The sequence below is a fragment of the Lutimaribacter pacificus genome (assembly GCF_900142185.1).
Classification (GTDB): Bacteria; Pseudomonadota; Alphaproteobacteria; order Rhodobacterales; family Rhodobacteraceae; genus Lutimaribacter; species Lutimaribacter pacificus.
Genome location: NZ_FQZZ01000002.1, coordinates 338,223 through 392,390 on the forward strand (window position 1 = coordinate 338,223; position 54,168 = coordinate 392,390).

General features: G+C 66.5%; 58 protein-coding genes (2 of these 58 running past the window's edge). 26 read left to right on the forward strand and 32 right to left on the reverse strand.

The features are described from left to right. On the forward strand, window positions 1–344 hold the 3' portion of the coding sequence (locus F3H87_RS07650; protein WP_149787987.1) for an AzlC family ABC transporter permease. Its footprint begins 337 nt before the window's first position; the window shows 344 of its 681 coding nt (coding positions 338–681); the start codon falls outside the window, past its left edge; it ends in the stop codon at window positions 342–344. Further along, window positions 341–637: an AzlD domain-containing protein gene (locus F3H87_RS07655; protein ID WP_149787988.1), complete on the forward strand. Its 297-nt coding sequence runs from the start codon at window positions 341–343 to the stop codon at window positions 635–637. The genes F3H87_RS07650 and F3H87_RS07655 overlap by 4 nt, the downstream gene beginning before the upstream one ends. Window positions 638–776: 139 nt before the next feature. Here the strand turns inward: F3H87_RS07655 and F3H87_RS07660 are convergent, their stop codons facing one another. Beyond that, the gene (locus tag F3H87_RS07660) at window positions 777–1,475 is read right to left on the reverse strand and encodes a glutathione S-transferase family protein (RefSeq protein WP_149787989.1); all 699 of its coding nucleotides are present in this window, start codon (window positions 1,473–1,475) and stop codon (window positions 777–779) included. Window positions 1,476–1,617: 142 nt separating this feature from the next. Between F3H87_RS07660 and mscL the strand changes: the two genes are divergently transcribed. Together mscL and F3H87_RS07670 are read left to right on the forward strand one after the other, a co-directional pair. After that, window positions 1,618–2,049: a large conductance mechanosensitive channel protein MscL gene (mscL, locus tag F3H87_RS07665; RefSeq protein WP_149787990.1), complete on the forward strand. Its 432-nt coding sequence runs from the start codon at window positions 1,618–1,620 to the stop codon at window positions 2,047–2,049. A gap of 108 nt (window positions 2,050–2,157) precedes the next feature. Next, window positions 2,158–2,964 (forward strand): mechanosensitive ion channel family protein, encoded by an 807-nt coding sequence (locus F3H87_RS07670; protein ID WP_149787991.1) that lies wholly within the window; start codon window positions 2,158–2,160, stop codon window positions 2,962–2,964. 6 nt (window positions 2,965–2,970) lie between these two features. Here F3H87_RS07670 and F3H87_RS07675 read toward each other — a convergent pair whose 3' ends face one another. Together F3H87_RS07675 and ald are read right to left on the reverse strand one after the other, a co-directional pair. After that, entirely contained in the window at window positions 2,971–3,678 is a 708-nt protein-coding gene (locus F3H87_RS07675; protein ID WP_149787992.1) for an SGNH/GDSL hydrolase family protein, read from the reverse strand. 26 nt (window positions 3,679–3,704) lie between these two features. Beyond that, a complete protein-coding gene (ald, locus tag F3H87_RS07680; protein WP_149787993.1) occupies window positions 3,705–4,823 on the reverse strand; it encodes an alanine dehydrogenase in 1,119 nt (372 codons plus the stop codon). Between the two features lie 144 nt (window positions 4,824–4,967). Between ald and F3H87_RS07685 the strand changes: the two genes are divergently transcribed. The 6 genes from F3H87_RS07685 to F3H87_RS07710 all read left to right on the forward strand — a co-directional run bounded on the left by F3H87_RS07685 (window position 4,968) and on the right by F3H87_RS07710 (window position 9,713). Beyond that, a complete protein-coding gene (locus F3H87_RS07685) occupies window positions 4,968–5,426 on the forward strand; it encodes an Lrp/AsnC family transcriptional regulator (protein WP_149787994.1) in 459 nt (152 codons plus the stop codon). 88 nt (window positions 5,427–5,514) lie between these two features. Then, on the forward strand, window positions 5,515–6,492 hold the full coding sequence (locus F3H87_RS07690; RefSeq protein WP_149787995.1) for a Hint domain-containing protein: 978 nt from the start codon (window positions 5,515–5,517) through the stop codon (window positions 6,490–6,492). Window positions 6,493–6,549: 57 nt separating this feature from the next. Next, complete coding sequence (locus F3H87_RS07695; protein ID WP_149787996.1) at window positions 6,550–8,136, forward strand: GMC family oxidoreductase; 1,587 nt, start codon at window positions 6,550–6,552, stop codon at window positions 8,134–8,136. Beyond that, window positions 8,136–8,717 (forward strand): flavodoxin family protein, encoded by a 582-nt coding sequence (locus F3H87_RS07700; protein ID WP_149787997.1) that lies wholly within the window; start codon window positions 8,136–8,138, stop codon window positions 8,715–8,717. Before F3H87_RS07695 ends, F3H87_RS07700 begins: the two co-directional genes overlap by 1 nt. Next, window positions 8,710–9,093 carry a GFA family protein gene (locus tag F3H87_RS07705; RefSeq protein WP_149787998.1) on the forward strand — a complete coding sequence of 128 codons (384 nt, stop codon included), beginning with the start codon at window positions 8,710–8,712 and terminating at the stop codon, window positions 9,091–9,093. Before F3H87_RS07700 ends, F3H87_RS07705 begins: the two co-directional genes overlap by 8 nt. Beyond that, entirely contained in the window at window positions 9,093–9,713 is a 621-nt protein-coding gene (locus F3H87_RS07710; protein WP_149787999.1) for a LysE family translocator, read from the forward strand. Before F3H87_RS07705 ends, F3H87_RS07710 begins: the two co-directional genes overlap by 1 nt. A gap of 12 nt (window positions 9,714–9,725) precedes the next feature. Here F3H87_RS07710 and F3H87_RS07715 read toward each other — a convergent pair whose 3' ends face one another. The 10 genes from F3H87_RS07715 to F3H87_RS07760 form a co-directional block, all read right to left on the reverse strand. Then, window positions 9,726–10,766, reverse strand: a complete 1,041-nt coding sequence (locus F3H87_RS07715) for an NADP-dependent oxidoreductase (RefSeq protein WP_149788000.1) — start codon at window positions 10,764–10,766, stop codon at window positions 9,726–9,728. A 19-nt stretch (window positions 10,767–10,785) separates the two neighbouring features. Continuing rightward, window positions 10,786–11,202: a PaaI family thioesterase gene (locus F3H87_RS07720; RefSeq protein ID WP_188129195.1), complete on the reverse strand. Its 417-nt coding sequence runs from the start codon at window positions 11,200–11,202 to the stop codon at window positions 10,786–10,788. After that, window positions 11,195–12,235 (reverse strand): phosphotransferase family protein, encoded by a 1,041-nt coding sequence (locus F3H87_RS07725; RefSeq protein WP_149788001.1) that lies wholly within the window; start codon window positions 12,233–12,235, stop codon window positions 11,195–11,197. Before F3H87_RS07725 ends, F3H87_RS07720 begins: the two co-directional genes overlap by 8 nt. Before the next feature lie 12 nt (window positions 12,236–12,247). Then, complete coding sequence (locus F3H87_RS07730) at window positions 12,248–12,916, reverse strand: histidine phosphatase family protein (RefSeq protein ID WP_149788002.1); 669 nt, start codon at window positions 12,914–12,916, stop codon at window positions 12,248–12,250. Beyond that, window positions 12,909–13,889, reverse strand: a complete 981-nt coding sequence (locus F3H87_RS07735; RefSeq protein WP_149788003.1) for an NAD(P)H-dependent flavin oxidoreductase — start codon at window positions 13,887–13,889, stop codon at window positions 12,909–12,911. Before F3H87_RS07735 ends, F3H87_RS07730 begins: the two co-directional genes overlap by 8 nt. 96 nt (window positions 13,890–13,985) lie before the next feature. Beyond that, window positions 13,986–15,188, reverse strand: coding sequence for an acetyl-CoA C-acyltransferase (locus F3H87_RS07740; protein ID WP_149788004.1), 1,203 nt, complete (start codon window positions 15,186–15,188; stop codon window positions 13,986–13,988). 21 nt (window positions 15,189–15,209) lie between these two features. Continuing rightward, entirely contained in the window at window positions 15,210–16,142 is a 933-nt protein-coding gene (locus F3H87_RS07745; RefSeq protein WP_149788005.1) for an SDR family NAD(P)-dependent oxidoreductase, read from the reverse strand. Next, window positions 16,139–16,603: a MaoC family dehydratase gene (locus tag F3H87_RS07750; RefSeq protein ID WP_149788006.1), complete on the reverse strand. Its 465-nt coding sequence runs from the start codon at window positions 16,601–16,603 to the stop codon at window positions 16,139–16,141. The genes F3H87_RS07745 and F3H87_RS07750 overlap by 4 nt, the downstream gene beginning before the upstream one ends. Window positions 16,604–16,605: 2 nt before the next feature. After that, window positions 16,606–17,424, reverse strand: a complete 819-nt coding sequence (locus F3H87_RS07755) for an SDR family NAD(P)-dependent oxidoreductase (RefSeq protein WP_188129200.1) — start codon at window positions 17,422–17,424, stop codon at window positions 16,606–16,608. Window positions 17,425–17,584: 160 nt separating this feature from the next. Beyond that, window positions 17,585–19,216, reverse strand: coding sequence for a long-chain-fatty-acid--CoA ligase (locus F3H87_RS07760; protein WP_149788008.1), 1,632 nt, complete (start codon window positions 19,214–19,216; stop codon window positions 17,585–17,587). 223 nt (window positions 19,217–19,439) lie between these two features. On the opposite strand from F3H87_RS07760, the gene F3H87_RS07765 reads away from it, so the two are divergent. Then, window positions 19,440–20,405: an NADPH:quinone oxidoreductase family protein gene (locus tag F3H87_RS07765; protein ID WP_149788009.1), complete on the forward strand. Its 966-nt coding sequence runs from the start codon at window positions 19,440–19,442 to the stop codon at window positions 20,403–20,405. A 7-nt stretch (window positions 20,406–20,412) separates the two neighbouring features. Here the strand turns inward: F3H87_RS07765 and F3H87_RS07770 are convergent, their stop codons facing one another. Together F3H87_RS07770 and F3H87_RS07775 are read right to left on the reverse strand one after the other, a co-directional pair. Then, window positions 20,413–21,234, reverse strand: a complete 822-nt coding sequence (locus F3H87_RS07770) for an IclR family transcriptional regulator (RefSeq protein ID WP_223228006.1) — start codon at window positions 21,232–21,234, stop codon at window positions 20,413–20,415. A 55-nt stretch (window positions 21,235–21,289) separates the two neighbouring features. Further along, the gene (locus F3H87_RS07775; protein ID WP_149788011.1) at window positions 21,290–22,969 is read right to left on the reverse strand and encodes a long-chain-fatty-acid--CoA ligase; all 1,680 of its coding nucleotides are present in this window, start codon (window positions 22,967–22,969) and stop codon (window positions 21,290–21,292) included. A gap of 211 nt (window positions 22,970–23,180) precedes the next feature. Between F3H87_RS07775 and rpe the strand changes: the two genes are divergently transcribed. Beyond that, window positions 23,181–23,867 (forward strand): ribulose-phosphate 3-epimerase, encoded by a 687-nt coding sequence (rpe, locus tag F3H87_RS07780; protein ID WP_149788012.1) that lies wholly within the window; start codon window positions 23,181–23,183, stop codon window positions 23,865–23,867. A gap of 72 nt (window positions 23,868–23,939) precedes the next feature. Here the strand turns inward: rpe and F3H87_RS07785 are convergent, their stop codons facing one another. The 6 genes from F3H87_RS07785 to leuS all read right to left on the reverse strand — a co-directional run bounded on the left by F3H87_RS07785 (window position 23,940) and on the right by leuS (window position 30,292). Next, complete coding sequence (locus F3H87_RS07785) at window positions 23,940–24,818, reverse strand: DMT family transporter (RefSeq protein WP_149788013.1); 879 nt, start codon at window positions 24,816–24,818, stop codon at window positions 23,940–23,942. Window positions 24,819–24,890: 72 nt separating this feature from the next. Beyond that, window positions 24,891–25,502: a ferric reductase-like transmembrane domain-containing protein gene (locus tag F3H87_RS07790; protein WP_149788014.1), complete on the reverse strand. Its 612-nt coding sequence runs from the start codon at window positions 25,500–25,502 to the stop codon at window positions 24,891–24,893. Window positions 25,503–25,507: 5 nt separating this feature from the next. Next, window positions 25,508–26,008 carry a peptidase associated/transthyretin-like domain-containing protein gene (locus F3H87_RS07795; RefSeq protein WP_149788015.1) on the reverse strand — a complete coding sequence of 167 codons (501 nt, stop codon included), beginning with the start codon at window positions 26,006–26,008 and terminating at the stop codon, window positions 25,508–25,510. Between the two features lie 126 nt (window positions 26,009–26,134). Beyond that, on the reverse strand, window positions 26,135–27,166 hold the full coding sequence (holA, locus tag F3H87_RS07800; protein WP_149788016.1) for a DNA polymerase III subunit delta: 1,032 nt from the start codon (window positions 27,164–27,166) through the stop codon (window positions 26,135–26,137). Further along, entirely contained in the window at window positions 27,163–27,648 is a 486-nt protein-coding gene (lptE, locus tag F3H87_RS07805) for an LPS assembly lipoprotein LptE (RefSeq protein ID WP_149788017.1), read from the reverse strand. The genes holA and lptE overlap by 4 nt, the downstream gene beginning before the upstream one ends. Next, window positions 27,635–30,292, reverse strand: coding sequence for a leucine--tRNA ligase (gene leuS, locus F3H87_RS07810; protein WP_149788018.1), 2,658 nt, complete (start codon window positions 30,290–30,292; stop codon window positions 27,635–27,637). Before leuS ends, lptE begins: the two co-directional genes overlap by 14 nt. Window positions 30,293–30,444: 152 nt before the next feature. On the opposite strand from leuS, the gene F3H87_RS07815 reads away from it, so the two are divergent. Further along, window positions 30,445–31,707: a glycosyltransferase gene (locus F3H87_RS07815; protein WP_149788019.1), complete on the forward strand. Its 1,263-nt coding sequence runs from the start codon at window positions 30,445–30,447 to the stop codon at window positions 31,705–31,707. Window positions 31,708–31,723: 16 nt separating this feature from the next. On the opposite strand, the gene F3H87_RS07820 is transcribed toward F3H87_RS07815, so the two are convergent. Continuing rightward, window positions 31,724–32,269, reverse strand: a complete 546-nt coding sequence (locus tag F3H87_RS07820; RefSeq protein WP_149788020.1) for a DUF3576 domain-containing protein — start codon at window positions 32,267–32,269, stop codon at window positions 31,724–31,726. A 260-nt stretch (window positions 32,270–32,529) separates the two neighbouring features. On the opposite strand from F3H87_RS07820, the gene F3H87_RS07825 reads away from it, so the two are divergent. Next, the gene (locus tag F3H87_RS07825; RefSeq protein WP_149788021.1) at window positions 32,530–33,468 is read left to right on the forward strand and encodes a porin; all 939 of its coding nucleotides are present in this window, start codon (window positions 32,530–32,532) and stop codon (window positions 33,466–33,468) included. Window positions 33,469–33,571: 103 nt separating this feature from the next. Further along, window positions 33,572–34,234 carry a YggS family pyridoxal phosphate-dependent enzyme gene (locus tag F3H87_RS07830; RefSeq protein WP_149788022.1) on the forward strand — a complete coding sequence of 221 codons (663 nt, stop codon included), beginning with the start codon at window positions 33,572–33,574 and terminating at the stop codon, window positions 34,232–34,234. A gap of 15 nt (window positions 34,235–34,249) precedes the next feature. Here the strand turns inward: F3H87_RS07830 and F3H87_RS07835 are convergent, their stop codons facing one another. Both F3H87_RS07835 and ribA read right to left on the reverse strand, forming a co-directional pair. Next, on the reverse strand, window positions 34,250–34,726 hold the full coding sequence (locus F3H87_RS07835) for a L,D-transpeptidase family protein (RefSeq protein WP_223228007.1): 477 nt from the start codon (window positions 34,724–34,726) through the stop codon (window positions 34,250–34,252). An 83-nt stretch (window positions 34,727–34,809) separates the two neighbouring features. Next, window positions 34,810–35,904 (reverse strand): GTP cyclohydrolase II, encoded by a 1,095-nt coding sequence (ribA, locus tag F3H87_RS07840; protein ID WP_149788024.1) that lies wholly within the window; start codon window positions 35,902–35,904, stop codon window positions 34,810–34,812. Window positions 35,905–36,060: 156 nt separating this feature from the next. Here ribA and F3H87_RS07845 point away from each other — a divergent pair, with 156 nt between their 5' ends. The 5 genes from F3H87_RS07845 to F3H87_RS07865 all read left to right on the forward strand — a co-directional run bounded on the left by F3H87_RS07845 (window position 36,061) and on the right by F3H87_RS07865 (window position 39,660). Next, window positions 36,061–36,747: a response regulator transcription factor gene (locus F3H87_RS07845; RefSeq protein WP_149788025.1), complete on the forward strand. Its 687-nt coding sequence runs from the start codon at window positions 36,061–36,063 to the stop codon at window positions 36,745–36,747. A 259-nt stretch (window positions 36,748–37,006) separates the two neighbouring features. Next, entirely contained in the window at window positions 37,007–37,795 is a 789-nt protein-coding gene (locus tag F3H87_RS07850) for an exodeoxyribonuclease III (protein WP_149788026.1), read from the forward strand. An 82-nt stretch (window positions 37,796–37,877) separates the two neighbouring features. Further along, on the forward strand, window positions 37,878–38,804 hold the full coding sequence (locus F3H87_RS07855; protein WP_149788027.1) for a thioredoxin family protein: 927 nt from the start codon (window positions 37,878–37,880) through the stop codon (window positions 38,802–38,804). A 26-nt stretch (window positions 38,805–38,830) separates the two neighbouring features. Then, window positions 38,831–39,478, forward strand: coding sequence for an LON peptidase substrate-binding domain-containing protein (locus tag F3H87_RS07860; RefSeq protein ID WP_149788028.1), 648 nt, complete (start codon window positions 38,831–38,833; stop codon window positions 39,476–39,478). After that, window positions 39,475–39,660: a Trm112 family protein gene (locus F3H87_RS07865; RefSeq protein ID WP_149788029.1), complete on the forward strand. Its 186-nt coding sequence runs from the start codon at window positions 39,475–39,477 to the stop codon at window positions 39,658–39,660. The genes F3H87_RS07860 and F3H87_RS07865 overlap by 4 nt, the downstream gene beginning before the upstream one ends. A 122-nt stretch (window positions 39,661–39,782) precedes the next feature. Here the strand turns inward: F3H87_RS07865 and F3H87_RS07870 are convergent, their stop codons facing one another. The 7 genes from F3H87_RS07870 to F3H87_RS07900 all read right to left on the reverse strand — a co-directional run bounded on the left by F3H87_RS07870 (window position 39,783) and on the right by F3H87_RS07900 (window position 48,144). Next, window positions 39,783–40,526 (reverse strand): SDR family oxidoreductase, encoded by a 744-nt coding sequence (locus tag F3H87_RS07870; RefSeq protein WP_149788030.1) that lies wholly within the window; start codon window positions 40,524–40,526, stop codon window positions 39,783–39,785. Window positions 40,527–40,556: 30 nt separating this feature from the next. Continuing rightward, window positions 40,557–41,714 carry a winged helix-turn-helix domain-containing protein gene (locus F3H87_RS07875; RefSeq protein WP_149788031.1) on the reverse strand — a complete coding sequence of 386 codons (1,158 nt, stop codon included), beginning with the start codon at window positions 41,712–41,714 and terminating at the stop codon, window positions 40,557–40,559. Then, on the reverse strand, window positions 41,711–43,165 hold the full coding sequence (locus F3H87_RS07880) for an aldehyde dehydrogenase family protein (RefSeq protein WP_149788032.1): 1,455 nt from the start codon (window positions 43,163–43,165) through the stop codon (window positions 41,711–41,713). Before F3H87_RS07880 ends, F3H87_RS07875 begins: the two co-directional genes overlap by 4 nt. Next, window positions 43,155–44,762, reverse strand: a complete 1,608-nt coding sequence (locus F3H87_RS07885; RefSeq protein ID WP_149788033.1) for an ABC transporter ATP-binding protein — start codon at window positions 44,760–44,762, stop codon at window positions 43,155–43,157. The genes F3H87_RS07880 and F3H87_RS07885 overlap by 11 nt, the downstream gene beginning before the upstream one ends. After that, on the reverse strand, window positions 44,759–45,574 hold the full coding sequence (locus tag F3H87_RS07890) for an ABC transporter permease (protein ID WP_149788034.1): 816 nt from the start codon (window positions 45,572–45,574) through the stop codon (window positions 44,759–44,761). Before F3H87_RS07890 ends, F3H87_RS07885 begins: the two co-directional genes overlap by 4 nt. Beyond that, window positions 45,571–46,518, reverse strand: coding sequence for an ABC transporter permease (locus tag F3H87_RS07895; protein ID WP_149788035.1), 948 nt, complete (start codon window positions 46,516–46,518; stop codon window positions 45,571–45,573). Before F3H87_RS07895 ends, F3H87_RS07890 begins: the two co-directional genes overlap by 4 nt. Before the next feature lie 141 nt (window positions 46,519–46,659). Next, entirely contained in the window at window positions 46,660–48,144 is a 1,485-nt protein-coding gene (locus F3H87_RS07900; protein ID WP_149788036.1) for an ABC transporter substrate-binding protein, read from the reverse strand. A gap of 185 nt (window positions 48,145–48,329) precedes the next feature. Between F3H87_RS07900 and panC the strand changes: the two genes are divergently transcribed. Then, window positions 48,330–49,190, forward strand: coding sequence for a pantoate--beta-alanine ligase (panC, locus tag F3H87_RS07905; RefSeq protein ID WP_149788037.1), 861 nt, complete (start codon window positions 48,330–48,332; stop codon window positions 49,188–49,190). 94 nt (window positions 49,191–49,284) lie between these two features. On the opposite strand, the gene F3H87_RS07910 is transcribed toward panC, so the two are convergent. After that, the gene (locus F3H87_RS07910; RefSeq protein ID WP_149788038.1) at window positions 49,285–50,571 is read right to left on the reverse strand and encodes an acetylornithine deacetylase/succinyl-diaminopimelate desuccinylase family protein; all 1,287 of its coding nucleotides are present in this window, start codon (window positions 50,569–50,571) and stop codon (window positions 49,285–49,287) included. Between the two features lie 74 nt (window positions 50,572–50,645). On the opposite strand from F3H87_RS07910, the gene F3H87_RS07915 reads away from it, so the two are divergent. The 5 genes from F3H87_RS07915 to F3H87_RS07935 all read left to right on the forward strand — a co-directional run. After that, window positions 50,646–51,188 carry a helix-turn-helix transcriptional regulator gene (locus F3H87_RS07915; protein WP_149788039.1) on the forward strand — a complete coding sequence of 181 codons (543 nt, stop codon included), beginning with the start codon at window positions 50,646–50,648 and terminating at the stop codon, window positions 51,186–51,188. A gap of 105 nt (window positions 51,189–51,293) precedes the next feature. Continuing rightward, window positions 51,294–52,469, forward strand: a complete 1,176-nt coding sequence (locus tag F3H87_RS07920) for a substrate-binding domain-containing protein (RefSeq protein ID WP_149788040.1) — start codon at window positions 51,294–51,296, stop codon at window positions 52,467–52,469. A gap of 51 nt (window positions 52,470–52,520) precedes the next feature. After that, window positions 52,521–53,285 (forward strand): ABC transporter ATP-binding protein, encoded by a 765-nt coding sequence (locus tag F3H87_RS07925; protein ID WP_149788041.1) that lies wholly within the window; start codon window positions 52,521–52,523, stop codon window positions 53,283–53,285. Next, window positions 53,278–54,003 carry an ABC transporter ATP-binding protein gene (locus F3H87_RS07930; protein WP_149788042.1) on the forward strand — a complete coding sequence of 242 codons (726 nt, stop codon included), beginning with the start codon at window positions 53,278–53,280 and terminating at the stop codon, window positions 54,001–54,003. The genes F3H87_RS07925 and F3H87_RS07930 overlap by 8 nt, the downstream gene beginning before the upstream one ends. 39 nt (window positions 54,004–54,042) lie before the next feature. Beyond that, window positions 54,043–54,168, forward strand: the 5' portion of a protein-coding gene (locus F3H87_RS07935; RefSeq protein WP_149788043.1) for a branched-chain amino acid ABC transporter permease. The gene runs 906 nt beyond the window's last position; only the first 126 of its 1,032 coding nucleotides appear in the window; the start codon lies at window positions 54,043–54,045; the stop codon falls past the right edge of the window.

Consider the following 54,168-nt stretch of genomic DNA (forward strand, 5'->3'; position numbering starts at 1 on the left):
AGCGGGCCCGGACCCCCAATGTCGGCGCGTCGTTCCTGATCGGGTCGGGGGTCGTGATGATCGGCGTCTGGACGATCTCGACAACGGCGGGCGCCATTGTCGGGGCCGTGCTGCCCGATCTGGAGAAATTCGGCCTCGGCTTTGCTTTCACCGCGGCGTTCATCGCCATGGCCAGGGGGCTTTGGCGTGGCCGGGTGGTGGCGCTGCCGTGGCTGGTCGCGTTCGGCGCGACCGTCACCGTCGTGTCGCTGGGCCTGCCCAGGGCCTATGCCATCGTCGTCGGGGCGGCCTGCGGATTGATTGCCTCCTGCGCTGTGCGGCGGTTCGGACGGGGTGCGGCATGAGCGGGGGCCATTGGATACTTGTCCTGACCCTGGCGGTTGCGGCCTTTTCCATCCGTTTGATCGGGCTGGTCGCGGGCGACAGGATCAGGTCGTCCCGCCACGCGTGGCTGCTGGACGATCTTCCCGGGCTGATCGTGGTCAGCCTGGTTGCCGCGTCCCTGGCCGGACAACCGTTTCAGACCTGGGTTGCCGCGGCGGTCGCGCTGGCCGTGGCGGTTCTGACGAACCATGTGATCGCGACGATGTGCATCGGTGTCCTTGCCTATGCAGGCCTTGCATGGGCAGGGGGCTAGGCGCGCGACCGGGGTTGGCGATGCCGGGCATATCCGCGCCTTCCGTCACGTTGCAACGACGGATTGGGGGCTCTGCCCCCGTGCCCCCGGGATATTGCCAGAGAGAGGAAACAGCGGGCAGCGGTTCGTGGGGCCGCGATCAGTCGCGCGGCGGGATCGTCAGGCCGCGCTGCACGGCGGGACGGTCGAGAAAGCGATCCAGATAGGCCACGGTGCGCGGGTGATCCGCCCAGCCCACCACCTCACGCCCTTCGTAGAAATCGAGCGCGCGCAGCCATGGGGCCAGCGCGATATCGGCGATGGAATAGTCGCCGGCGATCCAGTCCTGCCCTTCGAGCGCGGTTTCGACCACACCGAGAAGGCGGCGCGCCTCGTTTATGTAACGCTCGCGCGGGCGGGGGTCTTCGATATCGCTGCCGGCGAACTTGTAGAAAAAACCAAGCTGCCCGAACATCGGCCCCACGCCGCCCATCTGGAACATCAGCCACTGGATCGCATGGTAGCGCCCCGCCGGATCGGCGGGCAGGAACTGCCCGGTCTTTTCGGCGAGGTAGATCAGGATCGCGCCGCTTTCGAACAGCGCCAGCGGCTGCCCGCCGGGGCCGTTCGGGTCGATGATCGCGGGGATCTTGTTGTTGGGGTTGAGCGACAGGAACTCGGGGCTTTTCACGTCCGCATCCGACAGCGTGATCTTGTGCACCTCGTAGGGCAGGCCGGTTTCCTCGAGCATGATCGACGCCTTGACGCCGTTGGGCGTCGGAAAGGAATAAAGCTGCAGCCGGTCGGGGTGTTTGGGCGGCCAGCGGCGGGTGATCGGGAAATCGTCTGGAAAGGTCATGAAGGGCCTCGGAGTGGTTTACGGGAAACCTAGGCCGAATTTCCCCTGACAAAAAGCCGGTATTTTTCCGACAAATCGCGCTAAGGTTAACCGGGGCGCGGCAAGCGGCCCCGGAACATGATATATAAAGGACGAGGGACACATGTTTCAGGAGTTCAAGGATTTCATTGCCAAGGGCAATGTGATGGACATGGCGGTCGGTATCATCATCGGCGCGGCCTTTACCGCCATCGTCACCTCGCTTGTGGGTGACCTGATCAACCCGATCATCGGGCTGTTCACCGGCGGGCTGGATTTCACCAACAATTACGTCGTTCTGGCCGGCGAAGTGCCCGAAGGGGCCAGCCTGGAAGCCGCGCGCGAGGCAGGCGCGGCGGTGTTCGCCTATGGCGCCTTCCTGATGGCGGTCGTCAACTTCCTGATCATTGCCTTCGTGGTCTTCATGCTGGTGCGCTATGTCAACAAGGTGAAGGATGCCGCCGCCCGGGAAGAAGAGGCCCCGGCCGAAGAGGCGCCGGCGGGCCCGAGCGAGCTGGATATCCTGGTGGAAATCCGCGACGCGCTGAAGAAGTAACAACGCGCTTATGCGCAACGGAAAGGCCCGCGGCAACGTGGGCCTTTTGCTTGCGATCCCGGCGCCGGTCTGGCAGTCGCTGGGAGGACGCGAACAGGAGGTATTCAAATGCAGGGTATTATCGAAGAACTGGGCGCCTATGCGCCGCTCGTCATCAACGCGGTCAAGGCGCTGGTCGTTCTGGTGGTCGGCTGGATGGTCGCCGGGATGGTCAGCGGCATGGTGCGAAAGCGCGTGAACGCGACGCCGCGGATCGACCCGACGCTGGGCAATTTCGCCGCCTCGATCGTCAAGTGGGTGATTCTGCTGATGGTGCTGGTGGCCGTTCTGGGGCTGTTCGGGATCGAGGCCACGTCGCTTGTCGCGGTGCTGGGCGCGGCGACTCTGGCCATCGGCCTGGCGCTGCAGGGCACGCTGAGCGATCTGGCCGCCGGGGTCATGCTGATCCTGTTCCGCCCCTACAAGCTGGGCGATTTCGTCGATATCGGCGGCACCTCGGGGACGGTGAAGGACATCAACCTGTTCGTGACCGAGCTTGTGACGCCCGACAACGTGCAGATCATCGTGCCGAACGGGCAGGCCTGGGGCGCGATCATCACCAATTTCTCGGCCCATGACACGCGGCGCGTGGACCTGGTGTTCGGCATCGACTATGGCGACGATGCGGACAAGGCGATGGATATCATCGTGGAACTGGCGCAGGCCGACGGGCGCGTGCATGACGATCCGGCGCCCTGGGTGCGGGTGACGAACCTGGGCGACAGCAGCGTCGATCTGACCGCGCGGCTGTGGGTCGATGCGGCCGATTACTGGGAGGTGAAGTTCGCCCTGACCAAGGCGGTCAAGGAAGCGTTCGACGCGCGCGGCATCAGCATCCCCTATCCGCACTCGGTCGAGATACAAAAGGCCGGCTGAATACCGTCAGGCGGGGCGGTCGGCAAGGATGCGGCCCGCCAGCACCCCGGCCCAGAGCGCATAGAGCTGCGGGCCGGGGTGAAACCCGTCCCCGGCCATCATCGCGGGATCGAGCGTCTGGTCGAACGGAACGTGATGCAGGTCGGGCTGCCCGGCGGCCATCGCGGCCAGGCCGGCATCCAGCCTGCGCGCCTCGCCGCCCATCACCCATTTCAGGCTGGCCGGCAGCAGCGGAAACCGGCCCATCGGCGGCAGGCCCGAGGCATAGATCGCGCGGGTGCCGAACTTGTGCCGCAGCAGCTCGTGCAGCGCCCGCTGGCGGCGCAGCCACAGCCGGAGCGGCAGGCCGCGCGCCACGTCGTTCACGCCAAGCGCCAACACCGCCACGTCGAACCGCGCGGGCGGCAAGGCGTGCAGGCGGGCAAGGCAGGCGGCGGTGGTGTCGCCGCTATGCGCCTCGAGCCGCCAGGTGACATGGGTGTTTTCCGACAGGCGGGCGACCAGTTGCCCGCTCAGCGCCTGCGATTGATGCGGTGCGCCGACGCCCGCAGCGGAACTGTCACCGGCGATCAGCAGCGACAGCGCCGGCCCGGTGCCCGCCGCGCCGTGGCGCGGCCCCGGCGGTTCGGGCAGGCGCAGCGCGCGCCGGCGCAGGGCAAGCCCCTGGGCCAGCAGAACCGGGGCCAGCGCGTATTTCGCGTATCGCGTCGCCATCGGGTGCGTTCCCCGGCCGGGCGCGCTCAGCCCTTGACGACCAGTTGCGGCGAGGTGACGTCGATCCCCAGCGCCTTGCCCACCGCGTAATAGGTCAGCTTGCCCGCGTGCACGTTCAGCCCGTTCAGCAGGTGCGGATCGTCGGCGCAGGCCTGTTGCCAGCCCTTGTCGGCCAGCGCCAGCATGAAGGGCATCGTGGCGTTCCCCAGCGCGATGGTCGAGGTGCGCGCCACCGCGCCGGGCATGTTGGCCACGCAGTAATGCACGATCCCGTCGACCTCGTAGACCGGGTCCTGGTGGGTGGTCGGCCGCGAGGTTTCGAAACAGCCACCCTGGTCGATGGCGACATCCACCAGCACCGATCCGGGCTTCATCAGCGCAAGCTGGTCGCGCGTCACCAGCTTGGGCGCGGCGGCGCCGGGGATCAGCACGGCGCCGACCACCATGTCGGCGCGCGCCAGCAACTCGGCAATGGCGGCCTGATCGGAGTATTGCGTGGTCAGGCGGCCCATGAACACGTCGTCCAGGTAGGACAGGCGCGGCACCGAGCGGTCGAGCACGGTCACGTTCGCGCCCATGCCGCTGGCGACGCGCGCCGCAGCGGTGCCGACGACACCGCCGCCGATGATCACCACGTTGGCAGGGCGCACGCCGGGCACCCCACCCATGAGCACACCGCTGCCGCCATTGGCCTTTTGCAGCGCCCAGGCACCGCATTGCGGGGCCAGCCGCCCGGCGACCTCGGACATCGGCGCCAGCAGCGGCAGGCCGCCACGGTCGTCGGTCACGGTTTCATAGGCGATCGCGGTGCAGCCCGATGCCAGCAGGTCATGCGTCTGCTCGGGGTCGGGGGCAAGGTGGAGATAGGTGAACAGCACCTGCCCCTCGCGCAGCATCTTGCGCTCGGGCGCCTGGGGTTCCTTGACCTTGACGATCATGTCGGCGGTGGCGAACACCTCTTGCGCGGTATCGGCGATGCGCGCGCCGGCATCGGTGTAATCCGTATCCTCGAAACCCGCGCCGCGCCCGGCGCCGGTTTCGATCAGAACCTCGTGGCCATGTGCCACCGCCTCGCGCGCGGCATTGGGGGTCATGCCGACGCGGAATTCCTGCGGCTTGATCTCTTTCGGGCAACCGATTTTCATGTGCGGCCTCCTTCCTTGCCCCTGAGCATATCTGACAGAATGTCGCGGTTCACGCGCAATGGGTTTGAAATTCAGGTCGCATCGCAACCTGTTTTGTGAATAATCTTCGACAAAATAGAGTAATGAGCGAAGGAAACGCCGGAAATGACGCTGGACCCGACCGATCGGCGAATTCTCTCAGTCCTCCAGAAACGCGGCCGCATCTCGAACGCCGAGCTGTCCGAGGCGGTGAACCTGTCGCCCTCGGCCTGCCACCGGCGGGTGCAGCGGCTCGAATCCGAGGGGTATATCCGCGATTATGTCGCCCTGCTGAACGCGCGCAAGATGGGGGTGGCCAGCATTGTCTATGTCGAGATCACGCTGCGCGGGCAAACCGACGATATCCTCGATGCGTTCGAAAAGGCGGTGGCGCGTATCCCCAACGTGCAGGAATGTCACCTGATGGCGGGCACGGCGGATTACATCCTGAAAGTGGTGGCCGAGAATACCGACGATTTCGCCCGCATCCACCGCCAGCACCTGTCGCGCCTGCCCGGCGTGACGCAGATGCAATCCAGCTTTGCCCTGCGCACGGTGATCAGCACCACGGCGCTGCCGGTGTAACCGCTAAAATCCCGTTCATTTTCCCCCGTCGCGTTTGGTTCGGGTTAACGGCTGGCGGTGTTCATTCCACGCCATAGGGGTGTGGATCATGGCGTTCAGTATTTTTGCAGCGGGCAATAAATTTGCGACCGCAACCGGGGCGAACATAAACAGCGGCGGCAATACGTCGGGTTTCGATTATCCCCTGTCGGCGTGGCAGGGCCTTGTGATTACCGCGAAGGACGGGGATGCCGATCCGCGCCGGTTCGACATCGGCGATACCTACGATCTGCGGCTTGAGGGTGCGGATGGCACCCTGTCGATCGCCAACGCGACCGTCATCCGCTCGGACGCACCGCCGCCCGCAGATGGCTGCGGCGCTGTGATGTTCGAGGGGCAGGACCAGGACGGCAACCCGGTTCAGGTCATCTGGACGCCGGGCTTCGATATCGACGGCTGGTATTCCGACAACTTTGTCGGAAGCACCCCGCCGCGTTTCTATTCGACCGATCAGGATGCGGCCTATACCCACGAATTCGTCTGTTTCGCCGCCGAAACGCGGATTGACACCCCGCTGGGCGCGCGCGTTGTGGCCGATATCCGCCCCGGCGACGCGGTGACGACCGTCGACCATGGTGCCCGGCCGGTCGCATGGGTTGGACAGCGCAGCGTGGCCGGGCGCGGTGCCAATGCCCCGGTCGAGATCGCGGCGGGCGTTCTGGGCAACACCGCGCCGCTGCGCCTGTCGCAGCAACACATGGTGCTGTGGCGTTCGGCGCGGGCCGAGCTGCTGTTCGCCGCGCCCGAGGTTTTGATCCCGGTCCGGGCGCTGATCGACGGCAGGGCGGTGCGGCTGCGCCCCTGCGCGCGGGTGACCTATGTCCACCTGATGCTGGCAGACCACGAATTGCTGCTGGCCGAGGGCGCGGCCTGCGAAAGCCTGATGCATGTGCCGCCCTGGGTCACCCCGGACGGGCCGGAGCGGACGCCGCAGCGCACCGCGCGCCCGGTCCTGACCTATCGTGAGGCCTGCATTCTGACCGGGGCCGGCGCCCTGCGGCACGGTGCGCGGCTGGCCATGCTGTAGATTGCACTTGCCCGCGCTTTCCCCCAGATTGCCGCAAGCAAAGGGGGGAGTAAGCGGATGGAGCATGATTACATCATCGTCGGGGCAGGCAGCGCGGGCTGTGTTCTGGCCAAGCGGTTGTCTGAAGCAGGCCATTCCGTGCTGCTGCTCGAAGCGGGGGGCAAGGACAATTACCATTGGGTGCATATCCCGATGGGGTATCTCTATTGCATCGGCAACCCCCGCACCGACTGGTGTTTCCGCACCGTTGAGGAACCGGGCCTGAACGGCCGCGCGCTGCTCTATCCGCGGGGCAAGGTGTTGGGGGGATGCTCGTCGATCAACGGGATGCTCTACCTGCGCGGGCAGGCGGCGGATTACGACGGCTGGCGGCAGATGGGCAATACCGGCTGGGGTTGGGACGATGTGCTGCCCTATTTCAAACGGTCCGAGGATTTCGTCGAAGGCCCCAGCGACATGCATGGCGCGGGCGGCGAATGGCGGGTCGAGAACCAGCGCCTGCATTGGGATCTTCTGGATGACTGGATGGCCGCCGCCGCGAACTGGGGTCTGCCCGAGGTCAGCGATTTCAACACCGGCAATAACGAGGGCGTCGGGTATTTCCGCGTCAACCAGCGGTCGGGCTGGCGGATGAACACGGCCAAGGCATTCCTGCGCACGGCCGATACCGACAAGCTGCAGGTTCTGACCAAGGCCCATACCCGCCGCGTGATCCTGCGCGATGGCCGCGCCGTGGGGGTCGAGTTCGAACGCGGCGGCACCGTGCAGCGCGCGACCGCGCGGGCCGAGGTGATCCTGAGCGCGGGCGCGATCGGCAGCCCGCAGATCCTGCAACTGTCGGGGATCGGGCCGGGCGACCTGCTGCAACGCCACGGGATCGGGGTGCAGCATGACGTGGCGGGGATCGGGGCGAACCTGCAGGATCACCTGCAACTGCGCTGCGCCTGGCGGCTGGCGCAGGGCAAGACGCTGAACACCCTGGCCAACAGCCTGTGGGGCAAGGCGATGATCGGGCTGGAATACGCGCTGAAACGGTCGGGGCCGATGTCGATGGCGCCGAGCCAGCTGGGCGCCTTCAGCCGCTCGCGCTCCGAACTGGACACGCCGGACCTGGAATATCACGTGCAACCGCTGTCGCTGGGTGCGTTCGGCGAGCCGCTGCACGATTTCCCGGCGATCACCGCCAGCGTCTGCAACCTGCGCCCCGAAAGCCGTGGCGTGGTCGAAATCGCCAGTGCCAACCCGCATGACGCGCCGCGCATCGCGCCGAACTACCTGTCGACCGAGGGCGACAGGCAGGTGGCGGTCGCGGCGATCCGGCAGGCGCGCGCGATCATGGCGCAACCGGCGATGGGCAAATACCAGCCGCAAGAGATCAAGCCCGGCATCGACAGCGACGATGCGGGCGACCTGGTGCGCGCCGCGGGCGATATCGGCACCACGATCTTTCACCCGGTCGGCACCGTGCGCATGGGGTCGGACAAGGCCGCGCCGCTCGATCCGCAGCTTCGGATGCGGGCGGTGGCGGGGCTGCGCGTCGTGGATGCCAGCGTGATGCCCACGATCACCAGCGGCAATACCAACTCGCCCACCATCATGATCGCCGAGAAAGCCGCCGACATGATCCTCGGGCGGGGGGCGTGATGCCGGATGTGGCGATCCCCTATTTCTCGGGTCGCGGGCATACAAGGCGGCTGGCCGACGAGGTCGCGGTCGCGCTGGGCGACAACGGCTGCAACGCGCGGCTTATCGACGTTGCGCGGATGACCGGCACGGACTGGCAGGCATTGGATGCGGCGGACGCGATCGTCATGGGCTCGCCCACCTACATGGGCAGCGCAGCGGCGGGGTTCAAAACCTTCATGGATGCCACGGGCGACCTCTGGGCCGAACAACGCTGGGCCGACAAGCTGGCCGCCGGATTCACGGTGGCGATCTTTCCCGGCGGCGACAAGCTGGTGACATTGCAACAGATGTTCACATTCGCCATGCAGCACGGCATGGTCTGGGTCGGGCAGGACCAGATCGGTGCGCCGGTGTCACCCGAGAACCCCGATATCAACCAGAGTGGTGTGTGGCTGGGGCTGGGGGCGGTGTCGGACCGCGACAAGACGCAACTGATCCCGCCGGGCGACCTGGAAACCGCCCGGCGTTTCGGGGCGCGCATCGCCCGTGCCGCAAGGCGCTGGGCCGATCAGGAAGAAGGGAGATACGATCATGCATAAGGGTGGATGCGAATGCGGGGCGGTGCGTTTCGTGATCGACGCACCGCTGTCGCCGCCGGTGGCCTGCCATTGCAGCCAGTGCCGCCGGACATCGGGCCATGTCTGGGCCGGCACGCTGGTTGATGACGCCGCGCTGACGATCGCGGACGAGGAGGCGCTGCGCTGGTATCGCTCGTCCGGGTTCGCGCAGCGCGGCTTTTGCGGCACCTGCGGGTCCAGCCTGTTCTACCGCATGGATGGCGAGGGCAAGACATCGGTCGCGGCGGGGGCGCTGGACACCCCCACCGGCACGCGGCTGGCCAAGCATATCTTCGTCGAGGACAAGTCCGATTATTACGACATCGCCGACGGACTGCCGGCGCTGGATCGGTTCTGATGCTGGCCACCCTTGCCGCGATGGAGCCCGCGACGGTCGTCACCTTCCTGCTGGCGGGGGTCATGCTGAACCTCACGCCGGGGGCGGACGTGATGTTCGCCATGGCCAGCGGCGCGCAGGGCGGGCCGCGCGCGGGGATGGCGGCGGCACTGGGCGTGGCGCTGGGATCGGTGCTGCATGTGACGCTGGCGGTGCTGGGCGTTTCGGCGGCGATCCTGGCCATCCCCCATGCCCATGACGCGATCCGCTATCTTGGCGCGGCCTATCTTTTTTGGCTGGCGGTCAAGGCGTGGCGCGCGCCGCCGCCCGATCCGCGACAGGGTGCCGCGCGCACCGGCCGCGCGGTCTGGCGCGGGTTCGTCACCAACGCGCTGAACCCCAAGGTGGCGCTGTTCATCATGGCCTTCCTGCCGCAATTCACCGACCCCGCCATCGGCCCGGTCTGGCAGCAGATGGCCGTTCTGGGCGCGATGTTCACCCTGACCGGTCTGGCGATCACCGGCGCCTATGGCGCGGGCGCGGGGTGGTTGGGCACGGCCGTGGGCCGTGCCTCGGGCGTGATGGGCAAGCTATCGGCGCTGGTCTTTGGCGCGCTGGCCGCCCGGATCGTGATGGACTGAGGCTTGCGAGCCTCAGATCACCTTGACGATCTGCTTGCCCTTGTTCCTGCCCTGAAGCAGACCGATGAAGGCCCCCGGCGCGTTTTCCAGCCCGTCGGCGATATCCTCGGCGTATTTCACCTGGCCCGACCCCACCATCGGCGCGACTTCGTTCATGAACTCGGCGAAACGGTCCCAGTAATCCGCGATGATGAAGCCCTGCACGCGCAGGCGATTGACCAGGATCGAGCGCCAGAATTTCGGCAACTGATCCGTTTCGCCGCCCGCATTGGCGCCGAGCGCGCCGGCATTGTACCAGCTTATCACGCCGCAGACCGGTATCCGCCCGTCCACGTTCATCAGCGGCATCACGCCTTCCAGAACCTTGCCGCCGACATTCTCGAAATAGATGTCGATGCCGTCGGGGCAAACCTCGGCCAGCGCCGCGCGCATTTCGCGGCCATCGGCATAGGCGCGGTGATCGAGGCAGGCGTCGAAACCGAACTGCTCCACCGCCATCGCGCATTTCTCGGGCCCGCCGGCAACGCCCACGACACGGCAGCCGCGCGCCTTGGCGATCTGCCCGACCATCGAGCCCACCGCCCCGGTCGCGGCGGCCACGACAAGGGTTTCGCCCGCCTTCGGCTGGCCGATCTCGGTCAGGCCGAACCAGCCGGTGAAACCGGGCATACCCAGCACACCCAGCGCCGTGGTGATCGGTGCCAGTGACGGGTCGAGCTTGCGGAGCATGTCACCGGGCTGCACGCCATGCGTGGCCCAGCCGAACATGCCGAGGACGAAATCGCCGGGGCCGAAATTCGGGTGGTTCGAGGCGATGACCTCGCCCACGCCGCCGCCCTCCATCGTGCCGCCGACCGGCACCGGCTTGGCATAGGATTTCGCGTCGTCCATACGCCCCCGCATATAGGGGTCGAGCGACATGTAATGCACCCGCACCAGAACCTCGCCCTCGCCGGGCGTGGGAACGGGGCTTTCCTCCAGCCGGAAATTGTCCTCGGTCGGTGCGCCGCCGGGGCGGTGGGCCAGAACGATATGCTTCATTGTGTCGGTCATTATATTCCTCCTTTTTGTGTCAGCCACGCCCGCGATAGCGGAACACGCCGGTGGCCGTGGCGATCAGTTCGCCCGTGTTGTCGGTGATCTGGGCGCGCGCGAAGAAGGTCTTGCGCCCGCCGCCCGTGCGGAACCCTTCGGCGATCAGCAGATCGCCCCTGGCCTGCGACAGGAAATTCGTGGTCATGGACAGCGTCATCGTCTGCTGCGGTGCATCCCGGTCGCCGGTATAGGCGCCGGAAAACCCCATTGCGGTGTCCAGCATCATCGCGTGAACGCCGCCATGCACTATGCCGAACCGATTGCCCAGATGCGGAGTGATCGGCAGCTCCAGCCGCGCGTAATCCTCGCGCCAGTCCACGATGTAAAATCCCAGATGCGCCTGCAGGGGATAGGGCGGTTCGATCAGGTCGGGGTTCATCTGCACCTCAGACATCTTTGGCCGCCTTCAGCCCGGCCTCGGCGAAACCCGGAACGAACGATCCCAGCCGTCTTGCCCGCTCGGGGTTCGAGGCGTTGCCGTCCAGCGCGCGTTTCAGCACGCCCTGCAGGATCGCGCCCATGCGGAAACAGTTGAAGGCAAGGTAAAAGCCGAAGCGGTCTATGCCGGCGATGCCGCGGCGGCGGCAATAGGCGGCGATGAATTCCTCGTCGGTCATCAGGCCCTGCGCGTGGCGGTCGACACCGGCAAGCCCGCGACCCTCGTTGCCGGGGGGCATACCCCATTGCATGATGACCGCGCCCAGATCGGCATAGGGGTGGCCGGTGGTCGACAGCTCCCAGTCCAGCACGGCGGCACAGCGGGGGCTGTCGCTGGCGAACAGCAGGTTGTCCAGGCGGTAATCGCCATGCACCAGCGTGCGCTGGCCGTCATCCTCGGGCAGGTTCGCCTCAAGCCAGGCGATCAGCTCCTCCATGGGGGCGATGGCCTGGGTTTCCGAGGCGCGGTACTGCTTGGTCCAGCGGCCCAGCTGGCGGGCAAAGTAATTGCCCTCGGGGCCGTAATCGTCCAGCCCGGTGGCGCCGAGGTCGGTGTTGTGGATCGCGGTCAGCACCCTGTTCATCTCGTCCATGATCGGGCGCCGCTCGTCATGCGTCAGGCCGGGCAGGCGCGGGTCGTCGAAATGCCGGCCCTGCACGTGATCCATCACGTAGAACATGGACCCGATCACGCTGTCGTCGTCGCACAGCACATGCATCTTCGCCACCGGCACATCGGTGCCTGCCAGCGCGCGCTGCACGCGGAATTCACGATCGACCGCGTGGGCGGATTTCAGCAACTGCCCCGGCGGCTTGCGGCGCAGAACGTAGCGCGCCCTGGGCGTTTTCAGCAGGAATGTCGGGTTCGATTGCCCGCCGGGAAACTTCTCGGCCTCAAGCGGGCCTTCGAAGCCTTCCATGTTCGCCGACAGCCATCCGGCGACGGCCTCGGTATCCAGTTGCGCGGCGGCGTTGGGTGCCTCGGTCATGTGCGTCCTCCCTCAGCTGTAGGTCAGCAGCTCTTTTTCATTGGCCGCCGTGATATGGGGCGTTTCGTTGAAGCCGTGGAAATAGAATGCCCCGCGCGGCGAATAGACAAAGCGCGAGACCCCGCAATTGCGGGTCTGAAGCTGAAGCTCGATCTGTTGCCCCGGCGGGGTGCCCAGCGTGGTGGCCACAAGCTGCCCGATGGGCCCGCCCGAACTGACTGCCAGAACCTGGCGCGCATCGGGTTTCACCAGCGTGGCGCGGGCCGAGTCGACGCGGGCGGTAAACTCTTCCCATGTCTCGGGCGGGGTGTCGATCTCGCCGCGTTGCCAGGCCAGCACGGTGTCGCGCAGGGTGCGGAAATGGCTTTTGCGCTCGGTATGCATGTTCTCGGGCGCGGGGGTGTTGCGAAAGCGGGCGTTCAGCAGGCCGGTGAAATCGAACTCGTTCAGGCCGTCGTGAATCTCGGGCTCCAGCGACATGCCCAACCCGGCAAGGATACCGTCCAGCGTTTCACGGTGCCGCCGCAAAGAGCCGATCACCACCGCGTCCGGGCGCAGGCCTCGTTCGGCCAGCGCCTCACCCAGGGCGCGCGACTGGCGGTGGCCCAGCTCGGACAGCCGGTCGTAATCCGCCGTGCCGAAACTGGCCTGCGCGTGGCGTATGACGAACAGCTCAGCCATTGACGATCTTGCGCATTTCGGCCTTGGCATCGGCATATTGCGCCGCCAGCGTGTCGATCAGCCGGGCGGCGGGCTGCACCGTCCTGATCGCGCCGATGCCCTGACCCGATCCCCAGATTTCCTTCCAGCTTTTGGGTTTTTCCCTGTTCTCGCCGAAATTCATCTTCGACGGGTCCGAGCGTTCAAGGTTGTCGGGGTCCATCCCCGCCCGCGCGATCGAGGGCTTGAGGTAATTGCCATGCACCCCGGTAAAGAGGTTGGAGTAAACGATATCCTCGGCCCCGTGGCCTACGATCATCTGCTTGTAGTCGGGCACGGCATTCGCCTCGTCCGTGGCGATGAAGGGGCTGCCGATATAGGCCAGGTCCGCGCCCATCGCCTGCGCCGCCAGGATCGAGCGGCCATTGGCGATCGCGCCCGACAGCAGCAGCGGCCCGTCGAACCATTCGCGGATCTCGCTGACCAGCGCAAAGGGCGATTGCGCGCCGGCATGCCCGCCCGCGCCCGCCGCCACGGCGATCAGCCCGTCGGCGCCCTTTTCGATGGCCTTTCTGGCGAAGGTGTTGTTGATGATGTCGTGCAGGGTGATGCCGCCGCAATCATGCGCGGCCTCGTTCACCTCGACCCGCGCGCCAAGCGAGGTGATCCAGATCGGCACCTTCCACCTGTGGCAGATTTCCAGGTCCCGCTCCAGCCGCGCGTTCGAGCGGTGGACGATCTGGTTGACGGCAAAGGGTGCCGCCGGATTGTCCGGGTTGGCCTGGTTGTGGCGGTCCAGTTCCTCGGTGATCCGCTTGAGCCATGCCTCCAGCATGATCGGCTCGCCTTCCTTTTCGCGCGCGTTGAGCGCGGGAAAGGCGCCGACGATCCCCGCCTTGCATTGCGCGATCACCAGATCGGGGTTCGAGATGATGAACAGCGGCGATCCCACCACGGGGATGCGCAGGTTCTGCAGGATGGGGGGCAGCGCCATATGCGATTTACCTTTATCAGTCTTTGTCAGCAAGGCGGCCGGGCTGACGCCCGGCCTGCAACGGAAAATGTAGGGCGGGCCCTGGCCCGCCATGGCTTACAGAACTTCGAACAGGCCCGCAGCGCCCATGCCGCCACCGACGCACATGGTGCAGACGACATATTTCGCGCCCCTGCGCTTGCCCTCGATCAGGGCGTGGCCGACCATGCGCGCGCCCGACATGCCATAGGGATGGCCGATCGAGATCGCGCCGCCATCGACGTTCAGTATCTCGTCCGGGATGCCCAGAACGCGCTGGGATTGCAAGACCTGGCTGGCAAATGCCTCGTTAAGTTCCCACAGCCCGATATCGTCCATCGTCAGCCCGTGCGCCTTCAGCAGCTTCGGCACGGCATAGATCGGACCGATGCCCATCTCGTCGGGTTCGCAGCCCGCCGCCATGACGCCGACATAGCGGCCCAGCGGCTGCAGCCCGCGGCGCTCGGCCTCTTTCGCCTCCATGATGACGGCGGCCGAGGCCCCGTCGGACAGCTGGCTGGCATTGCCTGCGGTGATGTATTTCCCCTCGGCGACGGTCTGGCCGTTGGCGAATACAGGCTTGAGCCCCTGCAGGTTTTCCAGCGTGGTGCCGGGGCGGTTGCCCTCGTCCTTGTCCAGCGTGACCTCCTTGAACGAAACCTCCTTGGTTTCGCGATCCATCACGCCCATCGTGGTGGTCAGGGGCACGATCTCGTCGTCGAATTTGCCGGCCTCCTGCGCGGCGGCGGTGCGTTGCTGGGATTGCAGCGCATAGGCATCCTGATCCTCGCGGCTGACGCCGTAACGCTCGGCCACGATCTCGGCGGTTTCCAGCATCGACATGTAAAGCTCGGGCTTGTGCGCCTTGATCCAGTCGTCGGCCAGCCAGTCCTTGCGCATCTTGTCGTTCTGCACAAGGCTGATCGATTCCACCCCGCCGCCGATGCAGACATCCATGCCGTCATGGATCACCTGCTTGGCCGCCGTTGCGATGGCCATCATGCCGCTGGCGCATTGCCGGTCCAGCGACATGCCCGCCACGCTGACCGGCAGGCCCGCGCGGATCGCCGCCTGGCGGCCGATATTGCCGCCGGTACTGCCCTGCTGGATCGCCGCCCCGACGATGCAGTCCGAGATTTCCGATCCGTCCAGCCCCGCGCGCCTGACCGCGTGGGTCACGGCATGGCCGATAAGCTCCTGCGCCGAGGTGTTGTTGAACGCGCCGCGATAGGCTTTGCCGATCGGGGTGCGGGCGGTGGATACGATAAGAGCGTCACGCATGATCTGTGGTCCTTTCAGGGTTTAGTCGTCCCACGGCATCGGCAGGCCACGGGCCTCGGCCGCCATGCGGACATATTTGCGGGTCTGGTTGAAGGCGCCGGGCATTTCCTGCTGGCCCTGCGCGTCGCGGATGCGGGCCATGCCGGCCATCACGCCTTCGGGGCTCAGATCGTCGCCCTGCAGCGCCACGCCCTGCGTCTCGTATATCTTGGTTTCGGCGAAGCAGCCCGCACCGGCACCCAGGATCATGCGCGTCGGCGCATCCTCGGCCACCAGCGCCAGCAGGCCGGGGGTGATGGTTTCGGGTTGCAGCAGATCCAGCGTTTCGGGCGGCAGCAGATCCTCGGTCATGCGCGTGGCGGCGGTGGGAACCAGCATGTTGACGCGGATATTCGCGCGCGCGCCCTCCTGCGCCAGCACGTTCATCAGCCCCAGCAACGCCGTCTTGGCCGCGCCATAGTTCGATTGCCCGAAATTGCCGTAAAGCCCGCTGCCCGACGAGGTAAAGACGATGCGGCCATACTCCCGCTCGATCATGTGCCGCCACAGCGCATGGGTGCAGTTGACCGCGCCCATCAGGTGCACGTCCACGACCTTGCGGAAATCGTCCAGCGTCATCTTGGCGAATGTCTTGTCGCGCAGGATGCCGGCATTATTGACCAGGATATCGACATGGCCGAACTCGGCCACCGCCGCGTCCACCATCGCCTGCACCTGTTCGGGGTCGGTCACGTCCGCGCCGTCAGCGATGGCGCGGCCGCCGGCCTCGCGGATTTCGCCGACCACCGCGCGCGCCGCCTCGGAACTGGTGCCGATGCCGTCGGTGCCCGCGCCCAGATCGTTGACCACGACGCTGGCGCCACGCGCCGCCAGCCCCAGCGCATGTGCCCGGCCCAGCCCCACGCCCGCGCCGGTGACGATGGCCACGCGATTGTCGAACCTGATACGGCTCATGCGCTTTCCTCCAGGTAGCGCCGGCCGATCCACTCGGCGACCAGCGCGGGTTTCTCCTGCCCCTCGATCTCGACCGTCACGTCCATCACGATGGTCACGAAACCGGGCTGCACATCCACCTCTTTCATGTGAAAGACGCCGCGAATCCGCGCGCCCGCCCGCACCGGCGAGACAAAGCGCACCTTCTCGAACCCGTAATTCACCCCCATCGCCACCTTTTCCAGCGCCGGCATCTGGTAAAGCATCGCCGACAGCATCGACAGCGTCAGGAACCCGTGCGCGATGGTGCCGCCAAAGGGCGTCTGCGCGGCCTTTTCCGGGTCGATATGGATGAACTGCCAGTCGTTCGTGCATTCGGCGAAGGCGTCGATACGCTTCTGGTCGATCTTGATCCAGTCCGAGATGCCATAGGGCCCGCCCTCAAGCGCCTTGAGTTCCTGCACAGTGATCTTGTCGGCCATCGTCACAGATCCTGATTGAAAATCGTGCCGGGGGCCTTGGATTGCATCCCGCCGGACAGCGGAATGATGGCGCCCGAAATATAAGACGCCCCGCGCCCGCACAGGAACTGCACGGTGCCGGCGATATCCTCGTCGCGGCCCACGCGGCCCAGCGGCACGCCCTTGGCGGCCTCGGCCTGGCCTTCCTCGCTGCCGATGGCAAAGGCGGTCATCTTCGACACGAAGGGCCCCGGCGCGATGGCGTTGACGGTGATGTGGCGCGGCGCGAGGTCGTTCGACAGCACGCGCGTCATGTGATGCACCGCGCCCTTCGACACGGCATAGGAATAGGTGGCGGTGCCCTTGGGAACGTCGCCCATCACGCTGCCCACGTTGATGATGCGCGCCGGGTCGTCCGCGGTGGCCGCGGCTTCGAGCATCGGGATCAGCATCTGCGTCAGGTGGAACATGCCCGTCACGTTCAGCGACAACAGCTTTTCCCAGGCCGAATAGGGATGCTCGCCCAAAGGCGCGCCCCAGGTGCGGCCCGCGTTGTTCATCAGGATGTTCAGCCGGTCGGTGCGTGTCTTCACCTCGGCCACCACCGCCTCGACTCCGGCCTCGGTGCTGACATCGCCGCCGAACCCCTCGACCGTGCCGGGCAGGCCCATCGCGTTGATCCCGGCCGCCACGGCCGCGCAGGCGTCGGCCTTGCGGCTGCAGATCAGCACCCGCGCGCCGGCGGCGGCCAGCCCTTCGGCCGCCATGCGCCCGATACCGGACGAGCCGCCGGTGACCAGCGCCACCTTGCCGGTCAGGTCGTTCAGGTTGGCCGGTGTCATCTGCATTTCCATTCCTCCCCCGGACTCCGCGCGGCTATTCATCCCGGCGCGGTTGTATCGCCATTTTGCAATGCGAAATAATATTCCACTAGATACCCAAGCAAACCCATCTTGCGGCACGGGTCAAGCGGCGGACCCCGTAACGCTGCGGTAAGGTCCGTCAGCGCAGGTCGGGCAGCTTGTAATCGGCGAATTGCTGGCGCAGCGTCAGTTTCGATACCTTGCCGGTGGCCGTCAGCGGCAGCGCGTCGGTCCAGATCACGTCGTCGGGCAATTGCCATTTGGCGAAATGTTCCGACATGTGCCGGTGCAGGTCGTCCAGCGAGGGCTTGTCCCCCTCTGCGGCGACCGCGACAAGAACCGGGCGCTCGTCCCATTTCGGATGCGGCATGGCGATGGCGGCGCAACTGGCGATGCCCGGATGCGACATGGCGGCGTTCTCGAGGTCGATCGAGGATATCCACTCGCCCCCCGACTTGATCAGGTCCTTGGACCGGTCCTGGATGTTCAGGATGCCGTTCTCGTCGATCGAGGCGATGTCGCCGGTGCCGAACCAGCCCTCGGCGTCCATGGCCTTTGCCGACGCCTCCTCATTCTTGAAATAGCCCGACACGATCGAGTTGCCGCGCACGAAAAGCTCGCCCACCGCCTTGCCGTCATGGGGCTGGCGCTGGCCGTCATCCCCCACGATCTTGAGGTCCACGCCAAAGGCGCGGCGGCCCTGCTGCGCCTTCATGTCGATCATCCGGTCGAACGGCAGGTCCTTGATCCATTTCGGCATGTTGCCATGGGTGCCGATCGGACTCATTTCCGTCATGCCCCAGGCGTGGCCGACATGAACGCCCATCTTTTCGAAGGTTTCGATCATCTTGCGCGGCGCGGCCGAGCCGCCCACCACGACATCCGAAAACCCCTCGGGCTTGCGCCCCTGTTTCTGAATCTCGCCCAGCAGGCCCATCCAGACGGTCGGCACGCCCCAGGCGGAAAAGACGCCTTCGCTGTCCATCAGCCGGAACAGGTTTTCGCCATCCAGCGCGCCGCCCGGCATCACCAAGGAATGCCCCAGCAGGGGCGAGGCATAGGGGATGCCCCATGCGTTGACATGGAACAGCGGCACCACCGGCAGCACCTTGGCCTCCTGCGGGATCGAACTGCCCATGATCAGCCCCAGCATCAGCGCGTGCAGCACGGTCGAGCGGTGGGAATAAAGCGCGCCCTTGGGATTGCCCGTTGTCCCCGAGGTATAGCACAGCGCCGCAGCGGTGGTTTCGTCGAATTCCGGCCAGTCGAAGCTGTCGGGCTGCTCGGCCAGCAGATCCTCGTAACACAGCGCGTCGAACCCGTTTTCCGGCATATGCGCGCGGTCGGTCATGACGACATAGCGCAGGTCCGGCGGAAGCTGGTCCTTCACCCCCTCGATGATCGGCACGAAGGTAGTGTCCAGGAACAGCACCTTATCCTCGGCATGGTTCACGATATAGATCAGCTGCTCGGCCGACAGGCGCGGGTTGATCGTGTGACAGACCGCGCCCTGGCCCGAGATGGCATAGTAAAGCTCGAAATGGCGATAGCCGTTCCAGGCCAGCGTCGCCACCCGGTCGCCCGGCTCCACGCCTATCCCCTTCAGCGCATTGGCCAGCCGGTAGACGCGCTTCAGCGTTTCGGGATAGGTCTGGCGGTGAATGTCCCCCTCGGTGCGGACCGATACGATCTCGCATCTGGGATGCGCTTCGGCTGCGTATTCCAGGATGTCGCTGATCAGCAGCGGACGGTGCTGCATCATGCCCTTCATGGCATATCCTCCCTTTGCTCCCTGTTGCGGCCGAGATTAGCGCCGTGCGCAGGATTGCCAAACAGAAAACCGGGGCTTTCCTGCCCTGTTCCCCTGGGGTTTTTCCGCAGACCGAAATTCCGTTGCGTCACTTGCGCCGCCGCCCCCCGCCGAGTTGAGCCCGGCAGGGTGCTGGCCTAGCCTCTGAGGAAACCAGTGACGCGAGAGAGAGGGGAAAACCGCCATGAAAGCCATCATCTGCAACGAGTTCGCACCGCTCGAAAACCTCGAATACGGCGACATGCCCGACCCGCAGGCCGGGGACGACCGGGTGGTGATCCGGGTCGAGGCTGCCGGCGTGAACTACCCCGACGGGTTGCTGGTGCAGGGCCTGTATCAGAGCCGCCCCGAACACCCCTTCGTGCCGGGGATGGAGGCCGCCGGCGTGGTCGAGTCGGTCGGCCCCGGGGTGGCGGGCCTGCACCCCGGCGACCGGGTGGCGACGATCTGCGGGCTGGGCGGATATGCCGAAAAGGTCACCGCGCCGGAGGCCCGCGTCTTTCCCATCGGCGACATGGACGCGGCCGAGGCCTGCGCGCTTCTGGTGGCCTTCGGCACCTCGCACCACGCGCTGAAACAGCGCGCGCGGCTGAAAAAGGGCGAAACGCTCGTCGTGCTGGGGGCGGCGGGCGCCACCGGCATCGCCGCGATCCAGATCGGCCGGATCATGGGCGCGCGGGTGATCGCCGTCGCCTCGACCGAAGAAAAGCGCGCGATCTGCACCGAGAACGGCGCGGATGCGGCGATCGGGTATGACGACCTCAAGGACCGGATCAAGGAACTGACCGGCGGTAAGGGCGCCGACGTGGTGTACGATCCGGTGGGCGGCGCGGCCTTCGACGCCTGTTCGCGTGCGATGGCGCGGAACGGGCGGCTGCTGGTGATCGGGTTTGCCAGCGGCGAGATCCCGAAGCTGCCGGTCAACCTGGCGCTGGTCAAGGAATACAGCGTCGTCGGTGTGTTCTGGGGCAATTTCACCCGCGCCGAACCGCAGGTTTATGCCGGGAACATGGCCGAGCTGCTGGGCTGGTACCGGCAGGGCCTTGTCACGCCGCTGATCGAGGGGCGCTATCCGCTCAAGGACGCGGCGGCGGTGCTGGCACGCGTGCTGGGCCGGGGTGCCGTGGGCAAGATCGCCCTGATCCCCTGACCCCGTGTCACTCGCGGATATGCTTGACCGTGTTGACCAGGTGCAGCAGCTTCGGGCCCAGTTCGTTCTCCAGCCGCTCGGGCGACAGGACATAGGCCGGGCCGCCCAGGTTGAAGGCCAGCGGCGGGACATCCCCCTGGGGTGACGGGAACGGCACGGAGACCGAGTTGATATCGCTCTGCCACTGGCCGGTATTGCAGTAAAAGCCGCGCGTGCGGATCTGTTCCGCCGCCTCGTCGATCTCGGCGCGCAGGCGCGGCCAGCGGTCGGGGCCCACGCGCTCGGCCAGGCGGGTCATCAGCTCGGCGCGTTCCTCGGGGGCGGCCACCGCCAGGTAGGCCCGCCCCATCGCCGAACGGCCCAGCGAAATCCGCGATCCCACGTTGAGTTGCAGCGAGATCATCCCGCGTGCCGCCCGCGCCGCCGCGATATAGGTCATCGTCAGGTCGTCGCGCCCGCCAAGCCCCACCAGCACACCGTCGCCGCATTCGTCGGCCAGTTGCTGCATCAGCGGCTGCGCGGCCTCGCGCACCTTGATGCCGCCAAGGCAGGCATAGCCCAGCCCCAGTACCGGCACGCCCATGCGATAGCGCCCGGTCGCGTCGTCATAGGTCAGGAAACCCAGCTTGAGCAGCGTGTAGGTCAGCCGCGACACGGTCGAATTCGGCAGGCCGGTGCGCGCCGCCAGTTCGCGGTTGCCCAATCCCATCCGGTCGTCCGGGGTGAAGGCGCGCAGGATGTCCAGCCCGCGTTGCAGTGCCGTGACGAACTGGCGGTCGCCATTCTCGCCATCGGGCTTTTCTGCCTGGTCCTGTATCCGCTTTCTCACATTCACCTTCCCGTCCAATGGGCTGCGTGCCCTTACTGCAATGGCTTTGCCGTGGTCAAGCCGCGCCCGCCTTTTGCGCCTCGCGTTCCGCCAGCTTGCGCCACAGCACCTTGCCGCTGCCCGATTTCGGCAGGGCATCGGCGAATTCGACCGATGTCGGGCATTTGTAGGCCGCCATTTCCGACCTGCACCAGTCGATCACCGCCTGTTCCGTCAACCGGCCGCGGGCGGCATCCTGCGGCACCACCACCGCCTTGACGGTCTCGCCCCGGCGCGGGTCGCGCGTGCCGATGATGCAGACCTCGGCGATGTCGGGATGGTGGTGCATCAGCGCCTCGACCTCGGCAGGCCATACCTTGAATCCGCTGGCGTTGATCATCCGCTTCACCCGGTCGACCATGTAGAAATAGCCCTGCGGGTCGATATAGCCCAGATCGCCGGTGCGGAAGAACCGTTTGCCGTCCATCTCGAAAAACGACTTTTCGGTTTCGTCGGGGCGGCCCCAATAGCCCAGGAACACCTGCGGGCCGTTGGTGACGATCTCGCCCACCTCGCCCTGCGGCAGTTCACGCATGGTTTCGGGGTCTACCACGCGGCTGTCCACGTCGAAGACCGGAATGCCCAGGCATTGCCGCCGTGGGGCGGTGACGGGGTTGATATGGGTGGCGGCCATCGTTTCGCTCAGGCCGTAGCCTTCGATGTAATCCAGCCCGGTCAGGTCGTGCAGTTTCTTCGCGATGGCCTCGGGCATGGCCGCGCCGCCGCCGCCGATGGCGGTCAGGCTGGACAGGTCGTAACTGCCGGAATTGGGTGAATTCACCAGGTCGATCGCCATGGTCGAGATCGAGCGCCAGCGCGTGACCTTGTGACGCGCGATCAGCGTGGCGGCGGCGTCGCGGTTCCACCGCGTCATCAGGACGATGGCGCTGCCCGCGATGATCGGGCCGTTCATGCAGGCCTGCATACCCGTGACATGAAACAGCGGCAGCACCGCAAGGCTGACATCTGTTTCATCCGAGGGGTTCCAGGCAACGCCGCCCCATGCGGTCACGTTCACGGTGAAATGGCTGTGCATACAGCCCTTTGGCTGCCCGGTCGTGCCCGAGCTGTAAGGGATCACCGCCAGGTCGTCGCGCGTGGCGCCGTGCGGGGCGGGTGGCGTGGCGCGCTCCAGCGCGTCGGCCCAGCGGATCACGCCGGGGCCTGTCGCATCGGCGGCGCGCATCGTGTCCAGGTCGCCCGGCAGCGGAATGTCGCGGTCGGGGGCGGCGGCCTCGGCATAGGTGGCGGCGATCACATGGGTCAGCAGCCCCTCTTCGACGATGGGGGCGATAAACGGCAAAAGCTCCTGCCCGGCCAGCGCCACCCGCGCGCCGGTGTCGCGCGCAAGATGCTCCAGTTCGGCATGGCGGCTCATCGGGTTGACCGGAACCACCACCGCGTCGGCGCGCAGGATGGCATAGTAGCCCACCACGAATTGCGGGCTGTTCTGCATGTAAAGCAGCACCCGGTCGCCCTTGCCGATGCCCAGTTCGTTCTGCAGGAAACCGGCCAGCCTTTCCACCTGCGCGTTCAGCCCGGCATAGCTGGTGACCGCGCCGTGATAGATCAGCGCGGGCCTGTCGCCGTGGCGCTGCGCGGTTCGGGACAGGTTGTCGTAAAGTGTCCCGTCGGGCCATGTGACCGTTTCGGGTATGCCCTTTGGCCAGACCTGCATGTGCAGACGATTCATCATGCACGGCCCCGCGCATGCCTGCGACACCGGATTGCGTGTATGCCTTGCCGCCTCACGGTCTCGACTCCTCCCTGTTTTTTCGGCGAAACTGGCATAACCGGGAGGGCCTGTCCATATTTTCGGAATTATTTTCCGCAGACCGGGATGCTTGCGGGGCCGACCGCGGCAGGATAGGAGAGGCGCAAATCGCCCCGTCGGAGTATCGCACGCCATGTCCCCTGACCGCCCGATCAAGATCGCCCCGTCGATCCTGTCTGCCGATTTCGCCAATTTTGGCAAGGAAATTCAAGCAGTTGAAGCGCAGGGCGCCGACTGGATACATGTCGACGTGATGGACGGGCATTTCGTGCCCAACCTGACCTTCGGTCCGCCGCTGTGCAAGGCGATCCGCCCGTATATCCAGACGGTGATGGACGTGCACCTGATGATTTCGCCGGTCGATCCCTATATCGACGCCTTCGCCGAGGCGGGTGCCGACATCCTGACTGCGCATCTTGAGGCCGGGCCGCATATCCACCGCACGTTGCAGGCGATCCGCGGCGCGGGTTGCAAGGCCGGGCTGGCGCTGAACCCCGGAACGGGGATCGAGGACGTGACCTATCTTCTTGATATGGTTGATCTTGTCTGCGTCATGACGGTGAATCCCGGCTTTGGCGGGCAGAAGTTCATCCACAGCCAGATCGACAAGGTCAAACGCCTGCGCGAGATGATCGGCGACCGCCCGATCCATATCGAGATCGACGGCGGGATCACCCCGGAAACCGCACCGCTGATGGTTGCGGCCGGGGCGGATGTGCTGGTGGCGGGATCGGCGGTGTTCAAGGGCGGGTCGGTGGAAAACCCCGCGCCCTATGGCGAGAATATCCGGGCGATCCGGGCGGCTGCCGAAGCGGCCTGATATATTCAGGACATCGTTAAATATGCAAACATCGCGCGGTTCGGCCCCGAAACCGCGCGGTTTTCGCGCCGGTCAGGGCCGGCCTGTCTGCACCGCGCGGACCGGCCGCTGAAGGACAAGCGACCCGATCCCCGACGCGGCGATCACGGCCAGCCCGATCAGCGACCAGGCATCCGGCCAGTCGCCGAAAACCAGCACCCCCAGAACCGTGGCCGAGATCAGCTGGCTGTAGACCAGCGGCGCGATCAGGCTGGCCTCGGCCCGGCGGTTGGCGAGGACCAGCAGGAAGTTTCCCACCGCCGATCCCGCCGCGCTGAGCAGGACCAGGAACGACAGGCGCAGGTCGACCGGGGGCACCTCGGCCATCGCCGCCAGCGGTGCCAGCGCGACAGTGCCGATCAGCAGTTGCGAGATCAGCAGGAAACGCGGCCGGAAATCGCCCGCCACCACGCGGGTCATCACCAGGTATGCGCCGTAGAACGTGCCCGCCAGGAGTGCGAAACCGATCCCCGGCGTCGCGCCGAAGCCGGGTTTCACGACCAGCATCACCCCCAGGAACCCAAGCCCCAGCAGCAGCCCGCGCAGCGCCGAGGGGCGTTCGCGCAGGAACAGCACGGCCAGCACGTAGGATACCACCGGCCCGATGAAGAACGCGCCGAACACGTTGGCGATGGGCTCGGTTTTCAATGCGGTCAGGATCGAGGATATCCCGCAGGCGATGAACAGCCCGCGGATCAGCACGCGCCGGTCCAGAAGGTCGGGCAGTTCGGCGCGGCACAACCCGCTGAAGGGCAGCAGCGCCAGCGCGGCAAGGGCAAAGCGCGACCACGCCACCAGGAACGGATCGACCCCGCCCGAGGTCAGCAGCTTGCCCGCCGTGTCGCCCAGCACCACAAGGCTGACGGCGGCGAAGACAAGACCGATGAGGCGCAGGAGATCGGGCAGGGGCAAGGCGGGCTCCGGGGGCTGGTACGGGCCAGCTATGGCGGGCCGGAGCGTGAGGGGCAAGGGGGAACGCGCCTTTCAGCCGTGCCGCCGCCTGAGCAGGGTCCAGGCGCGCAGGTCGGCAAAGGCCCGGGCGGTGGCGGCAAGCACAAGCAGGCACAGCGCCCATTTCGAGAGCGTGCCCATCGTCCCCTCGACCAGTATCGCGTGAACGATGCTGCCGATGACGATGACTAAGGTCAGCGACAGGTGCGCCCGCCGCCAGACGCGCGGGCGGAGGTGCAGGCGCCTGCGCAGCGCCGCCAGTATCGCCGCGAAAAGGATCGCCCACATGGCCACCACGCCCCAGGCGGAAAACGGCGTTGGTGAGGTGAACAGCAGCGCATCCACCACGTCGGGCGGGCTGGTCAGCCACAGCCCGCCGACATGGGCAAGCACAAGCACGACCAGCGCGGCCCCGGTCCAGCGGTGGATGCGCCGCCCACGCGGCGCGGGCAGGCCGGGCAGGCGGCCCGCCGCCAGCAGCGGCTGGGCAAGGATGACGGTCAGCGCCACGATCCCGGCGAACCCGGCGGCGATATAGACGGGCTGGCGCCAGGCCAGCAACGGGCTGGCCGCGGCAATGGCGACGGGCAGGATGACGGCGGCGGCGAAACCGGCCCAGAGCAGGATCGCGCGCGCCCGGCCCATGCCGCTCAGGCCGGTTGCAGGACGAAATCGGCGCTGAGGCTGGTATCGCTGGCGCTGCGCATGACCGGGCGCAGGAACACGGTTTCGAAGGCGCGGCTGTCATAGGCAAGGTGCCCGTGCGGCTGGCCGAAGGCGGGCACGATCTGTGGCATTTCCAGCCGGAAGGTGCCGTCGGCCCGCGTCAGGGTGGCGCCGTGGCTGTGCGGGTCGCGTTCGTGCCCTTCGGTGGTGTGGGCCCAGATCTGGATGCGGATGTCTTTCAGCGGCGCGCCGTCGCCCGCGCGGCGCACCGTTCCGGTCATCCAGAACCCGCCGCCGCCGATGCGTTCGACAACCGGTGCACCGGGCAGGTAATTGTTGGAGCCGCCCCGCATGGAGGACGTGGGCGCGACGCCCTGCGCCCGTGCCGGGACCAGCAGGCCCGCGGCCCCCGTCGCCAGCGCCGCGCCGGCCAGCGTGGCGCCGCCGCGCAAAATCCCCCTGCGTGTCGTCAGGCTGCGGGTCATCCTGTCACCTCGCTTTCGGCAGAGTCCCTGCGCGCATTGTGCCAAGGGCGGGGCGCGCGGCGCAACAGGCGAGGTTTCAAATGCGTGCACGGCTTCGTGAGGTGGCAAAGCCCTACGCCCTGCCGCCTATCCGCGTTGCCGGCCCAGCATAGCAAGGCGAATGAGTGCGCGTTCCACCAGCGCCATCTGCGGCGCGGTCTGCCCGGCAGAGCGCAGCGACAGGTCGGTGTCGGTCAGGATCGTCAGGGCGGTTTCCAGCCGGTGCGCGCCCCAGCCCTGCGCCTGCCGCAGCATCCGGTCGCGGCGCGGGCCGAAGATCGGCGGGCGCATCCGGGCAATCCCCTGCGCCGCGCCGCCGGGATCGGAGGCGGCGGCGTAAAGCGTGCGGAAATGGCGCGTGGCCCCGATGCACAGCGTCACCGGCTGCATCCCCTGCGCGTCGAGCCGCGCCATGACCGGGCCGATTTCCTGCGCACGCCCCTCGGCCACGATGTTCAGCACATCGTCCAGGTCGGCCTCGGTCGAGGCGGGGGCGCAGGCGGCGATATCGTCCGAGGTGACGGGCGTGTCGTCGCCCAACTTGTACAGCGCCAGCTTTTCCATCGTCTGGCGGAAATCGCCGGGGTCAAGCTCGCGCGCCAGCGCGGCAAGATCGGTCATCGCGTGGCCGTCGAGATTGGTCAGCCCCGCGCGGGCCAGTTCGGCCTCGATCTCGTCGCGCGTGGGCGGGTCGTCGTAGATGCCGGCGGCATAGGCGTTGGGGTGTTTTTCAAAGAGCTGCCGGAGTTTGGATTTTGCGTTGAGCTGCCCGGCGGTCACGATCACCTGCGCGTCGCCCGGCGCCCAGTCGGCCAGCGCGGTGGCGATCACGTCGGTCAGCCCGTCGGTGGCCTCTTCGACAAAGGCGGCACGGGCGCCGGGAAAGAAGCCCTGCGCCTTGATCGCGTCCAGCAGCATCGCGGGGTCCTTGCGCAGGTCGGCGGCGGCGATGCGGGTGAGGCGCATTTCCTCTTCGCCCTGCGGGCCGATCAGGGCGGCGATGACCTGTTGCCGTTTCAGTGCCACGCGCATCGTGTCGGCGCCGAAGATCAGCAGCCCGGTCTTGTCGGCATCGGGCCGGGCGAAGTAACGGCTGGCATCGCGGGGCGACAGTTTCATGGCAGGTCGGATGCGGCGGCGATCAGGCGGGTGACGATCTGGTCGGCCAGCATCCGGGCCAGGCGGGCATAGGCGTCGTCGCGGGCGGCGCTGGTTGCGATGGTGGAATCGGTCGAGGAATAGGCGGCCAGCGCATCGACGCGGCCCTGCGTCAGCAGGCTGTCGTCGGTGGCGTCGCGCAGGCGGTAATTGACCCGGCCGATCAGGTTCTGGCGGGTGGCGACGTTGTCGGCGGTCACCGCCATGCGTTCGCGGCTGACCGAGAAATCGGTTTCCAGCCGGTAGCGCGGCGTGCCGGGGCGGCCCAGCCGGTCCTCGAGCGCCTGCACCAGAAGATAGGCGCTGCGGCCGGTGGGGGCGTTGACCTCGATACTGTTCTGCAGCTTGCCCGCACCGCCCTGCGGCCCGTAGGCCGGGGTAAAGCCGCAGGCCGCAAGGGCCGCGAGCGACGACAGCAGGAAGGCGCGTTTAGACAACCACATTCACGATCCGCCCGGGGACGACGATGACCTTCTTGGGCTGGGCCCCGTCCAGCGCACGAATGACAGCATCCTGCGCAAGGGCGGCTTTTTCAACCTCTGCCTTGTCCATATCCCTGGGCACGCTGATTTCGGCGCGGCGCTTGCCGTTGATCTGGATCGGCAGGGTCACGGTGTCGTCGACCAGCATGGCGGGGTCGGGTTGTGGCCAGTCGGCCTGCGCGACAAGGCCGGTGCCGCCCAGCATCTGCCACAGTTCCTCGGACAAATGCGGGGTCATGGGCGCCATGAGCTGCGCCAGCGTTTTCGCGGCCTGTTTGCGGGCCCCGGCCCCGGCGGTGGATTTCGCCAGCGTGTTGGTAAAGGCGTAAAGCCTGGCGATGGCCGCGTTGAAGCCGAAGCTGTCCACGCCGCCGGTGACATCGTGGATCGTCTTGTGCATCTCGCGCAGCAGGCCGGTGTCGGCGTCGTTTGGGGCGGCGTCGGAGGCGGCGATCTCGGACGCGATGCGGTGGACGCGGGCAAGGTGCTTGGCCGCGGCCTCGGCCCCGGCGGCGGTCCATTCCACGTCGCGCTCGGGGGGCGAATCGCTCAGCACGAACCAGCGCGCGGTGTCGGCGCCGTATTGTTCGATGATCTGGACGGGATCGACCACGTTGTTTTTCGATTTCGACATCTTGGCCGAGGGGATGATTTGAACCTTTCTATCAGGTGTCAAACCTTGCCACCGAACAAACATACTGGCGGCATCCCTAGTATCTACCAATCCATTTTTTTCCGTTTTCAACGTAGCTACATCATCTTTCAAGAAGGCAAACTGCTTCCCTTCCAGAGAGTATTCCACAATATCCTCGGGGTAGTGATAGACGGGGCGGCCTTTGGCGTCGCGGGTCTGGTAGATCGCGTGGGTCACCATGCCCTGCGTAAAGAGCGCGTCGAACGGCTCCTTCGACTTCGCCGGCAGGTGGCCGCAGATATGCATCGCGCGGGCGAAGAAGCGCGAATAAAGCAGGTGCAGGATCGCGTGTTCGATGCCGCCGATATACTGGTCGACATTCATCCAGTATTCGGCCTCGGCCATGTCGGTGGGCGTTTCGGCGTGGGGTGCGGTGAAGCGGGCGAAGTACCACGACGAATCGACGAAGGTGTCCATCGTGTCGGTTTCGCGCTTCGCCGGCTTGCCGCAGGACGGGCAGGGCACGTCGCGCCATGTCGGGTGCCGGTCGAGCGGGTTGCCCGGCTGGTCGAAGGACACGTCATCGGGCAGTTCGACCGGCAGGTTTTCCTTTTTCTCGGGCACCACGCCGCAGGCGTCGCAATGCACCACCGGGATCGGGCAGCCCCAGTAGCGTTGCCGCGACAGGCCCCAGTCGCGCAGGCGGAACTTGGTCACGCCCTGGCCGACGCCGTTTTCCTCGCAAAAGGCGATGGCGGCATCGACGGCCTGATCGCCGGTGGCGTCTTCGGCCCAGCCGAAGGCGCGGGTCCAGCGGACCTTTTCGGATTTCGGCGGCACGAAGGGTTCGGCCTGAATGTCGTGATCGCCGGTGACAGGCAGGAAGGTGTCGATGATCGGCAGGTCGTATTTCACGCAGAAATCATGGTCGCGCTGGTCATGCGCGGGGCAGCCGAAGATCGCGCCGGTGCCGTAATCCATCAGGATGAAATTGGCGATGTAGACCGGCAATTCCCACGCGGTATCAAAGGGATGGCGCACGCGCAGCCCGGTGTCATAGCCCAGCTTCTCGGCCTTTTCGATGGCCTCGGCGGTGGTGCCGCCCTTGCGGGCCTCGGCGCAGAAGGCCGCAACCTTTTCGTCGTCGCGTTCAAGCTGCCGTGCCAGCGGATGATCGGGCGAGATGCCGACAAAGCTGGCCCCCATCAGGGTGTCGGGGCGGGTGGTATAGACCTCGATCCGGTCATGGCCGTGCAGCCCGTCGACCAGCGAGAACGAGAATTGCAGCCCGCGCGACTTGCCGATCCAGTTGGCCTGCATCAGCTTGACCTTGGCCGGCCAGTTGTCGAGGTTGTCGAGCGCGTCGAGCAGTTCTTCGGAGAAATCCGAGATGCGGAAGAACCATTGCGTCAGTTCGCGGCGTTCCACCTCGGCGCCCGAGCGCCAGCCCTTGCCGTCGATCACCTGTTCATTGGCCAGCACGGTCATATCCACCGGGTCCCAGTTGACCACGGCGTTCTTGCGGTAGACGAGGCCCTTTTCCAGGAAGTCGATGAACAGCGCCTGCTGCTGGCCGTAATATTCGGGATCGCAGGTGGCGAACATGCGCGACCAGTCGAGGCCGAAGCCCAGCGGCTTCATCTGGCTGACCATCGTGTCGATGTTGTCATAGGTCCATGTTTTCGGATGCCCGCCCGACGCCATCGCGGCGTTTTCGGCGGGCATCCCGAAGGCGTCGAACCCCATCGGGTGCAGCACGTTGTGGCCGGTGGCGATCTTGTAGCGCGCGATCACGTCGCCCATCGTGTAGTTGCGCACATGGCCGATATGGATGCGCCCCGAGGGGTAGGGAAACATCTCGAGCACATAGTATTTCGGCTTGTCGTCCGAGCGCGTGGCTTTGAACACCCGGGCATCGTCCCAGGCCTGTTGCCATTTCGGTTCGATTTCGGCGGCGGAATAGCGCGACATCGGCGGCGTCCCCTTTGGAAACGTGATCGTTGCCCGGCGTGATAGGCCGCGGATCGCCCATGGTCTAGGGGTGGCGGTGAAAAATGCGGCTCTGGGCAGGGGGCGCAGGACATGTAAAAGTGGAAAAAAACATGACGCGTGCAGGTTGAGGCATGAATATCCTGTTCATCCATCAGAATTTCCCCGGTCAGTTCAAGCACCTGGCCCCGGCGCTGGCGCGTGCGGGGCATAATTGCGTGGCGCTGACGCTGCGGGTGAAGGAACCGACGAAATGGCAGGGGATGACGGTGCTGCCCTACGCGATCAGTCGCGGGGCGGGGCAGAAGACGCATCCCTGGCTGGTCGACCTGAACACCAAGGTGGTGCGGGCCGAGGCCTGTTTCCGCGCCGCGCGCACGCTGCGCGACGACGGGTTTACCCCCGATATCATCGTGGCCCATCCCGGCTGGGGCGAGTCGATGTTCCTGCGCGATGTCTGGCCCGAGGCGCGGATCGGGCTGTATTACGAGCTTTACCACCGCTCGACCTGGCCGCACATGCATTTCGACCCCGAGTTCGACCGCCATCCCGACAAGGAGGCCGAGGGGCTGCGCATCCGGCTGAAGAACCTGAACAACCTGATCCACCTGCCGGTGGGCGACCTGGCGCTGAGCCCGACCGAGTTCCAGGCGAATACCTTTCCGCCGCCGTTCCGCGACCGGATCAGCGTGATCCATGACGGTATCGACACCGATCTGGTGGCTCCGAACCCCGATGTGCGGTTCGAGATGGAGGATGGCGCGGTGCTGACGCGGGGGGACGAGGTGATCACCTTCGTCAACCGCAACCTCGAACCCTATCGCGGCTATCACGTGTTCATGCGGTCATTGCCGCGGCTGCTGGCGGAGCGGCCCAATGCACGCGTTCTGATCGTCGGCGGCGACGAGGTGAGTTACGGCGCGCGTGCGCCCAAGGGGCAGACGTGGAAGCAGATCTTCATCGACGAGGTGCGCGGGCAGATCTCCGACGCGGACTGGGCGCGGGTGCATTTCCTGGGCCGCATCCCCTATGACCGGTTCGTGCGGCTGTTGCAGGTGTCGCGGGTGCATGTCTACCTGACCTACCCCTTCGTGCTGAGCTGGTCGCTGTTCGAGGCGATGAGCGCGGGCGCGGCCATCGTGGCCAGCGACACCGCGCCGCTGCACGAGGCGATCGAGCCCGGACGCACCGGCACGCTGGTGGATTTCTTCGACGGCGCGGCGCTGGTGGACGAGGTCTGCGCGCTGCTGGACGATCCCGAACGGCGCGCGGCCTATGGCGCGGCGGCGCGGGATTTCGTGCGGGCGCATTACGACCTGGAAACGATCTGCCTGCCGCAGCAGATGGCGTGGATCGACCGGCTGGCCGCCTGCACGCCGGGCCGGGTGGGCGACTGAGGCCGCCCGGCGACGATCAGAACCGGGCGTCGGCGATGCGCAACTGGCGGGCGCGGGCCAGGATCGCATCCTCGACCGCGGTGCGGGTGCCGGTGGCGACAGGGCTGCCGCCGCGCGTTTGCAGCGCCACAACAAGGCTGCGGGCATCCAGCGCGGGGTCTTTGATATGCACGGTCGCGCGATAGGCACGCCCGCCGCCCGGCGGCGTGCCGTAGCCGAACACGATCACGCCGCTGAACGGGTCGATCGACTGCACCGGCATGAAGTTCAGCACATCCAGCGAGGCGTTCCAGAGATAGCGGTTGACCGCCACCTCGACATCGGGATCGGTGCGGCGGAACACGTCGAAGATCGACCTGCCGGGTGTGCGCATGGCCGACCGCCCCTGAACGGGCATCCCGGCGCGGTCATAAAGGCTGTCCTCGCCGGTGGTTTCCGTTCCCGGCGCGCCGCCAAGCCCGCTGCCCGATCCGCCGCCCCGGCTGCCAAACCCGCCGCAGGCCGCCAATGAGGCCAGCGCCAGCCCTGCCATGGTGATTCTGAACGCGCGCGAATAGGTCATGTACGGCCTTGCCCCCTGCAAAATCTGTTTCCGTCCTACCCAAGCACCGGGGCGCGGGCAAGGGATTAGTTCTTTTCGCCCCGGCCGCCCGCCCCGGGCCGCCGGAAAAGAGTGTGGCAAAGCTGCACCATCTTGCGGCCCAAACGCCGGGGCCCGTCCGGTGCGCTTGCAAACACCCCCCGAAAAGAGCGAGAGACTACGCCATACCCAAATCGGATTCCCCGTTTTGGGGCGCATGACTGAAAACCGAGGGAACAACGATGAAAAACATCATTCTCGCAACGACCGCTCTGGTTGCTACCGCAGGCGTGGCAGCAGCAGACGTGTCGATCAGCGGCTACGCCCGCTTTGGCGCTACCTACAGCGACAATGCCGATGACTGGAACACTGCAAGCCGTCTGCGTCTGCAGTTCGACGTGTCGACCGAAACCGATGGTGGCATCGTCTTTGGTGCGCGCCAGCGTTTCCAGACCGAAGAAAACCTGTCGACCGGCGGTGCTACCGACCCCAATAACTCGAACGGTGCTCGCTTCTACATGAGCACCAACGGCTTCACCCTGGCGATGGGCAACATCCTGGGCGTGATCGAAGCTGCTCCGAACCTGTACCTGCCGACCGCGTCGTCTGGCATGGGCCTGGAAGGCAACGGCTTCTACTCGCTGGCAGCCAACACCTCGTCGAACGGTGGCCGCTTCGCATGGACCGCGTATGACTCGGCCGGTGCAGGCGCAGTCGAGGGCGTTGAAGTTCTGTACAGCATGAACGGCTTTGGCGCACACATCCACAGCACCGAGTACAGCTATGGTGTTGGTGCAAACTACACCTTCTCGGGCTACACTGTTGCAGTGGCTTATGAAGAGTGGGACGCAGCCGCACCGGGTGGTCAGGTTGACGGCGACAGCATCCTGTTCGCAAGCATCGGCGGCACCATCGGCGCGTTCGACGTTGCCCTGGCCTATGCCAGCACCGAGTTCAGCGGCGTTGAGGCTGACAAATGGTCGCTGAAAGGTGGCTACGACTTCGGCACCGGCCTGACCGTGTACGGCTTCGTCGCATCGGAAGACGTGGTTGACGAATCCTACGGCATCGGCGCGTCCTACGATCTGGGCGGCGGTGTTTCGCTGGAAGGCGGCATCACGCAGACCGACGAGGCACTGGACGACACCATCGTGTCTCTGGGTGCATTCTTCTCGTTCTGATCCAGAACGGAAATTGCATAGGGAAGGGCAGGTCGCTTGACCTGCCCTTTTCTTTTTGTGCCGCATTGTGTTTTCTGGCCGCGACCAAGCGGGAGACAGGACGATGGGGCTTGAGGATATCCGCGCACGTATCGCAAAGGCCGAGGCAGAGGCCGGGCGCGATCCGGGCAGCGTGACGCTGATCGCGGTCAGCAAGGTGCAGCCGCCGGAGCGGGTGGAGGCGGTGCTGCAACAGGGCCACCGCTGTTTCGGCGAAAACCGCGTGCAGGAAGCGGCGGGCAAGTGGCCCGGTTTCCGCGACAGCTTCGACGGGATCGAGTTGCACCTGATCGGCCCGTTGCAGACCAACAAGACGCGGCAGGCGTTCGAGCTGTTCCAGGCGATCCATTCGGTCGACCGCCCCAAGCTGGCGAACACCATCGCCCGCATCGCGCAGGAAGAGGGGCATTGCCCCGACCTGTTCATACAGGTGAACACCGGGGAAGAGCCGCAGAAGGCCGGTATCCTGCCGGCGGATGCGGATGCGTTCATCGCCGAATGCCGCGATATGGACCTGCCCGTGCAGGGGCTGATGTGCATTCCCCCGGTCGAGGAAGAACCGTCGCTGCATTTCGCGCTGCTGGCAAAGATCGCCGCGCGCAACGGGCTGGCGGGGCTGTCGATGGGCATGAGCGGCGATTTCGAACGCGCCATCGCGCTGGGCGCGACCCATGTGCGCGTGGGCAGCGCGATTTTCGGGGAGCGTGTTGCCGCTCATCCGGCCTGACGGTCGTTTTCCCGATCAGGGGACGATCAGGCGCGTGCCGGGGCGGATGTTCTGCGCGATCCAGAGCAGGTGATCGCGGCGAAAGGCGATGCAGCCCTCGGTCGGGTAGTGCGGGCGGCGCCACTGGTGCAGGAAGATCGCCGAGCCGCGCCCCGGAACGGCCTGCGGCCAGTTCCAGTCGGTCAGCAGCACGAGATCGTAGAGCGGATCGGCCCGGCGCAGGGTTTCGTGGCTGTGCGGATAGGGCACGCGGACCATCCGGTTGTAATCCGGCTGACCCGGGTCGTCCGACCACAGGTCGGAGGGACGGATCGGCAGCGCCCAGCCTGCCGGCCGCGCCATCCGGTCGGGGCGGTAGAGCAGCCCGGCGATGCAATGCATGCCGCGCGGGGTGGCGCCGTCGCCTTCGCGCTTGTCGCCGGTCAGCCCGCCGCGCCCGATGCTGCAGGGCAGGCGGCGGCTCAGGAATCGCAGATGCGTGGGCGTCAGCACCAGGTCGGCCGGGCGGGAGGGGGCGCTGCCCCCTCGGCCTGCGGCCTCACCCCCGGGATATCGCCGGAGAGAGGAAACCGGGGTCACAGCAGGTGGCCCGACTTGGCTGCCTTGGTGGCGAGATAGGCGCGGTTATGCGCGGTTTCGCCCAGTTTCAGCGGCACCCGTTCGACCACTTTCAGCCCGTGCTTTTCCATCATGGCGATCTTGCGCGGGTTGTTTGTCAGCAGGCGCACGGCGGAAAAGCCCATGGATTTCAGGATATCGGCGCCGAGGCGGAAATCGCGCTCGTCATCCTCGAACCCCAGCCGGTGATTGGCCTCGACCGTATCGAAGCCCTGATCCTGCAGGGAATAGGCGCGCATCTTGTTGGCCAGGCCGATGCCGCGCCCTTCCTGGTTGAGATAGAGTAGCACGCCCGCGCCGTTCGCGCCCATCTGCGCCAGCGCGCCGCGCAGTTGCGGGCCGCAATCGCATTTCAGGCTGCCCAGCACGTCGCCGGTGAAGCAGGCCGAATGCAGCCGCGCCAGCACCGGCTCGCTGCGCGCGGGCTGGCCGATTTCGAAGGCGTAATGTTCCTCGCTGCCATCGGCGGGGCGGAAGATATGCAGCCGGCCGGCCTCGGCCGCCTCGACGGGCAGGCGGGCAGAGACCACCGGGTCGGGGTGGGGCGTCGCGGCCAGGAGCGGCGCAACCAGCGCGGCGGGCAGATGCGTGAGCGCCTGCGCCGCGGCAAATCCCGCCGGGTCGGGCAGGTCGAGCAGCAGCGCGGCGGGCAGCAGGCGCGCGGATTTCGCAAGGGTCAGCGCCAGCCGGTGCAGGTCTGCCGGGCCTTCGCGGTACGCGTGGAACGGGCCTTTCATCGGCATGTCGAGATCGTCGGCGGGGTCGGCCACGGCCAGCACCCATGCCAGCCCGGCATCGGCGGGCAGGCGCAGCCGCGCGAGGTCGCCGTCATAGGGCCGCGCCTTGAGCGTTTCGGCGCGGCGCGCGGTGATCGCCAGAACCGGCGCGCCGCCCATGGCGCGCAGATCGGCGAGCCTGCCGGCGGTCAGCGTTTCCGCGGCCAGCGCCAGCGCCCCGCCGCCACCCTTACCCGTCAGCACGACCGGCACCCCCATGCGCAGGTCGGCGCGGGCGCGGGCCAGAAGTTCGGGTGGCGTGGGGGTGAAGCTCATGCGCTGTCCTTTCGGACATGATTTAGCCGGTCCGTGCCGGATTTGAAACATATCTCGCGCAGGCTACACGTCCGCGTGAAGGGATTGCAGCATTTCTTGCAGCGGCGGCGCGGCACGCTCATTTCCGTTACCAGGCACGGCAAAGGAGGGCGTATCATGGCGCAGCTCAAGAAAATTCTGCTTGTGGACGATGACGAGGACCTGCGCGAGGCGCTGAGCGAGCAGCTTGTCATGACCGAGGATTTCGACGTTTTCGAGGCCGGCAACGGCAGCGAGGCGATGCAGAAGGCCAAGGAGGGGCTTTACGACCTGGTGATCCTGGACGTGGGTCTGCCCGACACCGACGGGCGCGAGCTGTGCCGGCTGATGCGCAAGCAGGGTGTCAAGGCGCCGATCCTGATGCTGACCGGCCACGACAGCGATGCCGACACGATCCTGGGGCTGGATGCGGGGGCGAACGATTACGTGACCAAGCCGTTCAAGTTCCCGGTTCTGCTGGCGCGCATCCGGGCGCAGCTGCGCCAGCACGAGCAATCCGAGGATGCGGTGTTCCAGTTGGGGCCGTACACGTTCAAGCCGGCGATGAAGATGTTGATCACCGAGGACGATCGCAAGATTCGCCTGACCGAGAAGGAAACCAATATCCTGAAATTCCTGTACCGCTCGGCCGAGGGGGTGGTGGCGCGCGATGTGCTGCTGCACGAGGTCTGGGGCTATAACGCCGGTGTCACCACGCACACGCTGGAGACGCATATTTACCGGCTTCGCCAAAAAATTGAACCAGATCCGTCAAATGCTCGCCTTCTTGTGACCGAATCTGGAGGGTACCGTCTGGTAGCGTAAGGTATTCCTGACTCCACCTGATCCAGATCAAGGCATATGATCGTATACAGGTTAAGTTGACCCTATCCCGCCGCATATCCGGGTAATGATATGCACCTCCCTGTTGGACCTGGCCCGGGCTTTGCCCGGGTCTTTTTTTGGCGGCATGGCCCGGCGCGGTCATGGCCATCGTTGCGGAGGGCCGGTTTTCGCCCCCTCCCATCCGGTTCGTGCCTGTGCTAGGCCAGCGTCCAGACCCAACCGATCAGGAGATGCGCCGATGCCCTTTACCCTTGCCACGTGGAACATCAACTCGGTCCGGTTGCGCGCGGGGCTGGTCGAAAAGCTGCTGCGCGAGGAGGGGCCGGACGTGCTCTGCCTGCAGGAATGCAAAAGCCCGGTCGACAAGATCCCCGCCGATCTGTTCTCGGCGCTGGGATACGGCCACATGATCGCGCGGGGGCAGAAGGGGTATAACGGCGTCGCCATCCTGTCGAAGCTGCCGATCGAGGATGTGGGCGATATGGATTTCGCCGGTCTCGGCCATGCGCGGCACGTGGCGGGACGGCTGGAAAACGGGGTCGTCATCCACAATTTCTATGTGCCCGCGGGAGGCGATGTGCCGGACCGCGCGGTGAACGAGAAATTCGGGCAAAAGCTGGATTACCTGACAGAGATGCGTGACTGGTTCCATGGCGACCGGCCCGAAAAGGCGATCCTGGTGGGCGATCTGAACATCGCCCCGCGCGAGGATGACGTGTGGTCGCACAAGCAGTTGCTGAAGGTGGTGAGCCATACGCCCATCGAGGTCGAGCACCTGGGCCAGGCGCAGGAGGCCGGCGGCTGGGTCGATGTCACGCGGGCCGATATTCCCGAGGGGCAGCTTTATTCCTGGTGGTCCTATCGCGCGCGCGACTGGGACGCTGCCGACAAGGGCCGACGGCTGGATCACGTCTGGGCCACCGCGGATATCGCCAATGCGGGCCATGGCAGCCGCATCCTGCGCGATGTGCGTGGCTGGGAAAAACCCAGCGACCACGCGCCGGTTTTCGCGGAGTTCGACCTGTAGGGCCGGGTCGCCCAATCCCCCTTTGAATTCCCGCACGCGAAGGCGCATATAGGGGCAAAGTTGCGAAAGGATGCATAGGACCATGCTGGAACTTGGGCAAAACACCCCCGATGCAAGCGATCTGATCAAGGATGTGGGCGAAGAGGCGTTCATGGCCGAAGTGGTCGATGGCTCGGCCGAGGTGCCGGTGATCGTCGATTTCTGGGCGCCGTGGTGCGGCCCGTGCAAGACGCTGGGCCCGATGCTGGAAGATGCCGTGAAGGCCGCGAAAGGCGCGGTAAAGATGGCCAAGGTGAACGTGGACGAGGCACAGCGGCTGGCCAGCGCGCTGGCGCAGCAGGGGCTGCCGCTGCAGTCGATCCCGACGGTTGTCGCCTTCTACCAGGGTCGGCCGGTGGACATGTTCCAGGGCGCGGTGCCGCAATCCGAGATCAAGGCCTTCATCGAGCGCGTGGTGCAGGCCGCGGGCGGCGATGCCAGCGGCGGGCTGGACGAGGCCGTGGCCGCCGCCGAAGAGATGCTCGCGCAGGGCGCGGTGGCCGATGCCGCACAGACCTTTGCCGCGATCCTGGGCGAAGAGCCGGCGCATGCCGAGGCCTATGCCGGGCTGGTGCGCTGCCATATCGCCTCGGGGCAACTGGACGAGGCCGAGGCGGTGCTGAACGGCGCCCCCGCCGAGATCGCCACCAGCGCGCCCATCGAGGCCGCGAGGGCCCAGCTTGAACTGGCGCGGCAGGCCGAGGGGGCCGGGCCGCTGGACGATCTGCGTGCGCAGGTCGAGGCCGATCCCGGTGACCACCAGGCGCGCTATGATTACGCGCAGGCGCTTTATGCCAAGGGCAAGGGCGAAGAGGCGGTGGAGCAGTTGCTGGAGCTTTTCCGCCGTGACCGCGAGTGGAACGACGGTGCCGCGAAGGCGCAGCTTTTCACCATTTTCGAGGCGCTGAAACCCAACGATCCGGTGGTTCTGAACGGCCGTCGCAAGCTTAGCTCGATGATATTTGCCTGACCCGTTTCGGGGCCTAGTTCTGAGGCATGGCAAAACCGTTCGACTTTCCCGATGTGATACCGGTCTTTCCATTGCCGGGGGCGCTGCTGCTGCCGCGCGCCCGGCTGCCCCTGCATATCTTCGAACCGCGTTACCTTGCGATGCTGGAGGATGCGCTGAAGGTGCCGGACCGGATGATCGGGATGATCCAGCCGGTCCGGGGGCGCGAGTCGAAACACGGCCCGGCCCTGCACCGGATCGGCTGCGCGGGGCGGGTGACGCAGTTTTCGGAAACCGAGGACGGGCGCTATCTGATCACGCTGACGGGCGTGTCGCGGTTTCGCGTCATGGACGAGATCGAGGGCTTTACCCCCTATCGCCGGGTGCGCGCCTCGTGGGACGGGTTCGACCGCGACCGCGGCGCCGAAGAGGGTGACAGCAGTTTCAACCGCGATGCGCTGATGGCGCTTCTGCATCGCTATTTCTCGGCGCGCAGCCTGAATACCGACTGGGAGTCGCTGCGCGAGGCGGATGACGAATTGCTGGTCAACTCGTTGTCGATGCTGCTGGATTTCGATATCGAGGACAAGCAGGCGCTGCTGGAGGCGCCGTGCCTGACCACCCGGCGCGAGACCCTGATGGGGCTTCTGGAATACGCGCTGCGCGGTGGCGACGGCAAAGAGGTGATGCAATGAGCGACGAGCCGCAACTGTTCGACCGCCGGATGCTGGAGGCGCTGGTCTGCCCGAAATCCGGCGCGGTGCTGGAATACGATGCCGAGCGGCAGGAGCTGATTTCCCGGGCGGCGCATCTGGCCTATCCGATCCGAAACGGCATCCCCGTCATGCTGGTGGACGAGGCGCGCCTGCTGGATTGAGCGGGGGCGGGGGTGGCGTCGGAACGACGCACCCCGCCCGGAACAGCCGCGCAGCGGCCCGGGCATCGCACGGCCGGGGGGCCTGCGTTGCCCTCTGTTGCGGTTACCCGAAGGGGAGCTGTTCAGATGCAGCGCCCGCCGTCCACTTCCATCGCGACGCCGGTGATCATGCTGGCCTCGTCCGAGCACAGGAAACAGGCGGCGTTGCCCATGTCCTCGGGGGTGGAAAAGCGGCCGATCGGAATGGTCGACAGGAATTTCGCGCGCATCTCGGGTGTGTCCTCGCCCATGAAACTGGCCAGCAGCGGCGTTTCCCCCGCCACCGGGCACAGCGCGTTGACGCGCACCTGCCGGGGCGCGAGTTCCACCGCCATCGTCTTGGTCGCCGTGATCATCCAGCCTTTGGACGCGTTATACCAGTTGAGGTTCGGGCGTGGCGACAGCCCGGCGGTGGAGGCCACGTTCAGGATCGCGCCGCCGCGGGGTTTCATATGCGGCACCAGCGCGCGGGCGGTCAGGTAGACGGATTTGCAGTTCACCAGGAAAACGTGGTCGAATTCCTCGTCCGTCACGTCCTCCATCGGTTTGGGCATATGCGTGACGCCGGCGTTGTTCACCAGGATGTCGACATGCCCCATCCGCGACAGCGCGGTTTCGGCCATGTCGGCCACCGCGCCGCCATTGGCCACGTTGCAGGCGTATCCGAAGGCGCCGCCGCCCACCTCTTCGGCAAGGCCGTCGGCGCCGTCGGCGTTGAGGTCCACGATCATCACCCGCGCGCCTTCGGCCGCGAACTTGCGCACGATGCCGGCGCCGAAACCGCTGGCGCCGCCGGTGACGATGGCGGTTTTTCCGTCGAGTCTCATTGTCTTCTTCTCCTTGCTGATGCGGCACGCTCAGGGGCGGGCCGCGGTCCATTGAATGTCGTCTATGCCCACCAGGCGCCCGAAGCGGGCGAGTTCGGTGTCCAGTTTTCCCACCCGCGCCGCGCCCCATTTCACGCGCGGTTCCGGCCAGAATCCGGTGACGCGCATGAGGCCCGCCGCCCGGTCTGCCTTGATCTCGATCCGGCCCACGAAACGGTCGCCCTCCAGCAGCGGGTAGACGTAATAGCCCCAGCGGCGGCGGGCGGCGGGCACGAACATTTCGTTGCGGTAGTCGAAGCCGAAAAGCCGGGCCAGCCGGTCGCGGTCGCGGATGGCGGGATCGAACGGGTTGAGGATGCGCAGCCGCGTGGTGGCGGCGGGTGCGCGGGCAAGGCGCGTTTCGATGTCGGGATGCGCCAGCGCGTCGCGCCACGTGCCATCGGCGCACTGGATGCGCACCGGCACGGTGTCGGCCTGCGCGGCCCAGCCGCGGGTTTCGGGCGCGGTGGCGACGCCCCAGAACCGCTGTACCTCGCCGGGGGTGGCGACGCTCAGCCGGTCGAGCGCGTCATCGCCCAGCCGCAGCAGGGCATGGGCATCCTCGGCGGGGTCATGACCGGGGAACACCCGTTCGCCCAGGTCGTAAAACTTGACGAAATTCTCGCGGTGCGACGTGGCGAGGCGCCCGGCATACCACATCTGGTCCAGCGCCTTTTTATGCGGCGGGCGGGCCCACATCTCGCGGCTTTCCGCCTTGGTGTCGAAGGCGTGGGTCGAGAGCGGCCCCTCTTGCGCGATGCGGTCGCGGATGCGGGCGATTTCCTGCTGGCCGAGCCCCGACTGGTACCATGCCGCGCGCGCCGCACGTTCGCCCAGCCGGCGGAACTGCACCTGCCAGAGCGGCAGCATCTCCACCGGCAGCAGGCTGGCGTCATGGGTGAAATGCTCGAACAGGGCGCGGCCGGCCAGGTGCGGCCACAGCATCCCCTCGCGGTAGTTCTGGTTGCGGGTCCACAGGATGTGGTTATGGGCGCGGGTGACGTTGCGGATCGTGTCGATCTGCAACAGCCCCAGCGCCCGGATCGTGCCCGGCACGTCCACCGGCCCTGTGGGCGCGGGCGACAGCCCGTTCGCCCACAGCCACAGCCGCCGCGCATCGCGGTTGGATATGGCCAGCGGGGCGGTCACCCGTGCCAGGCCGCGACGGTTTTGAGGGTGGTAAAGCCATACATCGCCTCGAACCCCTTTTCGCGGCCGTGGCCGGATTTGCCCATCCCGCCGAAGGGCAGCTCCACCCCGCCGCCCGCGCCGTAATTGTTGATGAAGATCTGCCCCGCCCGCACCTTGCGCGCCAGCCGCATCTGGCGCGCGCCGTTCTGGCTCCAGACGCTTGCGACAAGGCCGTAATCGGTGCCGTTGGCGATCTGCACCGCCTCGTCCTCGTCATCGAAGGGAATGACCACCTGCACGGGTCCGAAGATTTCCGACTGGGCAAGATCGTGATCCGCCGTCACGCCGGAAAACAGCGTGGGCGGCACGTAATAGCCGCCGCCGGGCAGGTCGCCCAGCTGCGCCTGCCCGGCGATTTCCAGGTCCGCGCCCCGGTCGAGATAGCCCGAGACGATCCCCTTCTGCTTGGCCGAGATCAGCGGGCCCACGTCGAGATCGTCCATCGCCGGGCCCACGCGCAGCGCGCCATAGCGTTCGGCCATGCGGTCCAGTAGCTGGTCGTGGATGGCCCGGTGCACAAGGATGCGCGACGAGGCCGAACAGGTCTGGCCGCAGTTCTGGATGCCTGCGTTGACAAGGAAGGGCAGGGCGGCGTCCAGATCGGCATCGTCGAACACGATCTGGGGGGATTTGCCGCCCAGTTCCAGCGTGACGGGGATCACGTTCCTGGCCGCGGCCTCCTGCACCATGATGCCGGTGCCGACCGAGCCGGTAAAGCTGATGTGATGGATACCGGGATGGGCGGTCAGCGCCGCGCCCGCCTCGGCGCCGAGGCCGGGCACGACGTTCAGCACGCCATCGGGCAGGCCGGCGGCCTTGGCCAGGTCGGCAAAGGCCAGCGCGGTCAGGCAGGCATCCTCGGCCGGTTTCAGCACGCAGGTATTGCCGGTGGCCAGCGCCGCGCCGACGGATCGGCCGATGATCTGCATGGGATAGTTCCACGGCACGATATGGCCCGTCACCCCGTGCGGTTCGCGCAGGGTATAGACGGTATAGCCGTCGAGATAGGGGATGGTTTCGCCCATCAGCTTGTCGGCGGCCCCGCCGTAGAATTCGCAATAGCGCGCCAGCGCCACAGCGTCGGCGCGGGCCTGTTTCAGCGGCTTGCCGACGTCCAGCGCCTCGATCCGCGCAAGCTCGTCCACCCGTTCCGTCACCAACTGGCCGAGGCGCAGCAGGATGCGCCCGCGTTCGGCAGCGGACAGGCGGGCCCAGTCGCCATGCCGCGCGGTTTCGGCGGCCTGCACGGCGGCGTCGATATCCCCGGCGGTGCCGCGCGCGATCTCGCCGATCTGCGCGCCGGTCGAGGGGTCGAAAAGCGGCAGGGTGCCGCCCTGTTCCGGGGCCACCCATTGCCCGCCGATCAGGCATTTCGCGGGGTCGAACCAGAGGGGAAGATCAGTGCTCATGTGCCAGTTTCCTTACGTCGTCGGGCAGCTGCGGCGCGGCTGCGATCAGTTGTTGCGTATAGCCGTGTTGCGGGTCGGCAAAGACCCGTTCGGTTTCGCCCTGTTCCACGATCCGGCCCGCCTGCATCACCAGCACGCGGTCGGTGATCGAGCGCACGACGGAAAGGTCGTGAGAGATGAACAGATAGGTCAGCCCGAAGCGGTCGGACAGGTCGGCCAGCAGGTCGAGCACCTGCGCGCGCACGCTGACATCCAGGGCCGATACCGCCTCGTCCAGGATGATCAGGTCGGGCCGGATGATCAGCGCGCGGGCGATGGCGATGCGCTGGCGCTGCCCGCCGGAGAACTCGTGGATATACTTGTCGGCATCGCCCGCCGACAGCCCCACGCTTTCCAGCGCCCCGGCGGTGGCGCGATCGCGCGCGGCGCCGGTGGGCGGATCGTCGAGCAGGTGGAAGGGTTCGCAGACCAGCCGCGCGACCTTGTGACGGGGGTTGAAGCTGCCGTAAGGGTCCTGGAACACCACCTGCATCCGGCGGCGCACCGCGCGGTTGGGCCGGTGCCCGGTAAAGACCGGCTCGCCATCCAGTGCGATGGTGCCGGCCTGCACCTCTTCCAGCCCCAGGATGGCGCGGGTCAGGGTGGATTTGCCGCAGCCGGATTCGCCCACAAGGCCAAGGTTCTCGCCCCGGCGGATATCGAAGCTGACGCCGTCCACCGCGCGGAACGTGCCGGGCTTGCCCCACAGCCCCTTGCGTGGGGTGGGATAGTCGCGCACCACGTCGCGCACCCGCAGCAGCGGCGTGTCCTGCGGTGTGCCCTCGCGGTCGGGCACGTGGTCGGATGCCGCCAGCAGCGCCAGCGAATAGGGGTGCTGCATCCCGCGCAGCAGGGTTTGCGTCGGCCCCTGTTCCACCACCTCGCCCCGGCGCATGATGACGATGTGATCGGCCATGTCGGCCACCACCGCCAGGTCGTGGCTGATCATCAGCAGGCCCATCCCGTCCTCCTGCACCAGCCGTTTCAGCAGGGTCAGGATCTCGGCCTGCGTGGTCACGTCCAGCGCGGTGGTGGGTTCGTCCGCGATCAGCAGTTTGGGGCGCAGGGCGATGGCCATCGCGATCACCACACGCTGCCGCTGCCCGCCCGACAGCTCGTGCGGGTAGCGCGACAGCGGGAACCGGTCCTGCGGCAGCTCGACGCGGCGCAGGGCCTCGGCCGCGCGTTTGCGGGCGTCTTCGGCGGTGGTGCGTTCGTGGATCAGGATGGTTTCGGCCACCTGCTCGCCTATGGTCTTGAGCGGGTTCAGCGCGGTCATCGGTTCCTGGAACACCATCGACACGTCGTTGCCGCGCAGCCGGCACAGGTGATCCTCGGACAGCGCCAGTATTTCATGCCCCGACAGCGAGATGCGCCCGGAACAGACCGATCCCTGCGGCAGCAGTTGCATGACCGAGAACGCGGTCATCGACTTGCCCGAGCCGCTTTCGCCGATCACGCCGACGATCTGGCCGGCATCGACCGACAGCGACACGTCGCGCAGGATCGGGGTGCCGCGAATATCCAGCGACAGGGTGTCGATCTGCAGCAGGGTCATTGCCGATCCCTCCTGAGCCTGGGGTCGAGGAGGTCGCGCAGCCCATCGCCCATCAGGTTCAGCCCCAGCACGGTCAGCAGGATCGCAAGGCCGGGAAACAGCGCCATGTGGGGGGCGAAGCTGACCATCGTCTGGCTGTCGGCCAGCATCCGGCCCCAGCTGGGTGTGGGCGGCTGCGCGCCGAGCCCGACATAGGACAGCCCCGCCTCGGCCAGGATGCCGAGGCTGAACTGGATCGTGCCCTGCACGATCAGCAGGTTGGTGACGTTGGGCAGGATATGTTCGAAACTGATCCGCGCCGCGCCCTTGCCCGCGACCCGCGCGGCCAGCACGAAATCCCGCGTCCACAGCGACAGCGCGCCCGAGCGCGTCAGCCGCGCGAAGACGGGGATGTTGAAGATGCCGATGGCGATGATCGCGTTCAGCGCCGAGGCGCCGAAAATCGCGGTGATCATGATCGCGATCAGCAGCGAGGGGAAGGCGAAAACCAGGTCGTTGGCGCGCATGATCACCTCGTCCAGCCAGCCGCCCTTGCGCGCGGCGGCGGCCAGCCCCAGCGGCACGCCCAGCCCCATGCCGATGCCGACGGCCACCAGCGCGACGGCGATCGAGGTGCGCGCACCGACCATGATCATGCTCAGGATATCGCGGCCGAAATGATCGGTGCCCAGCGGATGCGCGGGCGAGGGCGGCCTGATCTTGTTGGCGATGTCCATCTGCGTGACGTCCTGCGGCACCCAGGCAAAGCTGATCAGCGCGGCCAGCACGAAAACGGCGGTCAGCCCCGCGCCGAAGGCAAGGTTGCGGTTCATCGGCGCCCCCTCAGCCTCGGATCGACGGCGGCATAGGCCAGATCGACCAGGAAATTCACCAGCACCACCGCAAAGACCAGCAGCATCACCACCGATTCCACCACGATCAGGTCACGCGCCGAGATCGCCTGGAACACCAGCCGCCCGAGGCCGGGCAGGAAGAACACGTTCTCGATGATGATCGCACCGGCCAGAAGAAAGGCGAATTGCAGCCCGATGATGGTCAGCACCGGGATCAGCGCGTTGCGCAGCGCGTGCCGCCACAGCGCCTGCCGGCGCGACAGGCCCTTGGCGCGGGCGGTACGGATGAAATCCTCGTTCAGCGTATCCAGAAGCGACGAGCGCATCACCCGCGCCAGGATCGACGCCTGCGGCAGCGCCAGCGCGATGGCGGGCAGGGTCAGCGATTTCATCGCCGGGAAGAAACCCGCGTCCCAGCCGGCGAAACCGCCCGCGTTGAACCAGCGCAGGTTGATGGCAAAGACCAGCACCATCAGCATGGCGAACCAGAAATTCGGGATCGCCACGCCAAGCTGCGTGATCCCCATCACCACGATATCGGTGGGCTTGCCGCGCCGCGCCGCGGCCCAGATGCCGGCGGGAAAGGCGATCAGCGTCGACAGCGTCAGCGCATAAAGCGCCAGCGGCAGGCTGACCTGCACCCGGTCGAGGATCATCCGCGACACCGGCGTGCGATAGGTGTAGGAGGTGCCGAAATCGCCCACCAGCATCCCGCCCACCCAATCGGTATAGCGTTCCACCGGCCCCTTGTTCAGGCCCAGTTCGTCACGCAGCGCGGCCAGCGTGTCCTCTTGCGCGTTCAGTCCCAGCATGAAGGCCGCCGGATCGCCCGGCACCACCTCGAGCGACAGGAAGATCACCAGCGACGCTACCCAGAGCGTCACCACCAAGGACATCAGCCGTTTCAATGCAAAGCGCAGCATGCCTGCCCGGTTGCCTTTCCCGTCGGAAAAGGGGAAGGGCGCACCCTCCCCCCTTCATCGTTCCCAAAATACTCCCGCCGGAGGCGCAAGTGTCCCGCCGCCCGCGATGCGTGAAACCGCGTCACGGGCGGCGGGGTCTGGTCAGTCTTCCCAGTAGACGCCGGTCAGGTCGGTGGCCTGTGTGGGGGCGTTGGCCCACAGGCCCATGACCTTGGCGTTCGCCACGCTCAGCGCGGCGAGCTGGAAGAGATAGCCGTTGACGTAATCCCCGGCGATCATCTCCTGCGCCTGTTTCAGGATCGCCGAGCGGCCCGCCGGGTCGGTGGTGTTGTTCAGATCCGTCATCAACTGCTGGAAGGCCGGGTTGTCATACTGGAAATAGTAATCCGGCCGGGCGTAGATGTTGATGTCGGCGGGTTCCGTGTGGCTGACGATGGTCAGGCCGAAATCCTTGCCGCGGAACACCTCTTCCAGCCATTGCGGCCATTCCAGGTTGGTGATCTCGGTCTGGATGCCGACCTCGCGCAGCTGGGCGGCGATGATCTCGCCCCCGCGCCGCGCGTAGGAGGGCGGCGGCAGTTTCAGCGTGGTGGTGAACCCGTCGGGAAACCCGGCCTCGGCCAGCAGGGCCTTCGACTTTTCCGGGTCGTAGTCCGACATGCCGGTCAGGTCGACGTAATCGGGGTTGTGCGGCGCGAAATGGGTGCCGATGGGCGTGCCGTATCCGAACATCGCGCCGTCGATGATGGCCTGGCGGTCGATGGCATGGGCCAGCGCCTCGCGCACCTTGACGTTGTCGAAGGGCGGCATCTTGTTGTTGGTGCCCAGGATGGTTTCGCCCTCGGTCGAGCCGACAAGCACCTGGAACCGGGGATCGGCCTCGAACTGCGGCAGGTTCTCCGGCGCGGGGAAGCCCGAAAAGACATGCACGTCCTCGGCCATCACGGCGGCGAAGGCGGCGGTGGGATCGGCGATGAACTTGAAGGTGGCGCGGTCGAGCTTTGCCGGTTCGCCCCAGTAATCGGGATTCTTCACGATCTCGATCCGGTCGCCCTGCACCCAATTGGAGAATTTGAAGGCGCCGGTGCCGACGGGCTGCTGCTTGATACCGTCGATCGACTCGGGCGCGACGATCACCGCGTCGCCCCAGGCCATGTTGAACAGGAAGCTGCCATTGGGCTGCTTCAGCGTCACGCGCACGGTTTGCGGGTCCACCACCTCGACCGTGTCGATATCGGCGAACAGCGCCTTCTGCGCGTTCTGGCTGTCCTCGGCGCGGGCGCGGTCGAGGCTGAATTTCACGTCCTCGGCATCCATCGCGGTGCCGTCATGGAAGCTTACGCCGCTGCGCAGGGTGAAGGTGTAGACGGTGCCGTCCTCTGAAATCTCCCAGCTTTCCGCCAGCCCCGGCACGACCGAGCCGTCGGACATGAATCGCGTCAGCCCTTCGAAGACGTTGGAATAGAGCACGCTGTCGATCGCGCCCGCCGCCGCGCTGGTCGGGTCGAGATGCGGCGGTTCGAGCTGCATCCCCACCACCAGATCGGTTCTGGCCTGCGCCCATCCGACACTGGCCACCACTGCCGCGGCGCTCAGTGCGCCGGCTCGCAACCATCCAGAAAACATTGCAAAATCTCCCTGTTGCCCCGGCGCACACCGCGCGGCCGGGTCCGCGGCGCCGAGTGTTCACCTTATGACCGGCATAATCAAGTCACCGATACGACCGAAATCCTGTGGACGCCCCCGCGCAATATTGTTACCCAGCCGGCCATCCCGGCCGCCGCCGCGCGGCCCAGCCCCGGACCCCGAAGATGACCGCCGACAGCCACCGACCCGCCCCCATCGTCCGAACCCTGCCGGACCTGCGCGCCCTTACCCGGCGCTGGCGCGACGCGGGCGAAACCATCGGCGTGGTGCCGACCATGGGTGCGCTGCACCAGGGTCATCTGAGCCTTGCGCGCGCCGCCCGCGCCGATTGCAGCCGGGTGATCGTGACGATCTTCGTGAACCCGCGGCAGTTCAACAACCCCGAGGACCTGGCCGCCTATCCCCGGACCGAGGACGAGGACGCGCGCAAGCTGGCGCCGATCGGCGTCGACGCGATCTATGTGCCGGACGGCGCGCAGGTCTATCCCGAGGGGTTTGCCACCACGGTATCGGTCACGGGGCTGACCGGGATGCTGTGCGGGGCGCACCGGCCCGGCCACTTCGACGGCATGGCCACAGTGGTCGCCAAGCTTTTCCTGCAGACATCGGCCGACCGGGCCTATTTCGGGCAGAAGGATTACCAGCAGTTGCAGGTCGTCACCCGCATGGCGCGCGATCTGGATATCCCGATCGAGGTGGTCGGTTGCCCCACCATCCGCGAAGAGGACGGGCTGGCCATGTCCTCGCGCAACCTGCTGCTGTCGGACCGGGCGCGCATCCACGCGCCGGTGCTGCACGAGGTGATGGCGCAGATGGCGGCCGACCTGCGCGCGGGCGCCGACGTGACCACGCTGCGCCCAGCGGCCCTTGCGCGGCTGGACAGCGCGGGGTTTACCGGGGTGGATTACCTGGAGCTGCGCGCCGCCGAAGGGCTTGCGCTGCTGGAGCGCCCCGACCGGCCCGCACGGCTGTTCGCGGCGGCCTGGCTGGCCGGTGTCCGGCTGATCGACAATATCGCGGTCTGAACCGGCAGCGCCCCCGCCCGGCCGCGCGCGCGTGGCGGCGGCAGGAGCCTCCGGCGGGGATATTTCCCGAGAGAGGAAGGCAGGGCGCGGCATGTCAGTGACCGGGCGCCAGAAGCTCGGCCAGCGACAGGGCCATGATCTTGGCGCTGTCCACCATATCGTCGATGCCGACATATTCGTCCGGTTTATGCGCCAGGTCGAGGATGCCCGGCCCGTAGGCGATGCAGTTCTTCAGCCGCCCGATCCGGTCGATATGTTTCTGGTCATAGGTGCCGGGGCTGACCACGTATTGCGGATCGGTGGCCAGAACATCGGTGATCGCGCGGGCCACGGTCTGCACCACCGGCGCGCTTTTTTCGGTCATCGTGGGCAGGACGCGCTGCAATTCGCGCACGTCGTAGCTGAACGTGGCGCGGCGTTCCTTGACCGCGCGCAGGATGGCGTGGATTTCCTCCTGCACCTCGTCGATGTCTTCCTCGATCAGGAAACGGCGGTCGATCACCATGCGGCAGCTGTCGGGCACGCAAGGGCTGGGCAGGCCGGTGTAGTCGGGGTCCTGCTCGGCCTCGCCGCCGTGGATCGAGTTGATGTTGAGCGTAGATTGACGCGCGCCTTCGGGTACCACGGGCATGTCGGTGCGTTTCTGCGCCAGCGCGGGGAACAGCGTTTCCTCCATCTCGTGCATGACTGCGCCCATGTGACGGACCGCGCAATCGCCCAGGAACGGCATCGAGCCGTGGGCGATTTCGCCGTAGGTTTCGATCTCGGCCCACCAGACGCCGCGATGGCCCAGGCAGATGCGATCCTTGTTCAGCGGCTCGGGGATGATGACGTGCTGCACGCGCGCGGGATCGAAATAACCCTTTTCGGCAAGGTAGGCGACACCGCCGAAACCGCCGGATTCCTCGTCCGCCGTGCCGCTGATCTCGATCGCGCCGGCATAGTCGGGGCAGATGGCTATGAACGCCTCGGCGGCGACGATGCTGGCGGCCAGCCCGCCCTTCATGTCGCAGGCGCCGCGGCCATAGACCTTGCCATCCTTCACCTCGCCGCCGAAGGGATCGGTCGTCCAGCCGCGGCCGACCTCGACCACGTCGATATGGCTGTTGAAATGCACGCATTCGCCGGGCCGGGCGCCCTCGCGGCGGGCGACGATGTTCCAGCGCGGGTACTTGTCGCTGTCGCCCTTGGCCCCCTGGGCGCGCACCAGTTCGGTGTGAAAGCCCGATTTCAGCAGGCGCCGGTCGAGGTAGTCGCAGATTTCGCGGTAATTCTGGCCCGGCGGGTTCAGGGTGGGGATGCGGATCAGGTCGCGGCAGAGCGCGGTCAGGTCGTCGCGGCGTGCCTCGATTTCTGCGGTCAGCTTGTCTTTCAGCGTCATCTTGCGGTCCCTTGCTGGCAGGGTGGAAGAATGCGCGGGTGACACTACGGTGTGAATACCGTAGGATTACGGGCATGGAGGATCTGGCCCATATCGCCTTCGACGCCGCCCCGATCGGCCTGGTGCTGACCGAGGACCGGGTGATCCGTGCCTGCAACGCCACTTTCGCAGAGATGTCGGGCCACGCGTCCGACGCGCTGCTGGGGCAGAGTTTCCGCATCTTTTATGACAGCGATGCGGGGTTCACGCAGGTGCGCGATATCGGGCTGGAGGCGCTGCGCCGTGACGGGGCCTATTGCGACGAGCGGATGCTGCGCCGCGCCGACGGCACGACGATCTGGTGCCGGTTCCGCGCCCGCACGCTGACGCCCGATGCGCCGCTGGCCCGCATGGTGCTGAGCTTTGCGCCCATCGCGGACGCCCCCGCCGGCCCGTCGCTGACCCCGCGCGAACGTGACGTGCTGACATGGCTGGCGCGGGGCATGACCTCGAAAGAGATCGCCAAGGCGCTGGACCTGTCGCCCCGCACGGTCGAGGACGTGCGCGCGCGGCTTTTGCGCAAGTTCGGGGTGCCGAACGCCACCCGCCTTCTGGCGCGGCTCAGCCGGTCGGGGTGATCGGTTACGCAATTCTACGCATTGACAGCTTGGCCCCCCTTCGCCGCATGATGGCGGGGCAGAACAGAGAACCGGCGCCGTTGCGCGCCGGAGGGAGGAACCAAGATGAAACGCATGTTTGCGGCGGGCCTCGTGTCCACGCTGGCGCTGGCAAATGCCGCGCTGGCCGATATCACCATCGCCCATATCTATGGCAAGACCGGCCCGCTCGAGGCTTATGCCAAGCAATCCCATGACGGGCTGATGATGGGGCTGGAATACGCCACCGGCGGCACGATGGAGATCAACGGCGAAAAGATCGTCGTGATCGAGAAGGACACGCAGCTGAAGCCCGAGAACGGCAAGGCGCTGCTGGAAGAGGCCTATGGCGACGACGAGGTCGACCTGGCCATCGGCCCGGTCAGTTCCGGCGTGGCGCTGGCGATGCTGCCGGTGGCCGAGGAATACGAGAAGATCCTGATCGTGCACCCGGCCGTGGCCGACAGCGTTACCGGCGAGAACTGGAACCGCTATATCTTCCGCACCGGGCGCAACTCGTCCCAGGACGCGGTGGCGCAGGCCATCGCGATGGCGGGAGAGGGCGTCAAGATCGCCACGCTGGCGCAGGATTATGCCTTTGGCCATGACGGGATCGCCGCGTTCCGCGAGGCACTGGAGGGCACCGGCGCCGAAATCGTGCACGAGGAATACGTGCCCACCGACACCACCGATTTCACCGCGGCGGGCGAACGCATCTTCAACGCCATGAAGGATCTGGAGGGCGACAAGAAGGTGTTCGTCCTCTGGGCCGGGGGCGGCAACCCGATGGGCAAGCTGAACGCGATGGACCCGGGCCGCTTCGGGATCGAACTGGCGACCGGGGGCAACATCCTTGCCGCGCTGAGCGGCTACAAGGAGTTCCCGGGCATGGAGGGCGCGATCTATTACTACTATGAACTGCCCGACAACGAGGTAAACGACTGGCTGGTCGAAGAGCACCAGGCCCGGTTCGGCAGCCCGCCCGATTTCTTCACCGCCGGCGGCATGACGACGGGCATCGCCGTGGTCGAGGCCATCAAGAAGGCCGGCAGCACCGATACCGAGGCGCTGATTTCCGCGATGGAAGGCATGGAATGGATGACGCCCAAGGGCATGATGACATTCCGCGCCGAGGATCACCAGGCGCTGCAATCCATGTATCACTTCAAGATCCGCGTGGATGACAGCGTGGAATGGGCGATCCCCGACCTGGTCAGGGAACTGACCATCGACGATCTGCCGATCCCGGTCCGCAACCAGTAACGCACAGCGCGCGGGCCGGTTCGCCCCGGCCCGCGCGATACGGGGATTTCCATGAGCAGGGTCATTCTGGAAACGCACGACCTGACCGTGCGCTTTGGCGGGCATGTGGCGGTGGATGCCGTCACCTGCGCCTTTCGCGCCGGTGAGCTGACGGCCATCGTCGGGCCGAACGGCGCGGGCAAGACCACCTATTTCAACCTGATTTCGGGGCAGATCCCGGTCAGCGCGGGGCGTGTCGTGCTGAACGGGCGCGACATCACCCGCGACAGCGTGGCCCACCGCACCCGTGCGGGTATCGGGCGGGCGTTCCAGTTGACCAACCTTTTTCCCAATCTCAGCGTGCTGGAAAACGTGCGGCTGGTGATCCAGTCCAAGGCGGGGTTGGGGTATCGGCTGTTGTCGATGGCTTCGGGTCATTCCGAGGTCACGGACAAGGCTGTGGCGATCCTCGACCGGGTGCGGCTTTATGAGAAACGCGCGCAACTGGTCAGCGAGTTGTCGCATGGCGATCAGCGCAAGCTTGAGGTGGCGCTGCTGATCGCGCTCGACCCGGCGGTCTACATGTTCGACGAACCCACCGCGGGGATGAGCGTGGACGAGGCGCCCGTGGTGCTGGACCTGATTGCCGACCTGAAGGCGCAGAAGGACCGCACGATCCTGCTGGTCGAGCACAAGATGGACGTGATCGCCCGGCTGGCCGACCGCATCATCGTGCTGCACAACGGCGCGCTGGCCGCCGATGGCGACCCGGCCGAGGTTATTGCCAGCGACGTGGTGCAGGAGGCGTATATGGGCAAGGAACTGACCGATGTCTGACCCGATGCTGCGCCTCTCGGGCGTCTATACCGACATTGCCCAGTATCACATCCTGCAAGGCGTGAATTTCGACGTGCCGCGCGGGCAGGTCACCATGCTGCTTGGGCGCAACGGGGTGGGCAAGACCACCAGCCTGCGCACGATCATGGGCCACTGGCGGGCCCGGGCGGGGCAGATCCTGCTGGACGGGCAGGATATCGCCGCGCTGCCCACGCCCGCGATTGCCCGGCTGGGCGTCGGATATGTGCCCGAGAACATGGGGATCTTCAGCGATCTGACGGTCGAGGAAAACATGATCCTGGCCGCCAGTTCCGGGCCGCTGGACCGCACGCGGCTGGACTGGCTGTTCAGCGTCTTTCCGCCGTTGCAGACATTCTGGAAGGGTCACGCCGGCAACCTGTCGGGCGGGCAGAAGCAGATGCTGTCCATCGCCCGCGCGATGGTCGAGGAGCGGCGGCTTTACCTGATCGACGAGCCGACCAAGGGGCTGGCCCCCGCCATCGTATCGACGATGGCGGGCGCGCTGCGGCAGCTGAAGGATCAGGGCGCGTCGATCCTGCTGGTGGAACAGAATTTCAGCGTCGCCCGCGCGCTGGGCGACAGCGCGGTGGTGATGGACGATGGCCGCGTGGTCTGGACCGGCGCGATGGCCGAACTGGCCGGCGACGCCGCATTGCAGGAACGCCTGATGGGGCTGAGCATGGAGGCAGGGCATTGATCGCGTGTCGCAAGCGCCATAGTCGAAAGGAGGTGCCGCATGACCGCCGCGCCTGACCATACGCCCACCATGTCGCGCGCCGGGCTGGCCGAGCGCCTGGGCCCCTATATCCCCGTGCTGCTGATCCCGGCGATCATGGCCTTCGGGCTGATCTTCATCCCGTCG

What these genes read in the sequence shown, in the direction of transcription:
- F3H87_RS07655 (WP_149787988.1), top strand. Translation starts at nt 341, where the DNA reads ATGAGCGGGGGCCATTGGATACTTGTCCTGACCCTGGCGGTTGCGGCC.
- F3H87_RS07660 (WP_149787989.1), bottom strand. Translation starts at nt 1,475, where the DNA reads ATGACCTTTCCAGACGATTTCCCGATCACCCGCCGCTGGCCGCCCAAA.
- mscL (WP_149787990.1), top strand. Translation starts at nt 1,618, where the DNA reads ATGTTTCAGGAGTTCAAGGATTTCATTGCCAAGGGCAATGTGATGGAC.
- F3H87_RS07670 (WP_149787991.1), top strand. Translation starts at nt 2,158, where the DNA reads ATGCAGGGTATTATCGAAGAACTGGGCGCCTATGCGCCGCTCGTCATC.
- F3H87_RS07675 (WP_149787992.1), bottom strand. Translation starts at nt 3,678, where the DNA reads ATGGCGACGCGATACGCGAAATACGCGCTGGCCCCGGTTCTGCTGGCC.
- ald (WP_149787993.1), bottom strand. Translation starts at nt 4,823, where the DNA reads ATGAAAATCGGTTGCCCGAAAGAGATCAAGCCGCAGGAATTCCGCGTC.
- F3H87_RS07685 (WP_149787994.1), top strand. Translation starts at nt 4,968, where the DNA reads ATGACGCTGGACCCGACCGATCGGCGAATTCTCTCAGTCCTCCAGAAA.
- F3H87_RS07690 (WP_149787995.1), top strand. Translation starts at nt 5,515, where the DNA reads ATGGCGTTCAGTATTTTTGCAGCGGGCAATAAATTTGCGACCGCAACC.
- F3H87_RS07695 (WP_149787996.1), top strand. Translation starts at nt 6,550, where the DNA reads ATGGAGCATGATTACATCATCGTCGGGGCAGGCAGCGCGGGCTGTGTT.
- F3H87_RS07700 (WP_149787997.1), top strand. Translation starts at nt 8,136, where the DNA reads ATGCCGGATGTGGCGATCCCCTATTTCTCGGGTCGCGGGCATACAAGG.
- F3H87_RS07705 (WP_149787998.1), top strand. Translation starts at nt 8,710, where the DNA reads ATGCATAAGGGTGGATGCGAATGCGGGGCGGTGCGTTTCGTGATCGAC.
- F3H87_RS07710 (WP_149787999.1), top strand. Translation starts at nt 9,093, where the DNA reads ATGCTGGCCACCCTTGCCGCGATGGAGCCCGCGACGGTCGTCACCTTC.
- F3H87_RS07715 (WP_149788000.1), bottom strand. Translation starts at nt 10,766, where the DNA reads ATGACCGACACAATGAAGCATATCGTTCTGGCCCACCGCCCCGGCGGC.
- F3H87_RS07720 (WP_188129195.1), bottom strand. Translation starts at nt 11,202, where the DNA reads ATGTCTGAGGTGCAGATGAACCCCGACCTGATCGAACCGCCCTATCCC.
- F3H87_RS07725 (WP_149788001.1), bottom strand. Translation starts at nt 12,235, where the DNA reads ATGACCGAGGCACCCAACGCCGCCGCGCAACTGGATACCGAGGCCGTC.
- F3H87_RS07730 (WP_149788002.1), bottom strand. Translation starts at nt 12,916, where the DNA reads ATGGCTGAGCTGTTCGTCATACGCCACGCGCAGGCCAGTTTCGGCACG.
- F3H87_RS07735 (WP_149788003.1), bottom strand. Translation starts at nt 13,889, where the DNA reads ATGGCGCTGCCCCCCATCCTGCAGAACCTGCGCATCCCCGTGGTGGGA.
- F3H87_RS07740 (WP_149788004.1), bottom strand. Translation starts at nt 15,188, where the DNA reads ATGCGTGACGCTCTTATCGTATCCACCGCCCGCACCCCGATCGGCAAA.
- F3H87_RS07745 (WP_149788005.1), bottom strand. Translation starts at nt 16,142, where the DNA reads ATGAGCCGTATCAGGTTCGACAATCGCGTGGCCATCGTCACCGGCGCG.
- F3H87_RS07750 (WP_149788006.1), bottom strand. Translation starts at nt 16,603, where the DNA reads ATGGCCGACAAGATCACTGTGCAGGAACTCAAGGCGCTTGAGGGCGGG.
- F3H87_RS07755 (WP_188129200.1), bottom strand. Translation starts at nt 17,424, where the DNA reads ATGACACCGGCCAACCTGAACGACCTGACCGGCAAGGTGGCGCTGGTC.
- F3H87_RS07760 (WP_149788008.1), bottom strand. Translation starts at nt 19,216, where the DNA reads ATGAAGGGCATGATGCAGCACCGTCCGCTGCTGATCAGCGACATCCTG.
- F3H87_RS07765 (WP_149788009.1), top strand. Translation starts at nt 19,440, where the DNA reads ATGAAAGCCATCATCTGCAACGAGTTCGCACCGCTCGAAAACCTCGAA.
- F3H87_RS07775 (WP_149788011.1), bottom strand. Translation starts at nt 22,969, where the DNA reads ATGATGAATCGTCTGCACATGCAGGTCTGGCCAAAGGGCATACCCGAA.
- rpe (WP_149788012.1), top strand. Translation starts at nt 23,181, where the DNA reads ATGTCCCCTGACCGCCCGATCAAGATCGCCCCGTCGATCCTGTCTGCC.
- F3H87_RS07790 (WP_149788014.1), bottom strand. Translation starts at nt 25,502, where the DNA reads ATGGGCCGGGCGCGCGCGATCCTGCTCTGGGCCGGTTTCGCCGCCGCC.
- F3H87_RS07795 (WP_149788015.1), bottom strand. Translation starts at nt 26,008, where the DNA reads ATGACCCGCAGCCTGACGACACGCAGGGGGATTTTGCGCGGCGGCGCC.
- holA (WP_149788016.1), bottom strand. Translation starts at nt 27,166, where the DNA reads ATGAAACTGTCGCCCCGCGATGCCAGCCGTTACTTCGCCCGGCCCGAT.
- lptE (WP_149788017.1), bottom strand. Translation starts at nt 27,648, where the DNA reads ATGTGGTTGTCTAAACGCGCCTTCCTGCTGTCGTCGCTCGCGGCCCTT.
- leuS (WP_149788018.1), bottom strand. Translation starts at nt 30,292, where the DNA reads ATGTCGCGCTATTCCGCCGCCGAAATCGAACCGAAATGGCAACAGGCC.
- F3H87_RS07815 (WP_149788019.1), top strand. Translation starts at nt 30,445, where the DNA reads ATGAATATCCTGTTCATCCATCAGAATTTCCCCGGTCAGTTCAAGCAC.
- F3H87_RS07820 (WP_149788020.1), bottom strand. Translation starts at nt 32,269, where the DNA reads ATGACCTATTCGCGCGCGTTCAGAATCACCATGGCAGGGCTGGCGCTG.
- F3H87_RS07825 (WP_149788021.1), top strand. Translation starts at nt 32,530, where the DNA reads ATGAAAAACATCATTCTCGCAACGACCGCTCTGGTTGCTACCGCAGGC.
- F3H87_RS07830 (WP_149788022.1), top strand. Translation starts at nt 33,572, where the DNA reads ATGGGGCTTGAGGATATCCGCGCACGTATCGCAAAGGCCGAGGCAGAG.
- ribA (WP_149788024.1), bottom strand. Translation starts at nt 35,904, where the DNA reads ATGAGCTTCACCCCCACGCCACCCGAACTTCTGGCCCGCGCCCGCGCC.
- F3H87_RS07845 (WP_149788025.1), top strand. Translation starts at nt 36,061, where the DNA reads ATGGCGCAGCTCAAGAAAATTCTGCTTGTGGACGATGACGAGGACCTG.
- F3H87_RS07850 (WP_149788026.1), top strand. Translation starts at nt 37,007, where the DNA reads ATGCCCTTTACCCTTGCCACGTGGAACATCAACTCGGTCCGGTTGCGC.
- F3H87_RS07855 (WP_149788027.1), top strand. Translation starts at nt 37,878, where the DNA reads ATGCTGGAACTTGGGCAAAACACCCCCGATGCAAGCGATCTGATCAAG.
- F3H87_RS07860 (WP_149788028.1), top strand. Translation starts at nt 38,831, where the DNA reads ATGGCAAAACCGTTCGACTTTCCCGATGTGATACCGGTCTTTCCATTG.
- F3H87_RS07865 (WP_149788029.1), top strand. Translation starts at nt 39,475, where the DNA reads ATGAGCGACGAGCCGCAACTGTTCGACCGCCGGATGCTGGAGGCGCTG.
- F3H87_RS07870 (WP_149788030.1), bottom strand. Translation starts at nt 40,526, where the DNA reads ATGAGACTCGACGGAAAAACCGCCATCGTCACCGGCGGCGCCAGCGGT.
- F3H87_RS07880 (WP_149788032.1), bottom strand. Translation starts at nt 43,165, where the DNA reads ATGAGCACTGATCTTCCCCTCTGGTTCGACCCCGCGAAATGCCTGATC.
- F3H87_RS07885 (WP_149788033.1), bottom strand. Translation starts at nt 44,762, where the DNA reads ATGACCCTGCTGCAGATCGACACCCTGTCGCTGGATATTCGCGGCACC.
- F3H87_RS07890 (WP_149788034.1), bottom strand. Translation starts at nt 45,574, where the DNA reads ATGAACCGCAACCTTGCCTTCGGCGCGGGGCTGACCGCCGTTTTCGTG.
- F3H87_RS07895 (WP_149788035.1), bottom strand. Translation starts at nt 46,518, where the DNA reads ATGCTGCGCTTTGCATTGAAACGGCTGATGTCCTTGGTGGTGACGCTC.
- F3H87_RS07900 (WP_149788036.1), bottom strand. Translation starts at nt 48,144, where the DNA reads ATGTTTTCTGGATGGTTGCGAGCCGGCGCACTGAGCGCCGCGGCAGTG.
- panC (WP_149788037.1), top strand. Translation starts at nt 48,330, where the DNA reads ATGACCGCCGACAGCCACCGACCCGCCCCCATCGTCCGAACCCTGCCG.
- F3H87_RS07910 (WP_149788038.1), bottom strand. Translation starts at nt 50,571, where the DNA reads ATGACGCTGAAAGACAAGCTGACCGCAGAAATCGAGGCACGCCGCGAC.
- F3H87_RS07915 (WP_149788039.1), top strand. Translation starts at nt 50,646, where the DNA reads ATGGAGGATCTGGCCCATATCGCCTTCGACGCCGCCCCGATCGGCCTG.
- F3H87_RS07920 (WP_149788040.1), top strand. Translation starts at nt 51,294, where the DNA reads ATGAAACGCATGTTTGCGGCGGGCCTCGTGTCCACGCTGGCGCTGGCA.
- F3H87_RS07925 (WP_149788041.1), top strand. Translation starts at nt 52,521, where the DNA reads ATGAGCAGGGTCATTCTGGAAACGCACGACCTGACCGTGCGCTTTGGC.
- F3H87_RS07930 (WP_149788042.1), top strand. Translation starts at nt 53,278, where the DNA reads ATGTCTGACCCGATGCTGCGCCTCTCGGGCGTCTATACCGACATTGCC.